This is a genomic window from Mediterraneibacter glycyrrhizinilyticus, assembly GCF_015560805.1.
In the GTDB taxonomy this organism is placed as follows: Bacteria; Bacillota; Clostridia; order Lachnospirales; family Lachnospiraceae; genus Schaedlerella; species Schaedlerella glycyrrhizinilytica_A.
This window is the reverse complement of record NZ_JADMSO010000003.1, coordinates 230,686-288,356: the sequence shown is the minus strand read 5'-3', so window position 1 is coordinate 288,356 and position 57,671 is coordinate 230,686. Positions and strand designations below refer to the sequence as shown.

Here is a 57,671-nt window from a genome sequence, read left to right as displayed (position 1 = left end):
TCATCATCGGTATCTCCTGTCACAAGTCCTGCGGAAATTCCGGCAACTGCGGACTTGATCGGCACACCTGCGGACATCAGTGACATACTGGATGCGCAGACACTTGCCTGAGAAGTGGATCCGTTGGATTCAAATGTCTCGGATACGGTACGGATCGCATACGGGAACTCGGATTCGCTCGGAAGTACCGGAAGCAGGGCACGTTCTGCCAACGCTCCGTGTCCGATCTCACGTCTTCCCGGACCTCTGGACGGTCTCGTCTCTCCCACGGAGTAGGACGGGAAATTGTAGTGATGCATATATCTCTTGGAAGTCTCCGCCTCGTCCAATCCATCCAGTCTCTGTGCTTCGGAAAGCGGAGCCAGTGTTGTCACGGTACAAATCTGTGTCTGTCCTCTTGTGAACATCGCCGATCCATGTACACGCGGAATCAGGTCGATCTCTGCCGCGAGCGGACGGATCTGATCGATCGCACGTCCGTCCGGACGTTTGTGATCTTTTAAGATCATCTTTCTGACTGTCTTCTTCTGATACTGATATACTGCTTCGCCAAGCACGGAAAGCCACTCTTCATTCTCTGCAAATGCTTCTTCCAGCTTCTCTGTGATCACACGGATATTCTCTTCACGCGTCTGTTTGTCGTCTGTAAATACAGCCTCTTCCATCTCTTCCGGAGTCACGATCTCACGGATTGCCGCAAACAACTCTTCCGGAACAGCGCAGCTCTCATAAGAATGTTTTTCTTTTCCGCATTCTGCAACGATCGTCTCGATAAATGCGATCACTTTCTGGTTCAGCTCATGTGCCGCAAAGATCGCCTCGATCATCTGAGCTTCCGGAACTTCGTTCGCTCCTGCCTCGATCATGATCACTTTCTCTTTTGTAGACGCAACCGTCAGCGCAAGGTCGGATACTTCTTTCTGTGCTGCCGTAGGGTTAAATACGAACTCTCCGTCAACAAGACCTACCTGTGTTGTGGAGATCGGTCCGTCAAACGGAATATCGGAAATACTTGTTGCGATTGCCGCGCCAAGCATCGCCGTCAGTTCTGGGCTGCAGTCCTGATCAACAGACATGACAAGATTTTCCAGTGTCACGTCATTCCGGTAATCTTTCGGGAACAACGGACGCATCGGACGGTCGATGACACGGCAGGTCAGGATCGCATTCTCAGATGCTTTTCCCTCTCTTTTGTTAAATCCTCCCGGGATCTTGCCGACAGAATATAATCTTTCATTATACTCTACGCTCAGAGGAAAGAAATCGATCCCCTCTCTCGGCTTCTCGGATGCTGTTGCCGTACACAGAACGGTCGTATCACCATAGTGCATCAAAACCGCACCGTTCGCCTGTTTCGCAACTCTGTCTACATCAACCCGCAGGGTTCTTCCTGCAAGTTCCATCTCAAATTTTTTAAACATAGCGTTCTCCTTATCATTTTCCAAACATTTTGCCGGTCAGGAGCGTCCGAAACTACTGAAAAAACCACCAACTACTGCTGATATTCTTTTCAGTGGTCTCGGGAACATTCTCCTGTCCACAGTCTTTTATATTATAACATACCCTTATAGGTAACGCAATGAGTTCTTTCGACAATCCGGCATGAAATCCGGCAGCGAAACATTCTTTCGGTAATTCCCGGCAGTCTGATCGTCATCTATACAAAAAACCTGCACAGCTTCCGCCATGCAGGTTCGCGTCATGATATTATTTTCTCAGACCAAGTCTTTCGATCAGTGTACGGTATCTCTCGATATCAACTTTCTTCAGGTATGCCAGAAGACCACGTCTCTGTCCTACCATCTTCAGAAGTCCTCTTCTGGAGTGGTGATCTTTCGGGTTGCTCTTGAAGTGATCTGTCAGATCGTTGATTCTTGCTGTGAGAAGTGCCACCTGTACTTCCGGTGATCCTGTATCTCCCTCACATCTTCCGTATTCGTTGATGATTGCCTGTTTCTGTTCCTTTGTGATCATGTTTCATTTCCTCCTTGAAATTCTTCTAAAAACGCCTGGTATTAAGCGGCGGTTGGAGTTATCCGCTCACCGAACACCGGTTTTTCATACCTCGAGTAGTATAGCATAAGACTTTTTCTCTGTAAAGTCCTTTTTTATCTTGTCAGATCTTTTACCCACTTATTCTTACGATAGTGGATCAGTACCCACGGGATCTTGCCGACTTCATCCAGACAGGTACACGCATAGACGACAAGCACCGGCCAGTCCAAAAAGAACGTGCCCGCTGCCGCCAGCGGAATGGCAATACCCCACATCACGACCATCAGGCTGTACATATCAAACATCGTATCGCCGCCTGCCGCGAAAATCCCGTTGATGACGATCGTATTGACCGCCCGTCCGATCATGTAGAACGACATGATCAGCATCATTCCAAGCAGATAATCCTGTGCCCCATCCGTCAGTTTCACAAACATCATGATCAGCGGCGTCATAAGCAGCATCACTGCTGCCGATACGATCCCTGTCAGAAATGCCAGAACAAGCAGACGGTCACCATACAATTTTCCGGTTTTCAGATCACCGGCTCCCAGCTCGTTTCCGACGAGGATCCCACCGCCGCTGGCAAGACCGTTGCACAGACAACATACAAGGTCTCGCACGACAGCCGCCACCGAATTAGCTGCCGTCGCATCCGTTCCGAGATGCCCCATGAACGCGGAATAAGACGTAAATCCGATCCCCCAAGCAAGCGATGCGCCTAAGATCGGCAGCATACATTTCCGGAAATCTTTTGCAAGCAGGGCGTCCCGATGAAACAGCCGGCTCCAGTCAGGACGGATATATCCCTCCTGATGCGACACGGTCACCGCCCATCCAAGCTCGATGATCCGGGAAATCAAAGTCGCAAGCGCCGCCCCCTGCACGCCCATCGCCGGAAGTCCGAAAAATCCAAAGATAAAAACCGCATTTAATACGATATTGATCAACACTGCGCCGATACTGATCTTTGCGGTCTGCGCCGCGTGGTCGCTGACTTTCATGATCGCCAGATAACATTGGGAAATCCCGGTCAGCAGATAGGACCATCCCGCCACTTTCAAATAGCGGATCCCGATCTCGATCAGCACTTCTTCATTGGTAAAGATCAGCATCAGCCAGCGTGGAAAAAAGATACATCCGATAAAAAACAGGATGCTTGTCACGCCTGCAAGACGGATGCTCATACAGAAAAGATCATTGATCGTTTTCTTATCCCCTTTTCCCCAATACTGCGCTCCCAATATCACCAGACCTGCCACGATCGCTCCCAGAACCATATTTTGGATAAACTGGATCTGTGTCGCCAACGAAACCGCCGCCATCGCATTTTGTTCCACACGTCCGAGCATGATTGCGTCCGCCGCAGCGACCGAAGCAAGCATCAGGCTCTGCACTGCGATCGGAACCGTTAATTTCCATAATTTTCCGTAAAATATCTTATCTCCGAATATATTTCCCTGTTTCATATGATCCCTGTTTCCACTCGTCTGATTTTCGTCGCCTTACTCTTCCTCTTCTTCACTGAGATCTTCCGGTTCCAGGATTGCAAACGCGATATTCGTGGCATGATCCGCCGCACGTTCCAGGCCGGAAATCGCATCGGAGTATAGCATGCTTGCTTCCGGTGTACATTTTCCTTTGGTCAGCCGCTTCACATGCGCTTTCTGCAGTTTCCGCTCCAGCTGATCCACCGCTTCTTCCAATTGCAGAACCTCTTTCATATGTTCCGTACTGCGCTCCGAAAACATTTGCAATGCATAATCCAGCACTTCCGTTACCATCTCTGCCATCTCCCGGATCTGGCGGATGGCTTTCTCACTAAACGGGATCTGTTTTTCCATCCGCTCTTTTGCCGCCTCCGCGAAATTCTCCGCGTGATCGCCGATCCGCTCAATATCGTTGACTACATGGAACAGACCGCCGAGGATCTTTGCATCCGCGATCGGAAGATCCAATTCACTGATCTTCACGAGATAATCGGTGATCTGCCGGTTCAGAAAATCAATGTAGGCTTCCTGTTCGCACACCTTTTTTATCTTCTTTTCATCCGGTTCGCAAAGCGCTTCCATGCTCATTTTCAAATTGTTCATGGCAAGCTCACCCATCTGCTGCAGTTCATGGATTCCATCCACAACTGCGGTTGCCGGGGACACGCTTCCCTCCGGCTGGATATATTTCAGTTCATAGGCATCCGTACTGCACACATCCTCCCCCGGAACGATCCGGTACGTTGCTTTTACGACCCATCCCATAAATGGGAAAAGGAGGAATACTTCGCAAATTTTGATCAGCGTATGCGCATTTGCCACCGCTCTGCTGACATTGCCTTTGGAAAGCGCCAGAATGCCGTCTGCGATCGGATCCAACGCGATCGTCAAAATAAGAAAGATCACAAAAGAACCGATGATGTTGAACAAAAAGTGGATCCACGCCGCACGCTTTGCATCCTTTTTCCCTCCGATCGAAGCCAGTAATGCGGATACACAAGACCCCATATTACATCCCAGGATCAAAAAGAAGCAGATCGGAAATGCCAAAAGCCCCTGCGACGCCATCAGAATGACGATCCCAACCGTTGCCGACGAACTCTGCAGGATTGCCGTGATCACAAATCCTACCAAAATCGCCATCAGTGGGTTGGTCAAAGAACCAAGCAGTGAAACAACTTCCGGCGACTCCCTGAACGAGGACATCGCACCGCTCATCGTACTGAGCCCCATGAACAAGATACCAAAACCTAAGATCACGACTCCGATCTTTTTCACGTTCTGCTTATTGCAGAACATAAACATGACCACACCGATGATCACAAACAACGGTGCGACATCGGAAAGATTAAATGCGATCAGCTGTCCTGTCACCGTCGTACCGATATTGGCTCCTAGGATCACGCCGGCCGCCTGAAACAGATTCATCAGTCCCGAATTCACAAAGCTGACGACCATGACCGTCGTCGCGCTGGAGGACTGCACCACCGCCGTAAAAAGAATACCGACCAGCATTCCCACAAATCTGTTTTTCGTAAAAAATTCAAGAATCGAGCGCATTCTCGCGCCTGCAACCTGCTCCAGACCGTCGCTCATCAGTTTCATTCCAAACAAAAACAAACCTAAACCGCCCAACAGCAGGAAAATTGTTGTTATCCCCATTTGTATTTCCCTTCGCTTTTCTCAAGCAAATCTTTTGTTGTTCCTCTCGTCGGTGTACAAAGGACGATACGCCTTTGCACGCCTCCTCTAATGCTCCTCCAGATGAAAATAGCGTCTCCCATACAGAATATCTGCGTCCACCTGACGTTTCAATTCATCCACCGATGCAAACTTCTGTTCCGGCCGCTCAAAATCACACAACTCGACCGTGATCTGTTTTCCGTATGCATTTCCGTCATATCCAAGAACGAATACTTCCGCAAGAAGACGCATCTCCTCCGTCACAGTCGGCTTGACACCCACATTTCCGATTCCCGGGAACCATATTCCGTCAATCTCCACCCTGCAGGCATAGACGCCGAAACGGGGCGCCTTTTTCCTCGCTTCAAACGCCACGTTCATGGTCGGAAATCCGAGACGTCTTCCCAGTTGTTTCCCGTGCTCCACGACGCCGGACACCGAATACCGATATCCGAGCAATTCATTTGCCAGTCCGATCTTTCCCGCTTCCAGTGCTTTGCGCACCCGTGTGCTGCTGATCACATCTTTGTCATACACTTCCTTGTCAACCACTTCCAGACGATAGCCGTAAACATCTGCATATTGTCTTAGCATCTCCACATTTCCACGCTTCTCATGTCCAAAACAAAAATCTGTCCCGACAACAACATACGCCGCGTGAAACCGCTCCGCAAGCACCTCTTTGATAAAAGTTTCCGGCTCCATCTGCCGGATCCTCTCATGGAACGATGTAAAGATCAGCACATCCGTCTCCGGTTCCAGCCGCTTTCGCTTCTCCGGTCCTGTCAGGAGCATGTCTTTCCCCATATCAAAAGAACAGACGATACTGACGGTCTCGTCCGAAGCGTGATCCCGCACCCGTTCGATCAGCTTTTGATGTCCTCTATGTAATCCGTCAAATTTTCCCAGCGTCACCGCGGATCTTTTTTCACTTTGATAGGATTCGATTTCTGTAATATACTGCATATCTGTCTTCTGTCCGTCCTCTTCTACTCCTGCGTCAAAAACATCTTTTCCACGCGAAATTCCATACGTCGTCTCTCCCGCACATCCACACCGTTTTGCTGTCCTTTCATCCGACATCGGAAGATTCCGACAAACTGTCCCTGCACGTCATAGATCCGGACGGGCTCCCCGTCCTGTATGCCGCCGGGATCCTCCATCAATTCCTCTTGTCCGAACGGATTGCCATTGTAAGCTTTCGCTTCTTTTCCTTTTCGGAGCGTCAGCTTTGGATATTCCGAAAACAGCGCGTCCACCGGAAGCAGAACCTCTTCCAGTTTTTCTTCCGCCGACAGCCGCTCGATTTCCGAAAGCCGCAGGCTGTCTTCCAGAGAAAAACAGCTTACTTTTGTGCGCAGCAGCGTCTCCATACAGCCGCCGCACCCGAGACTCTCGCCGATATCATGGCAAAGCGTGCGGATATACGTTCCTTTGGAACAATGCACGCGCATCCGGATCCGCGGAAGCCGGACTTCCACGACTTCAATCTCATAGACCGTAACCCTCCGGCGTTTTCTTTCCACTTCAACGCCCGCTCTTGCCAGTTCATACAGCTTCTTTCCGTTGACTTTCAATGCGGAATACATCGGCGGAAGCTGATCATATGTCCCGACATAGCTGTCGATACATTTCCTGACTTCCTGTTCCGTCAGAGCTTTTGTATCCCGTTCCTTTAACACCGTACCGGAAATATCCTGCGTATCGGTCGTCTTCCCGAGCAGCAGCGTCGTTTCATAAATCTTATCTTTCTCCGTAAGCAGCGCGCATACTTTCGTCGCGCGTCCCAGACAGACCGGGAGCACCCCCTCCGCATCCGGATCGAGCGTGCCCGTATGTCCGATCTTTTTCTGTTTTGTGATTCCGCGAAGCTTTGCAACTACGTCATGGGAAGTAAATCCCTTTTCTTTGTAAATGTTTAAAATTCCGTTCAGCATTCCGTCTCTCCCGAATCCGCTCCGCAAAGCTGCAATGCGATCTGACCGCTGATGTTATTGATCACGTCGTGAACCGTCCCTTTCATCGTCACGCCCGCCGCGCGCACATGACCGCCGCCGCCGAAATATTTCGCGATCCGGCTGACATCCACACACCCTTTGGAGCGCAGGCTGACTTTATAAGTATGCGGTTCCGTTTCATAAAGAAAAATCGCCGTTTCCACTCCGGCTGTCTGCCGCAGTTGGCTCACGATCCCCTCCAGATCACTTGGCACTGCCTCAAAAAAGCGCAGATCTTTCTGCGAAATATAAGAAACAATGCATCGTCTGTCCAGGATCATCATGCTTTCCAGCAATGCTTTCCCGAGGATCTGGTTCTGCACATAACTTTTTTCAAAATAACTTTTCTCAATGATCTCATCGCCCTTGATCCCTTTGCGCATCAGGTTTGCCGCCGCTTCCATCGTCTCCGGTGACGTACAGGAATACTGAAATACTCCTGTGTCATGGGCGATCCCCATATACAGAGCCTCCGCGCATGCATAGCCGATCTTCGCATCATCCAGCAGATGATAAACCAGCTCCGACGTGGAGCTTGCATCCGGAACAATGTGATTGAAATCCGCAAATGCTTCATTGCTGACATGGTGATCGATACAAAGTGTCTCTCCGGCGCTTTCAAACAACGTCGCCGAAAATCCCAGCCTTGCCTTGTCCCCGCAGTCCAGACAGATAAACAGATCATATTCCGTTCCCGCTTCGATCTCATGCCGGATCTCTTCCGTACCCTGAACGATCGTGTAGCAGTCTGCCACCGGCTCTAAATAAACGTCGGTTTTTATCTGCGGGAAATTTTCTTTTAAGTACAAATACAGTCCCATGCAGGAACCGACGCAGTCCCCGTCGGGACGGATGTGACCGCTAAGCGCCACGCTCCGTTTCCCCTTGAGGATCTCCGTTAATACGATACTCATTCTTCCTCACCGTCTTTCAGATCTTTGGTCAGTTCATCGATCTTCCGGCTCATGTTCACGCCGTATTCGATGGACTGATCGAGAATAAATACGATTTCCGGCGTATTTCTCATATTGATCGTTCTTGCCAGCTCCCGGCGGATATATCCCTCCGCGCTCTGAAGTCCTTTCAACGTATCCTGCTGTGCTTTTTCATCGCCAAGCACGCTGATAAATGCCTTACAAGTCTTCAGATCCGGCGCGACTTCCACCGCAACCACAGAAGTCATCGGTGCGACGCGGGGATCTTTGATCCCGCCCCGCAGAATATTACCAAGTTCCCGCTGAACTTCTGCATTTACCCTTGTATTTTTTATACTGTTCTTTCTCATTATTTTCGCTCTACCTCTACCATCTTATAAGCTTCTACCAGGTCGCCCTCTTTGATATCGTTAAAGTTCTCAAATACAAAACCACACTCGTATCCGGCCCTTACTTCCTTGACATCGTCCTTAAAACGTTTCAGGGATGCAAGCGGTCCGTCGAAGATCACAATGCCGTCGCGTGTCAGACGGACAGAACAATTCCGCTCAAACGTACCGTCCTGTACATAGGAACCGGCGATCGTTCCGACTCCGGAAGCCTTGAATGTCTGACGTACTTCCGCATGACCGAGAACTTTTTCCTCGAATACCGGATCCAGCATTCCTTTCATTGCCGCTTCCACATCTTCGATCGCACTGTAGATCACGCGGTACAGTCTCAGATCCACACCCTCGCGGTCTGCAATCTCTTTTGCAGTTGCATCCGGACGCACGTTAAATCCGATGATGATCGCATTGGATGCGCTTGCCAGACTGACGTCGGATTCATTGATCGCACCGACGCCGCCGTGAATGATCTTGATCACAACTTCTTCATTGGACAATTTCAGAAGACTCTGTTTCAATGCCTCCACAGATCCCTGCACATCTGCTTTTACGACGATCTTCAGTTCTTTTAAGTTACCCTCCTGAATCTGATTGAACAGATCGTCCAGTGACATCTTGGATTTGGTCTCTTCGATCAGTTTTGCTTTATTCTGGGAAATAAATGTCTCCGCAAAGTTTCTTGCTTCTTTCTCGCTGTCGCAGTTGACAAATACTTCTCCCGCATTCGGAACATCGTTCAGTCCGAGGATCTCAACCGGCTGGGACGGTCCTGCTTCTTTGACACGTCTTCCTCTGTCGTCCATCATCGCGCGGACTCTTCCGTGTGCGCTTCCCGCAGCGATCGCATCTCCGACATGGAGCGTACCTTTCTGTACAAGAACTGTTGCGACGGAACCTTTTCCTTTATCGAGCTGTGCTTCGATCACAAGTCCTCTTGCCGCACGGTTCGGATTGGCTTTTAATTCCATCACTTCCGCAGTCAGAAGCACCATCTCGAGCAGTTCCTGGATTCCCTCTCCGGTATGAGCCGAAACCGGCACGAAGATCGTACTTCCGCCCCAGTCTTCCGCGATCAGTTCATACTCGGTCAGTTCCTGTTTCACACGTTCGATATTTGCACTCGGTTTGTCGATCTTGTTGATCGCAACGATGATCTCGATCCCTGCTGCTTTCGCATGGTTGATCGCTTCTACGGTCTGCGGCATTACACCGTCGTCCGCCGCCACGACAAGGATCGCGATATCTGTGGAATTTGCTCCGCGCATACGCATTGCGGTAAATGCCTCATGTCCCGGCGTATCCAGAAATGTGATCTTTTCTCCGTTGACTTCCACAACCGATGCACCGATATGCTGTGTGATACCGCCGGCTTCCCGGTCGATCACATTGGAGTGACGGATTGCATCCAGAAGAGAGGTTTTACCGTGGTCAACGTGACCCATCACGCAGACTACCGGAGGACGTTTCACCATCGCCTCTTCATCCTCTTCCTCTTCTTTTAACAGTTCTTCGATCACGTCCACAACCTCTTCTTTTTCACAGAGGATATCAAATTCCATTGCGATCTCTTCTGCGGTATCATAATCGATTTCCTGATTTACCGTCACGATCTTGCCCTGCATGAACAGTTTCTTTACGATCACGGACGGTACTATCTTCATCTTATCGGCAAGTTCTTTGATCGTCAGCATTTCCGGGATCACGATCTGTTTGATCTCTTCTACCGGCTCCTGTTTCGGCTGCTGCGGTTTCTTTACTTCTGCAACCGGTTTGCTCTTTCTGCCTTTTTTGCCTTTGTTTTCAAATTCTCCCTCTCGGAGTTCTTTCTTTTTATAGTCTTTCTCTTTATCTTTGCCTTTATTCCTCTGGCTCTTCTGCTGTTCTACCATTGGCGTCGGAATGGAATCGCGATCGTCGCGTCGTCCGCCCTGACGACCCTGCGGACGGTTTCCGCCGTACTGGGAATTGCCCCTGTCGCCTCTTGGCTGACGGGAACCTCTCTCGCTATCCTGGCTTCTTCTTCCCTGTCCGTCATTCTGATAACGGTTTCCGTCTCTTCTGCCCTGACCATCGTTCTGATAACGGTTTCCGCCCTGGTTTCTTCTTCCGTCCCCGCCTCGGTCATTATTACGATCATTATTGCGGTCATGGTTACGATCCGTGTTCCGGTCGCTGTAACGGTCGCCTCCGCGGTCGTTTCCACGTTCACCCCCACGGCGCGGATTTCCGCTGCCCTGCGGACGGTTTCCCTGACTTCTGTTCTCCTGTGAGCGTGCTGCGTTCTGTCCGCGGTTCTCTCCTGCTGCCTGACTGCGGTTTGTCTGCTCTGCTTTTTCCTGCGGACGCGCCGGACGTGCTGTCTGTGCCGCCGTGCCTGCCGGACGGGCTGTATTTCCTGCGGACGCACCAGCCGGACGGGCGCCGTTTCCTGCGGATGCTGCTGCCGGGCGTGCGCCGTTTCCTGCTGCACCGGTCGGACGTACTCCGCCTCGTCCTGCACCCTGACGTGCTCCCGCCGGACGATTGGAAGATCCTCTTCCGGAATTTTTTGCATTCTGCGGACGGAACACCTGCATGATCGTCTTTTTCTTCGGTGCTTCCTCTTTCTTCTCTCCCGCTTTCTCTGCGCCTGCGGATTTTCCGAACTCTTTCTTCAGATCCGCAACCACATTATCTTCCAGCGAACTCATATGGCTTTTCACTTCCACATCTTTTTTCTTCAGAGCTTCCATCAGATCTTTATTGTCAACTCCCAGCTCTTTAGCCAGTTCATGTACTCTCATTTTTGTCATATTCTTTGCTACCTCCTTTATGCAATCGTCTCGTTGTTTTCTGTCAAATGTTTAAGAACTCCTTTTGCAAATCCTTCGTCCAATATTGCCAGAGATGCACGGAATTCTTTTCCCATTGCATGCCCTAAGGTATCTTTATCTCCATAAAAATAAATTGGAACCTTATAAAATTCACACATATCCCGAAACTTTTTCTTTGTATTGTCTGAGGAATCGCCTGCTACGATCACCAACGCGGCGCGGCCGGTTTTGACCTCCCGTTCCGTCATAAACTCGCCGCTTGCTGTCTGCCCCGCTTTTGTCGCAAGACCAATGAGCGATAATACTTTATCTTGCTTCAATCTCATTCATCTCCTTTTCCAGACGTTCGTATACTTCCGGCGGGATCGCCTGTTTGAAAGAACGCTCCAGTCCTTTGCTTTTTACTGCTTTGCCCAAACAATCCCCGGAATTACAAATATATGCGCCCCGTCCGTTTTTCTTTCCTGTCGCGTCCAGAACAAAGTTCCCGTCCTCACAGCGCACCACACGGATCAGTTCTTTTTTCGGTTTCATTTCGCCGCAGCCTACGCATTTCCGAAGCGGCACTTTTCGCGTACTCGCCATCTGTATCACCTCTTTTATATTCCGATCTTATTCTGCTTCGATGAATTCCGGCATTTCTTCTGCGTCGTCACCCTCTGCATATTCCGGTTCTGCCGGCTCTTCTTCATAGTCTGTCTCATATTCTCCGACATATCCCTCTTCGTCCATCATCGCCATCTGATCCATATAATCTGCCGGAAGTTCTCCGGATTCGATCGCCTGCGTCTCACTCTTGATATCGATCTTATATCCGGTCAGACGTGCCGCAAGACGCGCATTCTGTCCCTCTTTACCGATGGCAAGTGACAGTTGGTAATCCGGAACGATCACGCTTGCCACTTTTTCATCCGGATCTGCCAGTACGGAAATCACTTTCGCCGGGCTCAACGCATTCTCGATCAGAAGCGCCGGGTTCTCATCCCAATTGATGATATCGATCTTCTCTCCGCGCAGTTCATTGACAACGGCATTGACACGCGCGCCGTTCAGCCCGACACATGCGCCCACCGGATCTACGTTCGGATCATTGGACCAGACTGCCATCTTCGTACGCGATCCTGCTTCACGGGCAATACTCTTGATCTCTACGGTTCCGTCTTTTACTTCCGCAACCTCCGCCTCAAACAGGCGTTTCACCAGTTCCGGATGGGTACGGGATACGAGGATCTTCGGTCCTTTCGGTGCATTTTTCACTTCCACTACATACAGTTTGATACGGTCGGTCGGTTTGAACACCTCGCCTTTCACCTGTTCGTTTTCTGTCAGCATCGCATCGGCTCTTCCGAGATTGATACTGATGTTCTTTCCGACATAACGCTGTACCACACCGGTCACGATATCTTTTTCTTTTTCAAAATACTGATCGAAGACCGCTTTTCTTTCTTCCTCGCGGATCTTCTGCAGGATCAGATTCTTTGCATTCTGCGTTGCGATCCGTCCGAATGATTTGGACTCCACCGGGATCTGCGCGATGTCTCCAAGGTGAAGAGAGGAGTCCAGCTTCTCTGCATCTTCCAGACTGATCTCCAATGCCGGATCAAATACTTCTTCCACCACTTCTTTCTCCGCAAACACGGAATAATCGCAAGTCTCGCGATCCATGATCACCTTGATGTTGTCGGAAGTCCCAAAATGGTTCTTACATGCACTGATCAAAGAATTTTCAATTGCATCCATCATTGTATCTTTGCTGATATTTTTTTCTTCTTCAAGAATTGTCAACGCTTCTAATAACTCTGTATTCATCTTTCTTTCCTCCTTATACTGCTAAAAATCCAACGCCAGCCGGATCAATGCGATCTCCTGTCTTTGGAAAGTCTGTTCCGTGTCATCCTCATAAACGATCGTCACGCTTTCCTTATCATACGCCTTGAGTTCCCCGACAAATTCTTTCTGCCGGTCGATCGGGCGGTATGTCCGGATTTCCACTTCCTCACCGAGACTTCTCTGAAAATCTTTGTCTTTCTTCAGCGGTCTTCCCAGTCCCGGAGAACTCACCTCAAAGATGTAAGTATCTTCAATATAATCCTTTTCATCCAGAACATCCGAGAACTTCCGGCTGACCGCCTCACAGTCGTCCACGGTGATCCCGCCCGGTTTGTCGATATATGCGCGCAGATACCATGTTCCCGCTTCTTTTACATACTCTACATCTACCAGTTCAAATCCAAATCCGGTTACGATCGGTTCCAGTAGTTCTTCTGTCTGTTTTTCATACTGCTCTCTTTTTGACACGTTATACTTCCTTTCCTTGCCTGATTCTCTGTTTTATGCAAATGTGAGATTACATTTGCACGGTTACAGCAAAGAAGAGTGAACTTTCGTTCACTCTTCTGCCGGATTCCTTATGTAACTGATATTAACTCTAGCACCTTTTCCACGAGAAATCAAGTGTTTTGAAGAACTTTTCCTCTAATTCCTCTAATTTCTGCTTTTCGTCCCGGTTCCGTCCCGCTTTGCAAGCTTCAGCCGGTTCAGCGTCACTTCTTTTTCTCCGTACATGACTTTGGACTCTGTCCCCTCTTCAAATAAGTAGACCTGTTCCAATTCATCATTTTTCTGCAGCCGGATTCCCCGTACGCCGACCGCGCCCTTTTTCTTTTCCGGAATATCCGCCGCCGGAAAACGCAGGAAATATCCGTTCTTTGTCTGCAGGACTGCGTGCTGGATCTCATTTACGACCCAGACGCCGATCAGCGCGTCTTCCTCCTGCAGCTTTGTCGCCGCGATCGTCCGTTTGGCAACCTGAAATTCCGTACCCTCTACCCGCTTGATCATCCCTTGCTTTGTGGCGAACAACAATTTTGCAAACCGCATCTGTTCCGCGTCGCAGACCATCACGATCTGTTCTTCCGCACTGCTGTAATTGCTCACATTGTCGATCGGAGTTCCTTTATCCCGGAACTTTCCGTACGGCAGATCCGGTACTTTCACCTGATGCATCTTTCCGCCGTCGGTAAATAAGCAGATCTTTCCGGTGTTCAGACAGCGTACCACATATTTGTTCTCATTGTCCGCCGCTTCCCGGTTCCGTTCGTACACCGATGTATCCACCGTCTTTGCGTATCCGAAACGATCCATCAAAAAGACGATCTCCTGCTCTTCGATCTTCTTCTCCTCAAATACCGCTTCCTCCGCATTTTCCACAACCGTGCGGCGTTTCTTTCCGTATTCTTTCTTATAAGAATCCAGTTCTTCGATGATCACATCCGCCATGGAATCATAATTGTTCAGGATATCTTCATATCTCGCGATATTTTTCACGGTCTGCTCATGCTCTTTCTGAAGCGCTTCGATCTCCAGACCGATCAGTTTATAGAGCCGCATTTCCAGGATCGCAGTCGCCTGCCGCTCGGTAAACCGAAGCATCGCAGCCATTTTTCTGGAAATATTGCTCTTAAATTTGATATTTTCCGTCACACCGTTCACAAGACAAGCTCTCGCATCCTTTACCGATTTGCTTCCGCGCAGGATCTCAATGATCAGATCGATCACATCGCAGGCTTTGATCAGCCCCTCCTGCACTTCCCTGCGCTCTTCCTCTTTCGCCAGAAGCGTCTTGTATTTTCTCGTCGCAAGTTCAAACTGAAAATCCACATGATGCTCGATGATCGCTTTCAACCCGAGCGTTTCCGGACGACCGTCTGCAACCGCCAGCATATTGACACCGAACGTATCTTCCAGACGGGTCTTCTTGTAGAGCATATTTTTCAGGTTTTCCATGTCGGCGCCGCGTTTCAGTTCCAGTACGATCCGGATTCCCTCTTTAGAAGACTGGTTGGAAATGTCCACGATATCGGTTGTCTTCTTCGCCTCAACCAACGCTGCCACATCGTTTAAAAATTTCCCGATCCCGCTGCCGATCATCGTGTAAGGGATCTCGGTAATGACAAGCTGTTTCTTGCCTCCCTTTAATTCCTCCACTTCCACTTTTCCGCGGATCTTGATCTTTCCCTGCCCGGTCTCATAAATTTCCGGCAGATCGTCTTTGTTGACGACGATCCCGCCCGTCGGGAAATCCGGACCTTTGACATATTTCATCAACTGTTTCGTCGTGATCCCGTCGTTTTTCATATATGCTTTTACCGCATCTGCAACTTCTGCCAGATTGTGCGGCGGGATACTGGTCGCCATACCGACCGCGATCCCCTCTGCACCGTTGATCAGAAGATTCGGCACTCTCGCCGGAAGCACAAGCGGTTCTTTTTCTGTCTCGTCAAAATTCGGTCCGAAATCCACGACATTCTTATCCAGATCTGCCAGATACACTTCCTGTGTAAATTTCGTCAGGCGTGCTTCGGTATAACGCATTGCGGCGGCGCCGTCCCCCTCGATCGAGCCGAAGTTTCCATGTCCGTCCACAAGGATCATGCCTTTCTTAAATTCCTGCGCCATCACGACAAGCGCGTCATAAATCGAGCTGTCGCCGTGAGGATGATATTTACCCATCGTATCTCCGACGATACGGGCACATTTCCGATACGGTTTGTCGTATCGGATCCCCAGTTCATACATATCATACAATGTCCGGCGCTGCACCGGTTTCAATCCGTCCCGCACATCCGGCAGCGCCCGGGCAATGATCACACTCATCGCGTAGTCGATATATGATTTTTTCATCAGATCCGAATATTCCGTTCGGATGACCTGTGACTCTATATTGCTCATTCTCTCTCTCCTACTTCTTCAATACACGTATCACTAGGACTCAGACGCTTCCCTTTAGATATCAAGCTCCGCCTCCGTCGCATTTTCATAGATAAACGCGCGTCTCGGCGGCACTTCCGATCCCATCAGCATCTCGGTGACGCTGGAGGCCATTCTCGCGTCTTCGATCTCCACCAGCTTCAAAAGCCGGCTCTCCGGGTTCATCGTCGTCTCCCAAAGCTGCTCCGCATCCATCTCTCCGAGACCTTTGTACCGCTGTAAATTAAACGGTCCGTCATGGGTCGCGCGGTACTTTTCCAACGCCGCATCATCGTACAGATATTCTTCCTCGCCTTTTTTCGGCATTGCCTTGTAAAGCGGCGGCATCGCAATGTACACATGTCCCTCGTAGATCAATTCCGGCATAAACCGGTAGAACAATGTCAGCAGCAATGTCGAAATATGCGCGCCGTCCACATCGGCATCCGCCATGATGATGATCTTATCGTAGCGCAGTTTGCTGATGTCAAAATCATTGCCATACCCCTCGGAAAATCCGCATCCAAATGCATTGATCATCGTCTTGATCTCGGCATTGGCAAGCACTTTGTCGATGCTCGCTTTCTCCACATTCAAGATCTTTCCGCGGATCGGGAGGATTGCCTGATAATTCCGGTTTCTGGCAGTCTTCGCCGAGCCGCCGGCGGAATCTCCCTCGACAATGAAAATTTCACATTTCTTCGCGTCCCGGCTTTCACAGTTAGCTAGTTTTCCGTTGCTGTCGAAAGAATATTTCTGTTTCGTCAGCAGATTCGTCTTTGCTTTCTCCTCCGACTTCCGGATCTTCGCCGCTTTCTCCGCGCTGGAAAGCACGGCTTTCAATGTCTCCAGATTCCGGTCAAAAAAGAGTACGATCTCGTCTCCGGTCACTTTCCCGGTCGCTTTCGCCGCATCCGGGTTGTCCAGCTTCGTCTTCGTCTGCCCCTCAAACCGCGGATCCGGATGTTTGATCGAGACGATCGCGGTCATTCCGTTACGGATGTCCGCTCCGGTAAAATTCGGATCCTTTTCCTTTAAGATCCCAAGCTCTCTCGCATATTGGTTCATCACCGTCGTAAAGGTCGTCTTAAATCCGGTCAGATGCGTTCCGCCCTCGGAATTATAAATATTGTTGCAGAAACCGAGTACATTTTCATGGAACTCGTTGACATACTGAAATGCAGCTTCCACCTCGATCCCATCCGACTCGCCTTTAAAATAGATCGGATCATGCAGCACTTCTTTTTTCTTGTTCAAATCTTTGATAAAACCGAGGATTCCGTCCGGCTCGTGATACACGACCCGCTCCGGTTCACTGCCCCGCTTGTCCTCGAAAATGATCGTCAGATTGGGATTCAAGTACGACGTCTCGTGCATCCTGCTTTTGATCTCCTCCGCACGGAAACGTGTTTTCTCAAAAATCGTATCATCCGGCAGAAAATTCACTTTTGTTCCGGTCTTCCTTGTCTTTCCCGTGATCGGCAGAAGCCCGTCCTCCAATTCCACAACCGGAACGCCTCTTTCGTATCCGTCATGATGGATTGCTCCCTCCCGGCTGATCCAGACGTCCATCCGCGTCGAAAGCGCATTGACGACCGAAGAGCCGACGCCGTGCAGACCTCCGCTCGTCTTATACGCCGAATCATCAAATTTTCCTCCTGCATGCAAGGTTGTATATACGATCCGCGCCGCCGACACGCCTTTCTGGTGCATTCCGACCGGAACGCCCCGCCCGTTGTCCTCCACAGTCGCCGAACCGTCTTTTTCCAATGTCACACGGATCTCCGAACAAAACCCTGCCAGGTGTTCATCCACGGCATTGTCCACAATTTCATAGATCAGATGATTTAACCCCTTTGTGGACACACTTCCTATGTACATTCCCGGACGCTTCCGAACCGCCTCCAGCCCCTCCAGGATTGCGATACTGTCCGCATCGTACGCTTGTTTTTTTCCCATTTTTCTCCTCCAGACAGGTTGTTTACTCCGTTTTAAGCCGCGGTACTTCCGTGGCTCTATCCGATTTATCTTATCACACTCCGGCGCCCTTTTCCAATGCTATTTTCATCATCCGGGCAATTTCCTGCATTTTTCCGGGCAATTCTATCCAAACCCATCCGTCCAAAATCATCCGATCAAGACATGATGCAGTGTCTCCGCAAGCACCTCCATCGCATTTCGCATCTCTTCCACTGTATTGGTCTGAGCGCCCGCCTCGATCAGCAGCGATTTCGGCATCAAATGCAGATTATACCTGTATCCCCGCAGATAGATCCGTCTGGCAAATCCCGGATACAGCGTCTCCGACGCAATCTGCATCTGCAGCGAAAACGCAAGGTTATCCTGTATGTAAGGATTATAAAGATAATCAATATCTCCGTTAGCGCGGGTTCGGCTCAGTCCGTTGAAGTACATGATCTTGGCCGTCGGTTTTCCGCCGATCTCCGTCACAAGATGTGTTCCCTCCGCCACGCCGTCCCTGTGCAGATCGATGACAACTTCGATTGACGGATTTGCTTCCAGGATCGGACGGATCGAAGCCTCCGCATTTTCATAGGCGTTGCTCCGGTCCAACTGTCCGTTGATAATATCATACACACCGACGTCATGGATCGTCGGAATCCCTTTCGCATTCAAAAGCTGGGTCAGATATTCTCCGATCCCGACAATACTTGTGCTTGGATCTCCCGGGATCGAATCCGCAAATTCCTCCTGGGAATGGGTATGAAAGATCAGGATTTTCGGTTCACCCGTCCCCGGATCGATCTTCATCGACCGGTTCAGCAGATCGTCGGGGTTCAGTTGTTCCGGTCCGATCATCGTCGTACTGTCCACAATATAAAAATTGCTGAGCAGATAGTCGAAATCTCTTAGTTTCTCGATCGACATATCGAGTACCGGCTGTCCGGTCGGCGGCACGATATTCTCCACGGTCTCCTGCACCGGGACTTCCGCCGTTCCGTCGCCTGTCACTTCCACCAGATGTCCGTCGTCCGCCTGACTCTCCAAAATCCGGGCGATCGTCTCTTCATCTTCCACATTACCCTCATAAATACTGCGTGATTCCAGATATTCTCCCAACGGGAACCAGAAAAAAACCTGCTCTGTGATCCATGTTGCCGCAGGCTTTTTTATTTCAGAATCCTCATACAGTGTTCCCGGAAGAAACATTCTCTGCGCACTGTGAAGTAGCACCCTCTGCAGTCGGTACGGAAGACTCGCGGCATTCTGCGTCCCTCCCAAAAGCAAAATAAACATTCCAAACACGCATAAGATTGTTAAAAACCCGCTTTTTTCCATTTTTGCCCTGTCCGGCATCCATTTTCTCATACAGCCCTCCGTCACCCAAAAAAAATCTGTCGTTTTTCGGGTATGCAACGGCTCAGATCATCCGCTTTGCCGTTCTACTATACCTATGCCGCGCCAAAGCTTCCTATTCTTATTCCCGATCTTCTCTGCCGGCAAAAAGCAGGTTCAGTGATTCCGAGATCGTATAGCTGATCTGTTTTACCATCTCATCCTCATCTTTCGGCGTCACAAACATCCCATTCAAATGCGGAGAGATCAGTTCTTTGACCAGCTCATATTTTTCTGCATTGTTATACATTTTTAATACTTCTCCCACGCCTTTTAATGTCTCGGACGTTTCCATCGCCTGAATCAGATTTTCCATCGTATCGCTGACGATCGTTGCCGCGTCCACAACGGTCGGCACACCGATCCCGATCACCGGAACCCCCAATGTCTCCCGCGTCAGTCCATTCCGATGATTTCCGACTCCGGATCCCGGATGGATCCCGGTATCTGCAATCTGGATCGTCCGGTTCAGTCTGCGGCTGTTGCGTGCCGCCAGCGCATCGACTGCGATCACAAGATCCGGCTTTGTCTCCGTGACGACCCCTTTCACGATCTCCAGCGTCTCCATTCCGGTCTGTCCCATCACACCGGGAACGATCGCGCTGACGAGCTGTGCCCTCTCCATCCCCATCGCATATTTTCCATATTCCCGTACGATATGTCTTGTGACACAGAGATTGTCCACCACATAAGGTCCCAATGCATCCGGCGTCACCTGACGGTTCCCAAGTCCCACAACAAGCACGGAAATGTCCCGTCCCGTCAAATGATTCTCATGGAGCAGTTCTTCCATATGATCTGCCAGTTTTTCCGAAATCTCCCTGTGATAATCTTCATCCGGAACTGCCAGATTAGGCGCTTCCAGCGTCAGATAGACTCCCGCAGGCTTTCCCATCGCTTTTGCTCCGTTCTCTGTCTCGATCTTTACCCGGGTTATCCTGATCTCCAATGTCTCGTCGTAATCTTCTTCCAGGACTACTCCTGAAATCTCCACATTATCCGATTCAAACCGTTCCTTTTCTTCCAGCGCAAGATCCGTCCGCACACTATACTTCTCAATCATCTGATCCATCCTCCATCTGGTTTTTTTATCTAGTTTTATCTAGTTTTTACAAATATTTAAGAATTATGTATTGACAATACCTGCCAGTTGGAATAGAATAAATGAGTATGTTTCGTTGGAACGTCCGTGTCCGAGTCCAGCGCAATCATTTACATTTGAAAATATCAATTGTTGGAGGTGTACAAGGTTGGCTAATATTAAATCTGCTAAAAAAAGAATTTTAGTAAACGAGACAAAGGCTGCAAGAAACAAAGCAATCAAGTCTAAAGTGAAAACTGCTGTAAAGAAAGTGGAAGCTGCAGTTGCACAGAAAGACGTTGAGGCTGCTAAAGCTGCTTTGAAAGCTGCGACCATAGAGATTACAAAAGCAGGAACAAAAGGTGTTTACCACAAAAACACAGTTTCCAGAAAAATCTCTCGTCTGGCAAAAGCTGTAAACAGCATTGCTTAATCATCATTGCTTCAGTATAAAATGAACATAAAAAAGGCATCCGCTGCCGTCATGCGGATGTCTTTTTTTGCATAGGCGACGAGCCAAAGTCCGGGCTTGCCGAGACCTTGGCGACTGCTTACAATCCCGGAATGTGCCTTTTGGCACTTCCGGTGATTGTGTTGTATAAACTGCTGTTTTCTCTGCTTTTTCTGTTTGCCCTATAAAAGGCAGGAATCGGATCCCCTCTTTCGGGTGATCCGATCCCTGCCTTTTCTTCATACTATTTTCTGCTGTTAAAATACATTAGTTATTGATCAGTTTATCCTCATCGCTCCAGCTGTAAAGCTTTCTGATCTCTTCTCCGACTTTCTCTGACGGATGTTCGGAAGCAAGTTTTCTCATTGCCTTGAAGTGAGCCTGTCCGCCTGCTGCCGACATATCCAGCAGGAATTCTTTCGCAAAAGAACCGTCCTGGATATCTGCAAGGATCTTCTTCATTGCTTTCTTTGTCTCGTCTGTGATGATCTTCGGTCCTGTGATGTAGTCGCCATATTCCGCAGTGTTGGAGATCGAATATCTCATTCCCGCAAATCCGGACTGGTAGATCAGATCTACGATCAGTTTCATCTCATGGATACATTCAAAGTATGCGTTTCTCGGATCGTATCCTGCCTCTGTCAGCACCTCAAATCCGGTCTGCATCAGCGCACATACACCGCCGCAAAGAACCGCCTGCTCACCGAAAAGGTCTGTCTCTGTCTCTGTACGGAACGTAGTCTCCAGAACACCGGCTCTTGCTCCGCCTATTCCTGCCGCATATGCAAGCGCAAGGTCAAGTGCTTTTCCTGATGCGTCCTGCTCAACCGCTACAAGACACGGAACTCCTTTACCGACTTCATACTCGCTTCTTACTGTATGTCCCGGTCCCTTCGGAGCGATCATTGTCACATCTACATTTGCCGGAGGTACGATCTGTCCGAAATGGATATTAAATCCGTGTGCGAACATCAGCATGTTACCCTCTTCCAGATTCGGTTCGATATCATTTTTGTAAAGTGCAGCCTGTTTCTCATCATTGATCAAAATCATGATAATGTCTGCTCTCTTCGCTGCCTCTGCCGCTGTGAACACCTCAAATCCCTGCGCTTCTGCTTTTGCCCATGATCTGCTTCCCTCGTAAAGACCGATGATCACCTTGCATCCGGAATCTTTTAAATTCAGCGCATGTGCATGTCCCTGACTTCCGTATCCGATGATCGCGATCGTCTTTCCCTCCAACATTGCAAGGTTACAGTCTTCCTGATAATAAATTTTTGCTGCCATTTTACTGGTCCTCCTTCATCTTCCCCACCGGTATCCGACCGGCAATTCTGTTTTATAGTTAAAGGCTTTCGACCTCTAGCTTGCTTTTTTTCTTCCTTTGGCACTCTTTTCAGATACGCCTAGTCAAAATATGTAACGTCTTTGCTTCCCCTTGCCAGTCCGGTAATTCCTGTTCTTGCAAGTTCCAGGATCTCATATCCGTCCAGCAGGTTCAAAAACGCTTCCAGCTTGGATTGATTTCCCGTCAGCTCGATCATCAGGGATTCTTTGTCCACATCCACGATCTTCGCCCGGAAAATATCAGCAACCGAGATTACTTCATTTCTCTGCTGTGCATTCACGCGAACCTTGACCATGATCAACTCTCTGAACACTGACTCGTCGTCTTTCAATACTTTGATCTCGCGGACGTCTTCTAATTTGCGGACCTGCTTCTCGATCTGGGATAAGATCAGTTCATCCCCCGAAGCTACGACCGTGATCCTTGTAAACCTTGGATCTGCGGTCATTCCCGCCGTGATACTGTCGATACTGTATCCGCGCCTGCTGAACAATCCTGCGATCCGGCTCAATACGCCGGGATTATTATCAACCAATAAGGAAAATACCTGTCTTCTCATTTACACACCTTCTCACATCGTATCTTTTTTCTGTTTTTGTGTCTGCATGTTCTGCATTTTCAAAAACAGAGTGCGTTCTGTTTTCAAAATAATAACAAGTTTCTTTTTCCTTGTCAATACCTGAAATACATTTCGCACTCTGTTTTTTATTTCATTTTTTATTTCATAAATGTGTTCGCCTGAAAGTTCCTCTTTCAGAAAGTCAGCGCATCAGCTTCTGTATCCGTCCGGATTGTTGGACTGCCATCTCCAGGAATCCGCACACATCTCCTCGATCCCTCTCTCGGCAACCCAGCTGAGTTCCTCTTTTGCCTTTGTCGCATCGCAATAGCATGTGGCAATATCGCCCGGTCTGCGCGCTTTGATCTCATATGGGATCTCTTTTCCGCAAGCTTTTTCATATGCCTTTACGACATCCAATACGCTGTATCCGACGCCGGTTCCGAGATTATAGATATGCACACCCTTGCTCGTACGCATTTTCTCGATCGCTTTCACATGTCCGACAGCCAGATCTACTACATGGATGTAATCTCTCACACCGGTTCCGTCCGGAGTGTCGTAGTCGTCTCCGAATACGCCGAGACATTTCAGCTTGCCGACTGCAACCTGTGCAATGTACGGAACCAGGTTGTTCGGAATCCCTTTCGGATCTTCTCCGATCAGACCGGACTCGTGTGCGCCGATCGGATTAAAGTATCTCAAAAGCATGATATTCCATTCCGGATCCCCGACATGAAGATCGGTCAGGATCTGTTCCAGCATGCCCTTTGTCTGTCCGTAAGGATTGGTGATCTCGCCTTTCGGACAATTCTCGGTGATCGGAATCTCCGCCGGATCTCCGTATACCGTTGCGGAAGAACTGAAGATCATGTTCTTACAGCCATGCTTGCGCATCACATCGCAGAGGATCAACGTACCTGTAATATTGTTGTGATAATATTCCCACGGTTTTGCAACAGACTCTCCAACCGCTTTGAGTCCCGCAAAATTGATGACCGCCTCGATCTCTTCTTTCTCAAAAATCGGTTCCAGATCCTCTCGGTTCAGAAGATCTCCTTTATAAAATTTCAATGTTTTTCCTGTGATCTGCTGTACCCGCTCCAATGCTATCTCACTGGAATTGTAGAGATTGTCTACTACAACAACCTCAAATCCTCTGTTCAACAGTTCCACACAAGTATGACTTCCGATATAGCCTGCTCCGCCAGCTACTAAAATTGCCATGTTCTTTTCCTCCTCACTGCTTTTACTGCGTTCTTTTGCCCGCTTTTCTTTTCCTTGTTTGCCCGGTTTCTTTCATTTTTCTCTTTATTCCGCTTTCCAGAGGTGCTGTGGATAAACGCCCTCGTCTTTCAGCTTCCGGATCGCTTCCACAACCATTTCCTTATCCTCTTTATAAGTAATCCCATACCAGCGGTCGGTTGATTTCAGCACTTTCACCGTCGCTTTTTCTTCCGCGATCAGCTCGCCCACCACGGACGGCAGGAAATACTCGCATTTCATCGGATTCTCTTTCAGCCCTTTTTCCAAAAATGCCGGGAAACGGCTTTCCAGTTCTTTGAGCATGCTTGCCGTGAATCCAAACATATTCATCGAAGCGATACTCTGTCCGGAAATCGGCATCCAGTTTGCGCCGTCATCTTCGGTAAACGCAACGCCTCCATCACGTTTTTCGATGTGAGTACGCTCTGTGATCCCGCTTAAATATCCGTCCGCATCCGTCTCACAGATCCCTCTGGATACATATCCGTTCTCCGTCAGTGTATTTTCCAGAATATAGCCAACCATCGCATAACGGTATTTGTCGTCGTCCGCATGTGTTGACAGATAGTCGTACATCGTCCGGAATGCATGCACTCCGTAATAATCATCGGCGTTCACTACCGCAAACGGTCCGTCTACGATTCCTTTACAACTCAGGATCGCATGTCCGGTGCCAAACGGCTTTTCTCTTCCCTTGGGTACTTCAAATCCGTCCGGAAGTGTATCCAGTTCCTGATATACATAAGATACGTCCATATACTGACTGACTCTGTTCCCGATACTCTCTTTGAATTCTTTTTCAATCGCTTTTTTGATGATAAATACCACTTTCTCAAATCCGGCTCTCTTCGCGTCATAAATCGAAAAGTCCATAATAATGTGACCGTCCTGATCCACCGGATCGATCTGTTTGAGTCCGCCGTAGCGGCTTCCCATTCCCGCGGCCATAATAACCAGCACTGGTTTCTGCATGATTCTTCCTCCTTTTACCTCTGGGGGACTGATACTCCTTTGAATTTCTCTGTTTCATTTGCCCCCATTATAGATGATTCCTAAAAAAAAGTATATAAACATTTCGTGCAAGCATATGTAATTATGTTGTCTTCATTCCCATCTGTTCTGCCAGATCATTGAGATAAACCCACCGGTCCATCTTCTCTTCCAACTTCGTTTCCGCCTGCTCTTTTTGTGTCATCAGCTCCGATAATTTTACTGAATTGGTTGCATTTGCCAAAATTTCCCGCTCCAAAGAGCCGATCATTTCTTCCAATTCTGCAATCTCTCCGTCGATCGACTCAAACTCCCGCTGTTCTTTGTACGAAAATTTCACTTTCGCCGGCTGATTTTGTTTCCAGTCTTTTGCCGATGCCTTTTCCCCGTTTTTCGTGTCTGCGCCCGGCTTCGCTCCCGCGCTTTCCTGATCCGGATGCTGTCTTGACACAGCTTCCAGATAGTCGGTATACCCGCCCTCATACTGTTTTAAAATTCCGTCTCCCTCAAACGCGAAGATCCGGTCCACAACATTGTCCAGAAAATAGCGGTCATGCGACACCGTGATCACAATCCCCGAAAAAGAATCCAGATAATCCTCCAGGATCGTAAGCGTCGGGATATCCAGATCATTGGTCGGCTCATCCAGTATCAGGACATTTGGCGCTTCCATCAATACTTTCAGCAAATACAACCGACGCTTTTCTCCTCCGGAAAGTTTCCCGATCGGCGTATACTGCATTACCGGATCAAACAAAAAACGCTCCAGCATCTGTGACACTGTGATCCGTCCGTCTTTCGTCGGCACATATTCCGCCGTATCTTTCATATAATCGATGACCCGCTGCTTTGGATCCATCGCCTCCGCTTCCTGCGCAAAATATCCGATCTGTATCGTATCTCCGATTTCCACGTCTCCATGATCCGGCTCGATCTTTCCGGTAATAATCTTCATCAATGTGGATTTGCCGCATCCATTCGGTCCGATGATCCCGAGCCTCTGATTTTTCAGCACGATATAATCAAAATCGTCGATCAGCTTCTTCTCACCGTAACTCTTGGAAATATGATGCAGCTCGATCGTCTTTTTCCCCATACGGATACCGATCGAATCCAGCTCCACCTGCTTCTCCTGCGTCGGCGCTTTTCCGTTTTTCAGCGCCTCCAGACGCTCCAGACGTGCCCGCTGCTTTGTACTTCTTGCCCGACATCCCCGCTTCGCCCACTCCAGTTCCATTCGGAGTACGCTCTGCCGTTTTCTCTCCGACGCGAGTTCCATCTCTTCCCGCTGCGCTTTCAACTCCAGAAATCCGGAATAATTTTCCGCATAGCCATACACTTTTCCATGATCGATCTCCAGTATCTTATTCGTCACCCGATCCAGGAAATAACGGTCGTGCGTGACCATGATCAGCACACCTTTAAACCGGTTCAAATACTCTTCCAGCCACATTGCCATCTCATTGTCTATGTGGTTCGTCGGCTCATCCAGCACGAGTACATCTGCCGGATTCACCAAAGTCCTTGCCAGTGCGACCCTTTTTTTCTGTCCGCCGGACAACGTCTCGATCTTCGCCATATATTCGGTGATGCCAAGTCTCGTGAGCACGGTTTTCGCTTCACTCTCCGTGTTCCAGTCCTGCTCCCACTTCCCATCCGCAACATAATCCAGTACATTTGCCCCCTCCGGAAACTCCGGATTCTGCGGAAGATACGTAATGCAAAGCCCGTTCTGGCGGATGATCTGCCCGTTGTCCGGCTCTTCCAGACCTGCGATCATCTTTAAAAATGTTGTTTTTCCGGTTCCGTTGATCCCGACGATCCCGATCTTGTCGCCCTCATGGATACCATAAGAAACATCGTCAAAAATCAGCTTCTCCCCGAAATTTTTGCTGATATGTTCAATATTTAGTATATTCATACGCTCGTTCCTTTTATCTGTTTCCGATTTATAGATCCTGTTTTCAAAAAACATACGGGCATATTGTACCATTTTTTTGCCTAAAAGGCACTCCTTTCTTAGAACTTTATGAATTTTTTACCGGAATACTTGAGTTTCTCTTCAAAAGGTAATAAGATAGAGCAGATGTAAAATTGACATCCGGTAGTTAGAAAGGGGAGTTTTGATGCCATCTCACAAAAAGAACACACAGTATTTTGACGATGATTTTGAAGTTACATATGAGGAAGAAATTCCATTTCACTATAATACATCCAATGTAGATCTCAATACCGATTCTGTCACGCCATACTATGCAGATGACTTTGAAGATGCGTACGATGATGATCGTTATGAGGAAGAATACGACGATGCATACGAAGATTGTTATGATGAGGACTACGACGATGAATACGATGATCCTTATAATGGCAAATATGATGACGAATACGAAGATGATTATGACGATGGTGACGATGATTACGATAACCGTCGAAGCCGCAAATACCGTGATTCTTCTTCCCGCGCTGTCTCCGGAACACGCCGGAGAAAAAAACGCCGCAGAAGCTATCGCCCGACCCGGCTTGCCGCTCCGATCCAGAAAGGCGGAAACACCCTCCTCCGGATCGTACAGACGATCGTCCGCAATCTTTCGGCATTACTGATCCTGGCGATCATTGGATTGATGGCGTACACATTTTTGCGCGGCAGCGCTCCCTACGGAGATTTAAAACAAGAGATCAGCAGCAACAATTATACGATCCGCCTCGCGTCCTACATTGCGGTCGCCGCGTTTTTTATCCTCTATGAACTCTGTTCCATGCTTTGGACAATGACCCGTGTCCGGGTAAGAGATTCATACGGAACTTACAAAGAAGACGTCGGTCGCGGACTGTTCTCTTTTATCTTTATCTATATTTGTTCCTACGCTTCTTTTCTCGTCAATGAATGGATTCCCGAGATCCACGATATTTTGATCGGATTGAAAGGCGCGCTCGATGTATTTGGTTCCATGCACAACGCATTGTTTGGTTTATGTCTGGCAGGCGTAATTTCCTGCCTGTTCCGAAAATACAGTTTATCATTGTAATTAAGAAAAGGGTCGCATATGGATATTCTCCGTATGCGACCCTTTTCTTAATTATACTCTTAATCAAAAATGATCAGCGCCATAAAGACCAGATCTTCCAAACCGGTATTGCGAAGTCCATGTCCGCATCCATCAGGCGTAAATGTGACATCTCCGGCTTTTACAGGACGCAGATTGCCATTGTCATTGTATTCACCCTCTCCTGAAAGGATATAATATGTTTCACTCTCATTGTGATGTTCATGGTAACCAAGTGAACAGCCATGCTCCAACGTTACCTCTGCATATAATCCGCATTTTCCGTTCAATGCTTTTTCATCCAAAATCTCTTTTATGATCACATGTCCCTCACCGCCGGCCATGTTCTCCACACGTCTCGTTGTCATATCCGATCTCTCCTTTCATCTGTCGCCTTTTCTGTCTTTATTTACAACATAGAAGCTCGAAGTTCTGCTCCGTCTTTTGCACTTAAGTATGCCGGTGCAATGTCAAATACTGTCTTGCATCCGCTCTGTCCTTCTTCTCCCAATCGATAAGCAGCTCTCGCATATGCCGCCAGTACGCTGGATGTAAATTCCGGATTGGAATCCAGCTTCAGACGATACTCGATCAGATGATTATTTTCTTTTTCCCAGCCTGTTTTTCCGCTTCGCAGAACAAATCCGCCGTGCGGGATTCCACTATGATCGCGTTTCAGTTCCTCTTCGCTGATAAAGTGAACGGTTGTGTCATAATCCGCAAAATAATTCGGCATCGTCTTGATCTCTTCTTCCACTTTTGCCGCATCTGCTCCGTCCTCTAATACGACGAAGCACTCTCTTGTATGTTTTTCGCGTGTAGAGAGTTCCGGATTCTCACCGCCGCGCACTGCATCAAGAGCAGCCTCCACCGGAATGGTATACTGTTTTGCATCTTTTACGCCTGCAATCCGCCGTACCGCATCGGAATGTCCCTGGCTGACGCCTTTTCCCCAGAATGTATAATCCTTTCCGTCCGGAAGTACCGCACTTGCATACAAACGGTTCAGTGAAAACATTCCCGGATCCCAGCCCACAGAAATAATGCCGACCTTTCCGCCTTTTTTCGCCGCTGCATCCACATTTGCAAAATGCTCCGGGATCTTTGCGTGTGTATCAAAACTATCTACAATATGAAACATCTCTGCCAGCTTTGGAGACTGCACCGGGAGATCCGTCGCGCTTCCTCCGCAGAGAATCATAACATCAATTTTATCTTTCCAGGATTCCACATCTTCCGCCCGGCACACTTCTGCTGTCTCTGTTAAAATTGTCACTGTTTCCGGATCCCGACGGGTAAACACGGCTGCTAATTCAAGATCATCATTCTGCTTGATCGCACATTCCACACCGCGTCCCAGATTTCCATAGCCAAAAATACCGATTTTAATCATACGCTGCTACCTCTTTCTCCTTGAATTTTTTGTAAAACCGGCTGCCTTTTTACAGCCAGCCTTTATTATAATCGCAAAAAAAACATTGTGCAAGTTTTAATCTTCACTTTTTCACTTTAATACAAAAAAGAGCTATATCTCACACATTCTTTTTGTATTATTTTTTCTGGTACAGATAGAAATTTTCAGATTATTTTGTTATAATAGAACTAAATCAATACACCAATGGAAGGAGCGATCATTATGGCAAATCGAATTATCACAATCAACCGGATGTATGGAAGCAACGGACGAAAACTCGGAAAAGCGCTCGCGAAAGAACTGGGAATCCACTATTATGACAGGGAACTGATCCAGATTGCAAGTGAAAAAGAGGGAATTCCATACGAAGAACTTCTCAAAGTCGATGAAAAACGCGCAAGTCAGTGGCGTTACCCATTAGAAGACCCGATCCAAATGGCTCCTCAGTACCGCTTCTATCCAATGAACGATGTGCTCTTCCAATCTGAATGCGAGATCATCCGTTCCATTGCGGAAAAGGAAGACTGTATCATCATCGGACGATGCGCTAATACGATCCTGAAAGAAAACTGCAGCAGTATTTTTATCCATGCACCTTTCGAATCCCGTGTCCAAACCGTTGCCGGACGCTTGGATATTTCTGAAAAAGATGCCGCCGGACTTGTTAAGAAATTGGATAAAGAACGCCGTAGCTACTATGAATATTTTACCGACCGGAAATGGCTGGATATGCAGGGGTATGACCTTTGCATCGACAGCAGCCGTTTTTCAGAGCAGCAGATTCTTTCGATGTTGAAAGAGGTTTATAAAAATATGTAGATCCATTCAGTCTCTTCCTTAATTTTCTTTTCTTTGACAAAAATCAAAGCATCAGACCGTAACTGAATCCGTTACGGTCTGATGCTCCGAAATAGTTTTTATCCCGCCGTAGGATACTCATTGCACAGCAAACGATATGGCGCTTCATCTTCTTCAATCTTCGGAAAACGTCCTACCGGAGGCTGAAAACAATTATCCGTATTATCATCATTGCACATAGATACTTCTCCGATCAAAACATCTCCTGTCCCGGGTTTCACATCAAAATCATGAAACTGATGCGGCCACAGTGTAATACTTTCTCCCGGTTTCAGTTCCACACCGGTTCCTGCAGGTACCAAATAGCTTCTTCCATCTGCATTTACTAAAACATCCGTATCTGCCAACTGTTCTTTTCCGTCATCATTATATACATGGATGATCAATGTGCCTCCGCCTCGATTAATTATATCTTCTGACTTTTTCCAATGAAAATGCATCGGCGAATGCTGTCCTTCTTTTAACATTAATAATTTTTCTGCATACACTTTAGAATATTTGGGATTATTCTGGTTTCCATTACGCAATGTGATCAATGCAAAACCTACCTTTTCCCAATTACCCAAGCCATAGTCCGTAATATCCCACCCCAGCATATTATCTCTTATTTCGTCATACTCATGACCTTTGGTCTTCCATTCCTCCGGAGTAAAATTGCAAAACGGAGGAAGCCAAAATCCATTTTTTCTGACCAGCTCTTCCATTTCCTTAATGCATCGATTAATTTCTGATCTTTTCATTTCCATCCCCATTTCTTTTTAATTAAAACAGACTCATACGAGACATGTTTTTAGCACTTCTTCCAAACATTTCGGATCGCCTTTTGCAGCCCCCAGTTCCAAACTCCAATCCAATCCTCTATATTTCTTACAGCGATCGTCTTTTTCTACAAAATCAATCAGACGCTCCATCATTTCCAGATTCCATACTGAATTGTCAATCGCCGCCGTTGTATAGATCCCTTTCTCTAACATTTCAAAACCAAAAATGTCCTTTGCATGTGTCTTTTCTGCACTATTAATTACATCTTCTACTAAATGACTTGGAATGAAAAGCAATCCGCTCTCCGTTCCCATTACAATATCTCCCGGAAGACATACTGCGCTGCCGATCCGACAAGCGCCATTCAGATCTGTCAACACACATTCACGAATCGGCGTCGGATCGATCCCACGATAAAAAACTTGTGTATCAATCTTTTTCATCTGCTCAATATCTCGAATACCGCCCCAGATTACTGCACCGCCATTCCCTGTTTTTACACGAATCGCAGTTGTAAGATTTCCTCCTACAAAAGTACCATTATAGACTTTATCAAACATGTCCGCAACCACAACATCTCCGTTTCCAAGATTATCTACGACCCATTGATTGAAAAAGCCTTCCCAGCCTTTTTCTTCTCCTTGATTTCGTACAACATTTGCCAAATCCGGGCGAATCGGCATAAAAGTACAAGTCACTGCTCTTCCCACTAATTTTTTCTCATTATGTAAATGCTTCATTCCACCTTCATATTGAAAATGGTATCCTTTTACATAAAGTGGAAGCCAGATTTCTTCCAATGTCATTGTTCTTAATTTATCTAAATATACATCGGGAACTTTCGGTCGTCCGTCTTCTAATCGTTCTCCCTTCCATTCCTGTGTCAGTTCTATAATTTCTTCCCTTGTATTGATAATCACATTCCGTTCCTCCTTGCCAATCTGACAATCTCTTTTATAATTCAATCACTCCCGGAGCAATCCGGTAAGATTCCGGAGCATTCTTCCAATCCGGCATTCCATAAGCCATTGGATTATATACAAATTCACCTGCGCGTATCGTAAGCATACATTCTAACATCTGTTTTCCCTGCATTCGTGCATTTCCGCTATCTGCAAATCCAAAATTACCCTCTTTTACTCTCAGAACAGATATATCTGCATCCATTCCCACTTCTAATTTTCCGAGCTCCGAATGTCCGATAATCTCTGCCGGACGTGCTGTCGTTCTGTACAGTACTTCTTCTAACGGCATTCCGATATTCAAATATTTTGACATAACATTCAACAAACCATATGCCGGACCATTTACATTGTGCAGATATAAATCTGTGGAAAGTGTATCCGGATAAAACCCTTGCTCATATGCCGGTATTGCATTCCTAAACCAAAAGCTTCCCGCACCATGTCCCAAATCAAAAAGAGTTCCTCTTTTTCTTGCTTCCAACATAAACTCTTGAATTTCATTCTTTTCATTCAAAATATGAAATTGCTGCGCATATACATGCGTATGAATATCCCCCGGTCTGAGTCGTTGAAGGATCAGTTCCTCATAGGAACGTCCCGGCAAATACGGTTGAACATCAGCCATAACCGGTTTTCCTGCCAATTCGCCTGCCCTCACTGCCGCATCCACAGAAGCCCATGCCGGATGCTCCTCATCAAACGGTTTTCCCACATGATAATGTGCTGTTTTCACTCCTACAACTTCCTTGATTTCTCTTGCGATCGCAGCCGCTGTTTCTACATAAAAATTCCGCGGTTCCAATTCAGAAGCCAGACTGACCATTCCTCCATGGGCAATATTGATAAATGCCAAAATCCGCAATTTTGATTTGTCTATAAAGCGATCTTTAAAATCAAAAAAATCTTTACTTCCGCAACTTCCCGCATCTACTGCGGTTGTCACGCCGTTTTGAAACATGTGTGCTTCTCCGTCAATCATCGGAAGTGTATCTTCCGATGATCCACATAATGGATATATGTGCGTATGCATATCGATCAATCCCGGGGAAAGGATCATTCCTTCCAAATCGATTTCCGTAATGCCTTCTTTTTCAATCCCTGCCTCCATTGCAGTAATCTTTCCTTCTGACACTACAATATTCTTTTCTTCAAAACACCGACTTTGAGAATTATATACCTTCCCGTTTTTCAAAATATAATCTTTCATAGCCATTCCTCTTCTGCTGTTATTTCAATCACATTGGCTGCACCCGGTAGGTTAAGGGAATCACAGATATTTAGCTGCGCCTTCTCCTCATCCCATCGACAACTGACAAGTTTTCCACTCTTTTGACAGCATGTCAAAGCGACTCCTTCATCTGAAACAAAAAGTCCGCGAGGAAATTTTCCTCCGCAATCCCATTCACCGATTTTTTCCCCCAATCTTTCCAGCGAAAAAGCCGAAACTGTTTCTGCGCCTCTGTTTCCTACAAATAAAATCTTCTCGTTCCAGATGACCGCATCTCCCGGCGCGTTATTTCCTATATACTTCGTTGTATTCCGCGTACATATTCGCTGTGCCTTCTGTTCAGTTCCCTGCTGTTTTATCTGCCAAAAAGAAAGTGTACCTGAACTTTCATTAATAACAACTGCATTCTTTTCCAAATTCCACAGTAATATCTGCCGTGGTCCTTCTCCTACGTGAATCGGAAAATTTAAATCGCATTCTCCCAAAGACTTTTCCTTCTGCTGATGTCTACACACACTGGATAAACCTAAGTCCACCAGATAAATCCGGTTTTCTTTTCCCTTGTAAATACAATGTGCATGCGAATCTTTCTGTCCTTTCTTAATCCAAATACATTGTGACAACTCTGTATCCACAGCAAAATAGTCTCCACTCATATAGCAGCTTCCATAGAGCATAGTACGGTCTTCCGATAAACATAAATGACAAAGTCCTTCTCCCGGTGCCTGAAATCTCTTTTCTTCAGTCAATATACCGTTTTCCCATACAAATTTCACAATTTCATTCGTTTTCTCAAAGGCAGCATAAATGCAGCTTCTATGGTCAGATATAACTTTTTCAACCAGATAAGAAGGACCGCCGTCATAATAAAACTCTTGTTTTATCTGTATCTTTCCGTTGTCAGTGATTTTCAATACGATAAGATTGGAACTCTGCCCCGTATCTCCATATCCTGCTGCCACAAAATATTTTTCAGTCATCCTAAATCAGCTTTCTACTTCCACAATTACTTCTATTTCAACCGGAATATTATGATTTGGAAGATTCCTCGTTCCCATCACAGTTCTTGTATGATACCCTCGCTCTTCAAGTACATCTGCAATCGTATCTGAAAAACCATCAAATACTTTTTCAACATCAGTGAAACCTTCTCCACAGTTCACCAATCCGAATGCTTTCACGATCCGTTTCACTTTATCCAAACTTCCAAGAGTATCTTTCAACGCTCCCAGTATGATGATCGCACACTCTCTTGCAGCCGCATATCCTTCTTCCAGTGTTAAATCTTCACCAACTCTTCCTGAAAAAAGCGCTTTTCCGGTAATCTGGTCTTCCGGTCCATGTCCTGAAACAAAAATCAGATCATCTGTTTGTCTTAAAAGGACAATTCCTCTTTTCTTTTTATATACAGGTTCTTTTTCCTGTCCATTTTCGATGATTCTATTAATACTGTCCATTCATGATCCCTCCTGCTATTTTCGTATTTTTACAATCGCCTCAACTGTGACAGGAACATTTTCCCATAATGCATATGCTCCCATTGCAGAACGTGCATGCTGACCTCTTTTTCCAAAAACTTCTACCATAAGATCTGAAAATCCATTCATAACATACGGCTGTTCGCAAAAATCTCCCGCACTATTGATCAATCCAAGCGCTTTTACAAAATAATCTACCCGATCCAATTCACCGATATAATCTTTAATTGTTGCGATCATATTCAATCCGCAAAGTCTGGCTGCTTCATACGCGGTGTCTTTATCTATTTCCGCGCCAACCTTTCCCTGATAAACAGGTTTCCCCTCTGCATCTACCGGAAAATGTGCGGATAAAAAGAGAAGATCTCCTTTTATACATGCATCTACAACACCTTGTCCCTTTCTGTTTCTAACCGGAAGCGTAATTCCTAAATTTTCTAATCTTTTTCCTGTCTCACTCATTTGTTATTTCTCCTTTTATATTTTCATATTTTTATTTAACCTTTTACCGCACCGCTCGCCAATCCTTCTACAAACTGTTTTTGTACAAGCATAAATACAATAATGATCGGAATTGTGATCAACATTGCAGCCGCCATTGTCTGTCCCCAATCTACCCTGTAAAAAGAGGCAAATTCACTCAGCGCCAACGGAACTGTCCGGCTGGATTCACTTCTTGTAAGTACATTTGCTATTGCAAATTCATTCCATGATGAAATAAATGCATAGATTCCGGTTGCCGCCAATGCCGGCTTTAAAAGAGGGATCACGATTTTAGAAAGCATCTGCGTCGTCGAACATCCATCCATCACCGCTGCTTCTTCTACTTCTTTCGGGATTCCCTTAAAGTATCCTTTTGCCATCCATGTGACCAACGGCATACTGATTGCCAGATGCGCGATCGCAAGCCCTAATTTTGTATCTACCAGTCCCACTGCATTTTCCATATAGTACATCGGGATCATCAAAACTGTTAGCGGAAGCATCTGGCTGATCAGCATAAAAAGAGAGAGTCCTTTGCTTCCTCTGAATTTGAATCGTGCAAACGCATATCCGGCGCTGCCACCTAAAAGAAGTGCAATAACAGTAGAGATCCCACCAACAATCGTACTATTCAAAAATGCTCTTGGAATCGAACTTTCCGTAAGTACTAGCAGATAATTGCTTAATGTCGGCATCTTCGGAATCCAATACGGTGGATTTGAAAACACCTCATTTCCGGGTTTGAAAGAAGTACTTGCCACCCATGCAAGCGGAAATAATGCTGCGATCACTGCGAATCCTAAAATAATATATGTCAAAACAGTTCCCGTATGCTCCAGCCATTTTTTCTTTTTTTTCGTATCCATCAGTTCTCCTCCTTAATGACAAATTTCACATACAATGCTGCAAAAATCATTGTGATCAATAACTGCATTACAGCACTTGCTGAAGCTGAATTAATATTGAGAACCTGGAACTGATTGTATACCAAGATCGAAAGCGTTGTTGTATTCTGTCCTCCTGATGTCATAATGAATATCAGCGAAAATTCATTAATTGCCCATACCAGCAACATTAAAATACAAATAAAACTTACATCTTTTAACATCGGTAATGTAATATACCATAATTTTTTAAACCAACCGGCTCCATCCAATTCTGCACTCTCATACAGATCTCTCGGTAATTGCTGCAACCCCGCTGTCATCATAAGCATAACATATGGCGCACATGCCCATACCTGGACAATGATCACTGACAACATTGCATATTGAGGACTAGACAGCCAGGCAATCTCTTTTTCAATTACTCCGATACTCATCAATAAATGATTGATCATTCCTCCATCTGTGGTAAACAACCATTTCCATGCCGTCGCTTTTACAACTCCCGGGATGATCCATGCAACAAATATGAGACTGCGAAATACACCTTTTATCCGCATTCCTCTTCGATTGATCAAAAGTGCAAGTATAAATCCAATCAGAAATGCCGGTATCACTGTTCCCAATGTCCACACCAACGTATTCCATATCGAAGATGTAAACATTGGATTTTTAAACAGGCGGAGATAATTTGTTAAACCTGCAAAACCGCTCTGTCCAATCGCATTCTCACTAAAACTCATGGATATGATATAAAATAATGGATATATGATAAGTAATGCTGTTACAGCAATTCCCGGAAGTATAAAAGGAATCGCCTTCTTTTCATCTCTTGTCAAATAAAATTTTTTCATCTTTACCTCCGCCTCTTAAGGGAGGGAATTCCCTCCCCTTCATTTAATTTGCAAGTAATGCGTCAATATCTTTTGCCATTGCTTCACAAGCTTCATCTACTGACATTGTTCCGGCCACTGCATTTTGCATATACTGGAAAATGATCGGCTCCATCTCTGACCATCTTTCGTATGCCGGCTCTGCTTTTGAATTGTCCAACTGATCCATAAACGGCTTCAATTCTTCTGTTGCAAACTGTTCATATTCCATTGCTGTTTTGCTTGCCGGGAAAGAATCTGTCAGTCTTGCCTGATTTTCCGGTGTTGTGATATATGCCATAAATTCAGCTGCTGCTTCTTTATTTTCGCTCTTAGATGCCAATGCTACACACCAACCATTTGCTGTTGTTGTTCCCATTCCGTCAACACCCGGAATAACAGCTGTTGCAAAATTAAGTTCCGGATAATCTGTCTTCAATGTCTCTACATCAAACGGACCTGTCAGCATGAATGCAAGATTTCCCTGTCCGAAAGATTCTCTCATTGTTGTATTATCAAATTCAGAGCTTCCCGGTGAAGCATAACCTTCCTGAATTGAATCTACAATATTTTTAAGCGCAGCTTTTGCTTCTTGACTATTCAGCATACATTTTCCGTCTTCATCCAATACGTCTCCGCCGTATGTGTACATCTGCTGTACCAGACGAGTCGCCGCATTTGCCTGATTTCCTAACGGCCATGCAAAACCATATTTGCCATCCACAGAAAGTTTCTTACTCATTTCTACCATTTCATCCCATGTCTCCGGGAATGTCTCATACCCTGCTGCTTTCAGCATATCTGTATTGTAGTAAATTCCAGAACCATCATAGCGGAAAGGAACTCCATATGCTTTTCCGTCCACAGATGTAGTATCCAATGCCGGTTCTACAATATCTGCAAAATCAATTCCTGCCGTTTTTCCTAATTCGTCCATTGGTTCTAACAAACCTTTACTTGCAAACGGCGCAACGTCTGTTAAAAGCATTGTACATACTTCCGGTGCATTATCTGTACTGATCGCTGTTGTGATCTTACTTTTATAAGTATCCCAATCTGTTACTACAATATCTACTTTTATATCCGGATGTTCTTTTTCAAATTCCGCTGCCATCTCTTTACTCTCTACTTCATCCCAGTTTGGTGTCCACCATTCAATTTTTTTCACACCATCCTTCTCTTCCGTAGATGATTCGCCCTTTCCACATCCTGCTGCCATAGATACGATCATTGTTGCTCCGAGCATTACCGCCATCCATCTTTTTACGACTCTTTTTTTCATATTGATTTTTCCTCCTTTTCGTTCTCGGTTTCTTTACATTTCAAATACTTTTCTGCAAGAAGATTTATTTTCATTAAGCATCTTGTAATATGATATGGACCTTTTAATTCAAAACCTTTCCAATCGCATAAGACACCTCCATCCCGGTTTAAAATTGAATACCATTCCCCATATTTTTTATCTCTGAAATAAAGCTCCGTATATTCATACAATTTCTTAAAGTAAGCAAAATGTTTTTCATTTTCATTCAACAGTGCACTCATAAATAACGCATTCAGACCTTCTGCCTGTACCCACCAGATTTTACTATCCCATGCGGCCGGTATTCCTTCATAATCCGTTACCAGAAATTGTTCTTCCGGCGTTTTTCCATCCACATCGATATGTTGGATAAATCCGCCGTAACTTTCATCATAACAACGTTCAATCACCCAATCCAAAACCTCTTCTGCACGTTGTTTCCATGATTTCTCGTCTAACAAACTGCCGGCTTCCATTGCAAACCATAACGATTCCATCGCATGTCCCGCATCTACCAATCTTCCTTCTCCGAGTAGCTCCGGTCTTCCATCTTGCTTCACATATTCCAGCGGAGCCTGCAATTCACTATTCGCAAATTCATATAACGATTTTCTGACACATTCTCTCAATACATCTTCATATCGGTTTCCAAATAAATCAAAACTTTCCAATGCAACCAATAATGTCATAAAATTCACTGCATGCTTCTGCCATCCTGCCCGGATTCCTTCTTTTTGTAGAATCTGTTCATCTTTTACATTTTGAAATAATTGATCTGTCAACTGCCGCACCTTTGCAAGCTTTTCTTCCCCGGGCGGTACAACTTTAAAATATTCATATAAACCTTTTATCGCGAAATGATCGGTAAAAATAGAAGTCGTTCCTTCTAAAATTTTCCCCTCTCTTGTAAGCAATTTTTGAAACCGCCCATTACCTGCATAAAAACTCCCCTTTGTATAACGATAACCTTGCTCTGCAATATTAAGCCACGTCTCTTTTTTCTGGATAAATCGATACAATGATGCAAAGCTATACATATCTCGTCCAACAAACCATCCCGGTTTCACTGTTTTTATCAATTTTCCTTCTCTGTCAAAACAGTTAAAATACCCTCCATATTCCCGATCCAAAACCCTTGGTTCCCAAAAAGGAATATGGTCTTCTAATAACTGTTTCTTTGCCGATTCTCCAATTTTCTTTATTTCATTTTTATGTGTTTCATAAAAACTCTTTTCCATACCGCACCTCTTTGTAAACGTTTACTTTCCAGGGTAAAAAAATATTTCATTCTGCTTCAAGTGCTTTGCAAAGCACATCTGCTACTACATCTGCCTCTTCTTTATATAAATTTAAAGGGCTGATATACACCGCATTATTGATTCTGTCTTCTCCTATGTAAATTCTTTCTTTTCTCATAAAACTTACAATTTTTTCAGAACTGTTTTTTTCGGAAAGATAACAAAATAGTCTGGGATATTTTTGTCCTACCGGTCCTTGTTCCACAATTTTCAACACAATTTCCTGTTCTGTTTTTACTATTTTTTCAGAAATCCTGTTCAAAATCTCGCGAAGTTCACATTCTCTTTTTTCTTCATCCTGAAGTACATAGTTTTCAAGCGCTGTATACAACCCTGCCATCGCCTCTCTGGACGTTTTTGATACGCGACAGATTCCATGTTCCGGCGCGCCAAAGCGAATACATCTTTCAATCCACTGTTTCGTTCCAAAGATCACACCACTGTCCTGCGGACCGCATAAGGTTTTTCCTCCACTGAAAATCACCATATCCGCACCTGCTTCTGTAAATCTTTTCAAATTTTCTTTCGGTGGAAGCTGCGCCGCAGCATCTACGATAACCGGCACTTTGTATTTCTTTGCAATCGCAATTACATTTTCCAGTGGAAGTGAACCCCTTTGATATAATGTAGAAGCGAAATAGACCACTCCCGCTGTTTTTTCATTGATGGAACCTTCCAATTCCATCTCCAGTGTTTCGTCCGCATCACCGATTTCCACAATATCTGCACCACTGACTGCCAACGCTGCATCGTACGCATTTCTTTGTGCCCGCATAACAATAAATTCTCTTTTTGTCCCTGCGATTTCAGGTAATTTTCTATAATAATATTCACTGTCTTCCGCAATACAGATACTAGCACATAACAACAGCGCACCTTCCGCTCCATTTGTAAAATATGCCGCCTCATTTCCTGTTAATTCTGCCGCCTTCTTTCCTAATTGAATCTGCATTTGTTTGAGATCCACAAAGGAAGCTGCGGCTTCCTTCATCGCCTGTAATGTATTCTCCGCCATCCTGCTTCCGCCATATACAGTATAGGTATCATGAGCATTGATATACGGAATAATTCCGTTTTTCTCGTAGAAATCCATTCTCTCTCCTCCTTTACTCAATGTGCTTTAATACTTGCTCCTCCGTCTACCATGAGAATCTGCCCTGTCGTATACGTTGACATATCACTTGCCAGATAAAGTGCTGCATCTGCTATATTTTCCATTGTCCCCGGTTCTAATGGCTGCATCCGATATAAAAGCTCCATGAATTGATCTCTTTCCTCTCCCTCCGGATATGTTTGAATTTCATCTAACATATTGTCACTCATGATCAACCCCGGACAGATACAGTTTACACGGATTCCTTCTGACGCATAGTCTAATGCCATTGCACGAGACGTCGCATTCATCGCTCCCTTTGTTCCGGCATAGATTCCAAATCCCGGCATCGTTTCTACGCTATGTATGGAAGAAATATTTATGATATTTCCGCTCTTCCGTTCCCGCATTCCAGGTATGAAAATTTTAGAAAAACGGAGAAAACTTTTATAATTAACAGAAATCATTTTTTCTACCTGTTCTTCCGTACATTCATCAACTCTGCCATGATCATTGATCCCCACTGTATTCACCAATATATCGATACCGCCAAAATCTTCTAAAATCTGTCTTCCTACCTGTTCAACATTCTCTTTATTCCCAAGTTCCACTTCATATCCGCGGCTTTCAGGAGATACTTCTTGTATTTCTTTGACCGTCTGAGAAAGGCATGGCACATTCTTTCCACCTACTGCCACAACCGCCTCCTGTGAAGCAAATAATAGCGCAATTTCTTTCCCGATTCCTCGAGCTCCTGTCGTAACAAATACCCGTTTTCCCTCTAGTAATCGATTATAATTCTTCATACAAATTCTCCCTTTTGATTTATCCTTGATACTCACAAACTGTTTCGCGTTCTATAATTTTGGTTTCATACGTCTTTCTTACAGGCATTTTCGCATCGTTATTACTCAACCGTTCGCTCACCAATCGGATACTGTCCATTCCGATCGTGTACAGCGGCTGTTCTACTGTTGTAATCTCCGGTCCTCTGTACCGATCCGGTAAAATACTTTGATTATCAAATCCCATAATCGAAATATCTTCCGGAACTCTCAGTCCTCTATCAAGTGCAGCCCGTACCGCATAACTGGCGATCGCATCATCGGAACAAAACACTGCCGTTGGTCTTTCTTCCAGATCTAAGAGTGCATTCATCCTCTCATAACCACTTCTGTAATCTGCTGACGAATACTGAATGTATCCTTCTTTTACTTCAAGATCCGATTCCTGCATCGCCTGTATATAACCGTTAAATCGCTCAATTGTAACTTTCTTATTCGGATTTCCACAAATATGTGCAATCTTACGATGTTTCTTCTCTTTCAAATAATTTACCGCATTTTTTGCACCGCCAAAATTATCGATCAATAATTTATTGCACTGCAAGGATGACACGTCGTTTTCAATCATCACAAATTCTATCTGCTCATTATCTTGTATATACTTGATCATACTTTCATCGCTTCGATAAGAACCATATAAGATAACCGCATCTACCACACCATTCGAAAGATATTTTACATAATTCTCTTTACTCTTTACATCTCCTCCCAGTGCACTGCAGAATACAACCGAATAACTGGTCTGCTGTGCCGCTGTTTCAAATCCTTTGATCAGATCATAGAAAAATGGATCATGCAGATTATTTACCACGATTCCAATAGCATTGGTTCTTCGCCTTACGAGAGATCTTGCGGCCGTATTCGGACTATACCCTAATTCTTTGATAGCCTCCTGTACTTTTTCTAAAACCGGCTGTGTCACACCCTCTTTTTTGTTCACAACTCTGGAAACCGTAGCGATAGACACATTCGCTCTCTTTGCTACATCTTTAATACTGACTCTCTTACTTTCCATCGTATTTCCTCCCGCTTCACGCCCCGTGCGTAAACGTTTAACTTTGAAATTCTTTCATTATCCAATAAGAATCTATATAAATCTCATATTTTAGCCAAAGTCCGCTTTCGATTTCTTTTGTAAACGTTTACTCGATTATATATCTCTACCACAAGTTTTGTCAATATGTATATATAAACTAATCTTTTTTTATTCATTTTGTTTAATTTATCCATACTTTTTTTATGACTATTTACTAAAACTATTGTATTGACATCTTCATTTGCTTTTCTTAATATAAAATTAACTGCTTACTCCTTGCATAATTACACATAGCCTTAGCCCCCAAAATACTATTTTCTCTTGTATATTGACGCTATATTTCAAAAAATAAAAAGGACGGAGAAAAATAAAAACTATGGAAAATATAATTATCGGAATTGATCTGGGTGGTACGAACTTGAGAATTGGCGCTGTAAACACTAAAAACATATTAGTACAACCACTTATACTGAAAAGTGAGTGCATTGCAAACTCTTCCTCTCCTATTTATACACTCTGTAAAATAATTGATGAATATCTGCACAATACAAACACCACTCATATTGATGCGATTTCTATTGGTGTTCCATCTTCCGTAGAGAATGACAATGCCACTGTAATATGTACAACAAATATCAGGAATCAATCTGGAGAAGCGATTTTTTCACATGTAAATATTGCAAAAAATATAAAAAATTACTTTCACGTTCCTGTTTTTATAAATAATGATGTTAACAACCTAATGCTATATGACACAATCGCCCATCATCTTGAAGCCAAAAAGGTTCTGGTTGGAATTTATATCGGTACAGGTGTCGGTGCTTCTGTGATCATTAACGGAGAATTTTTAAAAGGGAAAAATGGGGCTGCACTTGATCTTGGACATATTCCCTATTATGGCAAAAAAGATCCCTGTAACTGTGGGAAAAAAGGATGCTGTGAATGTTATGCTTCCGGTTGGCGCTTGCAGCAAATCCGAAAAGAATATTACCCTGACTCCCCGATCAGCGAGTTATTTACATTACACAAAACAGAAGAACCTCTACGGGATTTTGTATCAGCCTGTGCTAATATATATGCAATTATGGCAACCATATTTAATCCGGATGCCTTGATCATCGGCGGCGGCATTCCAGAAATGAAAGATTTTCCAAAAGAACAGTTCGAAAGAGAAATTACCGCCTCTGTTGGAAAAGATGTACTGTCTTATGGATTTGACATGATTTATTCCACGCCATTTGTAGGAAAAGGAATCATCGGAGCCGCAGAATTCGCAAGAAAAATGTTGTATAAATCTTAAAATAAAAGGAAGTGCAAGAGAAATATTACCATAAGGTAACATTCTTTTGCACTTCCCTTACTATTCATCAAATTCCAATACCGCAACATGAAACTTCGGCGTCTCTTTGATCTCCACAACTTTCCCTTTTGTTGTCTTCAGCCGTTCCGTACTCTTATAATTCCGGCTCATTCCAAGCGCATGTTCCATCGTGTAATAATACGAAGACGGCAGTTTTCCCTCTGTCACTTCAATCTCCTGCCCAATCTCAAATGCCTTGATATTTTCAATCGTAAATTCCATTGTCCTCATATAATTCTGACAGCCTCCTTCAGGCAATCTTTGTTGCCACTACCGCAATTCCCTCTTTTCCCGGAAGTTTCAATGCTGTAGAGCCGCTTGTTTCCTCGATCAATGTCTCCCTGGTCATCTCCCATACATCGATGATCTCAACTTTATATTTATGGTCTTTCGGAAGTTTGATCGAAGCTACCGCCGCACACTGGATCCCGAAATATTTCAAGAATACTTCATCCCCACAGTGTCCGGCACAATCTCCGCTCTTAAACGCCAACGTCTCTTTTTCTTCCGGAGTTAAACTTTTTATCAATGTCACAAACGGATTTTCTCCGTTCTTTTCAAATTCCTGATCAATCTCTTCCCATTTCGGTTCATTCCACGGTTCCAGACAAGACGGCAGACTGTATAAAAAATCTTTCAAATAAGCGATCCGTTTCGGGCTTTTTCCCTTTAACACGCCGCCTTTTGCCCACCAGAGTACTTCATCTTCCGAATAAAATGTCTCTCCGTGTGTACCGTAAGCTCCTTTTGTACAAATTTTCCAGAAGCGGTTCGTCATCTCAAACCCGGAAATATTCCCCCACTCATGCTGAATATCACCCTCATAGCAGAATTCATCGAAAATAACCGGTTTCTTATAACGCTCCTGCCATTCGTCGCCCTTATGTACCGCGATCGTCTGCATACTACAGTGTGTGATCGCCGGTCTGGAATGATCATAATAATGCATACAGTTATGATTGCTCAGCAGATGGTGATATGGATCATTTTCGCAGATCGTCTTCTCAATCTCATACCAGTCTTCCATCTTATAATTGGTCATAATATCGTATTCATTTGCCATACTCCACCAGATACACGAGATCGCAGAGAGACGGCGCATCAGATAATCCAGATAAACTTTTGTTTCTTCCATCGTCAAAAATGCAAATCCCCAGCGGTCATACCCATGGAATAAGATCAGATCACTTTCGATCCCCATCGATTCGAGACGCCGGATGATCCCCTCCAGATGATCCCAATAGGCGAAACACGGATGGTGTACGTCCCAGCTTCCGTCCTCCTTTTTCTCAAACGGATAAAACTGCGGCTCATTGTGATTATAATCATAATGTTTCGGAAATACGCAGTGGCGGACTTTATTAAACGGCGCTTCTTTTAATGTCTCAATAGTCTGATCGATCAATTCTTCCGGCTGATGCGAAAGCGCATAGATCGTTGTTCCGAACGGAAGATATTTGCTGCCATCCTGATATACAAAATGATTGCCCTCTGTCTGTACCATACCATGACTTTTTGATGCGGTACACACTTCGCTGCCCTCCGCCTCGAAAAGACCGCTTACTTTCCATGTATACTCGCCCTCCGTCTGCGGAAGAAACCGTACTTTATACATGCCTTCTCCGGCATAGAAACCTTTCACATTCCAACACTTCTCCCCGCATGTAAAAAGTGCGGATAATGCTACTTCTGCATGGGAGTTCTCCGGTTCCGCTCCTTGAAAATTCAACTCAAATGTTTCATAACATTTCATTTGTCGTTCCTCCTAGTCTTCCAAGCTCATTTTTTCATATTATATCATTTGAGGAACTTAATTTCGTTAAATAATTCAGCATATTTACCTAAATTTATAACTTAATTTTGCAAAATCCACTTATTTCTCTTCTCAACTCTTTTCAATTTTTAATTCCGAATATTCCTCATTCTATTTCCCTAAGATTTATTGGATTTATTCCCATTACATTTAGAACAAAGAACTTGAAGATTTGAAGGTATTGTTTTTCCTCCCTTTGACACCGGTATGATATGATCTATATGAAGTCCTACTTCATCTGGCATATACTTTCCACAATATTGACAAGTATATTTATCCCTAATCATAATTTTTCTCCTTATTTCCTTTGTCATAAGTTTTCTTTGATTCTTACTATGATATTCTCGAAGTGTACACTCGTAATTAATTTCTCTCAACTGATTATTACGAGTACACAAAAAATTATAATTACATGCAAATTTTCCTACTTCCTGAGTCACTTGGTATGATGTTTTTACATAATTTCTCTGTCTGTATCTTGTCTGTTGTCGCGTCATACAAAACTGATAAGCATTTTCATCATCCAAACAAGCATAAAACTGTCTCTTTCTATAATTTTTAAACCTACTGTTTTCTATTTTTTTTCTGCATTCATCTTTCCATTGCATTATATAAAGATTATGCCTTTGTATTTGAGAAAAATGATTATCAATCAGAAATTTATCAATCAAATCCATAATCTCTGGTTTTCTTTTTCTTGAAATATCAAATCTATAAACATAATAAGGATAGCAAAACGGAGATTTTAATATCAGATACAAACCACAACTTATTACCACTAACCCAATTAAAATCCAAATAATTGTATAATCTGTTAAATACATTACCTTCCTCTAAAATAGGGATTCTCAAGCCGAATCACGACTTGAGAATCCCTTATAAAATCAAATTATTAAGCCTATTTCTTAGAATTTTCCCTCTTTAGCCGCTTCCTCGATCGAAACAGTTGCCCTTTATTTTAAAGGCTTTTAGCCTTATTTGTGTGCTACGCGTATGCTACCTTAAAAATTATAACACAACGTTAAACCTCTTTCAAGCACAATTACTATGCATTAGTTGCATTTCTGATTTTTAAGTACTCTTGCAATTTTCTTTCATATTCTTCCTGTAACTCCGCTCTACGAATCGCAATATATTCAACCTTTGAAGTATTATTATGCTGACTAAAATTGCCATAACCATTTTTATAGATTCCGCTATCTACAATATCGAATTTTTCAAGCAGTTCACGCTTTGCCTTTCCGAACTTTAATTTACGCAATCCCTTTTCTCTGATTTCTCTTATTCTTGACACAGTGACATTTTCATTTTTCGCGATCTCCGGCATTGATTTATTATGTAAAAAATATTCTCTAATTATATGATTTTCTCTTTCTGTCGTATAGCCTTCCACAATGCTCCATAATTCATTTTTCGAGTATTTATCATACATTTCATTGATTATATTATTTTCTAAATTACAGTCATCCTGTATACTATCCATTAATGTTTGATCTGAATCGTCATTTACAGTCGAATCTAAGCTTGCTATACTCTTTGAATATATTTCTAAACGCTCTATCTCTGATACATTTACCGCCATATATTCCGCAATTTCTTCTCTTGTTGGAATACATCCCAAATCTTGAGTTAATTTAATTACTGTTTTTTTGTAACGAATTATTTTCTGTTTTGTGTAACTCGGTATTCTAACAACTGCCCCACACTTATTTATATACCGTTGTACAGCCTGCCTTATCCAGAAAGCCGCATATGTCATAAATAATACATTTTCCGATGTCTCATAATGTTTTACAGCTTCATACAAACCAAAATACGCTTCCTGTAATAAATCTTCTGTTTCTTCATATTTATAATACGGTTGAATTATCTTTTTTATCAATGGGAGATTTTCTTGATATAAGAGTTGCATATTATCTGTTATAGAATAACCGTTTCGTATTTCTACAACAAGTTGTTCATTTGTCATTGAAATGCACCTACCTTTATACTATAATTTAGGTAGATATAAGATATTAAAGAGAAGTCAGAACGCCAATCAATGACTTCTCTTTTATTTTATCACAAAAATGTCTTTTTGCATATTTAGAAAATTTTTCAGACCGGCATCAGAACACCCCTTTTTTATTTTGAGGGCATGGAAACGCTACTAAGTAAGTGGGTGCGACATTTTCCATACAGACCCCCAGGTAGTATCAATATTTATAAGAAAAAAGCAGAGCACATTGTGATCAGCCCTGCAATTCTTCTTTTATTTCTCTCTTATATTTGTAATAGGTATTTCTGGCAAGTCCTGTCAATTTCATGCAATCCACATCAGACAATACACCGTCAAAGTCTTTGCTATGCTTCTGTATCAATTTCTTGGATTCTACTGATTTTTTCGTAATCAACTTCGCTCCTTGCTTCTGACCTATTTGTTTGCCATTTAAGCGTGCTGTTTCTATTCCCTCTTTGGTTCTCTGGTGCAAGTCCTTAACTTCCTTTTCTGATTGCTCAAATGCAAGCTTGATCTGCTCTTTAGCAAGTGACATAAGATACTTATTTACACCCTCAAGAATATAATCTACATTAGTGCCAGTCATTGATACATTATTCTGTAACGCTTTCTTATATGTAGATGTATTAATATGTGGCTCTTTAATATAGATAAGTTCCACACCTTTATTATATAAATCTTCATATAATGCGAACCCCTCTTCTGCATCTCTACTCATTCTTGATACACTGTCAAATACAATCCTATCTCCTGGCTTTACTTTCCTATACAATTTATTCCATTCCGGTCTATCCTGTTTCGTACCTGTATATACTTCCGTTACAATAACCGCAGCATCATATTGACCTTTGATATTTCTGATCTGTCTTTCAATGCTTTGTTGCTTTGTACTGATTCTACAATATCCATAAATACACATAATAACAACCTTCTTCCGTATCAAATTTAACGTTCGTTTGTTTTGATACTACTATTTTATATGTTATTATTGTTGTTGTCAATAAGTTTTGATACTATTTTATAATACGTTAAATTTAATACTAATCAAAAAGGGGCAGCAGTTAGCCACCCCATCAATCATATACTATTCTTCAAGATATTTATTGTAACGCTCATCAAGTAACAATAAACTCTCAATACTAGAATCAGCTTCAGCAAGGGCTTTTACTTTATCCTTTGCCAGTGACGGATATCTAGGATCTATCATTGTATCAATGAATTTTTTGTCACTCTCTGTTAATTCTCGTTTGATCTTGCTTTCTGGTAGAATCGCATTAGCATTGTCCATTACACATAAGAACTTGTCAGCAGCGTTATTTCTGATATAGCTATCCATAGCAACAGAAATATAGTCCGGCGTTTTTACATCCAGTAAGTGCGCCATTTTTCCGCTTGTTCCGGCATATTGATACAAGAGAGACTTTGCAGAAGTCATATAGCTTTTCATTGCATTGTATGTATCTTCTATATTAGGTAATTCCAGATTGATGTATGGATCCGATGCTTGTTCCGTTTTGTACTCGGCTTCACCAGATTCTTTATTGATTACTGCTTTTCTCTCTGTTTTTGTCCTACTCTCTGCTAATTGATTAAGTAGCCGGCGTTCCATGTAGCTAGTTGCATTGTCCTGTAAAATCTTAAATTCGAGATTAGTGAGTTGCAAGCCACTTAATTTAATGGTCATAATCTTATTTGCAAAATCTGGATTAATCGGTGCATTGAAATACTTATCAAGCTGTTTTTCCAACATTTCAAGATAATGTAATACAATAGGCTCAACTGCTGCCCTAGTACCTTGTAAACGAGCCTTGTAGTTTATATCTGGGTTGTTGTCCCGGCAGTACTGCTCTATATAACTATCTGTCCATTTATCTTTCATTTCGTTAGCTGTTGCTTTTAATTTTTTCTTATCTGCCAAATACATACTATCTAAAGTATCAATGTCTGTTTTGTATTTCGTCAATGTATCGTTAATTTTTTTCACATATGTTTTGTATCTCATAATTTTTTACCTCTTTCTTAATAATATTCGTTACATAAAACCGTATTAATCTAGTTTTTTCAAGTCTCCCAGTTTTGGCAACTCGGCAGCAGTTAAGGCTCGTTCGGTTGTTTGCTCTGGTATGCTTTCCTCTATGCTGATTGTATCTTTATATGATAGCCAATTCTTCATTAAAAAAATTCCAGAAGGTGGGCTTATTTTACCGCCAAGCATTGCTTGCTCAATAAATGCGCTAATAAAAGCCTTTGCAGACTGAGTCAATTCCTGTCTGTATGCACTGCAATCAATACCCCTATTCCATTTAAAAAGCGTTGTTCTGCTGATATGCAGTGATAGACATAATGATTCTATTCCAGGTCGAATACTGGAGCGTTCGCAAAATGAAAAATATTCATTAATTCGCTCCTCAACCTCTTCATCTGTTTTAGGTCTTCCTTTGTCATGTAACTCTTTCAATGATGAAACGATCTGTTGAACTGCTGCCGGTTCAATTTCATCAAGTCCGGCTTGTGGATAATTATTTTTTGCCATATTTACCTCTTTTCTGCCTATTTTAGACATTCTTTTTATGATGTTAACGTTATTCGTTGCGCTTAGTCTTTCACGCCCTCTTGCGGTTATAATAAGCGTGTATCAGAATGTGACACCTACCACAAAGACATATTAAGTCATTTGCTACATCTTCATGCCCTAAATTCCGATAACTAATATGATGTATCTGCAATCCCTTTGAATTTTTCTCAAGCCGTCCGCACATCTCACACTTATGCCCTGCTATTTCTAACCGCTGTTCGCATTTCTCTTTCCACACATCAGATTTTATATATTCCTTATACTCTTGTGTCTGCATTTGCTCTCATCTCCTTGTAACTGCGCTCAATTTCTGAAATAACCGCAATCAATAAATCATTTGCAAATTTGTGTTTATTGTACTTCTTTGAGATCTCATTGGATTCATCAATCACAGCTTGCCAGTATTCATCTGTATCTTTTACTTCTGAAAATTTCTTGTGAAAATTCCAGACATCTTTATATAAATTCCAATAATCCATATATACCTACTTTCTTAAAAACCGTTACAAAAAACGTATGAATTTAAGTTACTACATTCTACAACTACAATCCAAAAGACTTTTATATATTGTAATATCTCTTATTCTCTTATATATTTATATACTCTTTTATTTTATTGTAGAGAATGTAGTAAATGTATAAAGCCCAGTAAATACAAGGGTTTGAGCCATCTACAAAGTTACTACATTCCATAACTACAATTTAATCAAAAGGTATCTCTGATAATTCGGAATCGGTTAAATTCATAAAACCTTGACTACATTCCTGCTTTGAATCGTCTTCATTCTGTGATTGTAGACTACATTTCTGAAAACCTCGTTGACTACCATACATTCCAAACTTAGCTGGGTACTGCATACGTTTCCACTCTGGAAAGCTCAAAACAATATTATTGATCTCTGACGCCTGCCATTTTGCAGGTCTTCCTGTTTCTTGTAACGCTTCTCTCCAAATCTCAATGGCGCAAGTGCGCTGTTTGTTTGAAAGATACTCTTGTATAATTCCTACTTTTCCATCATCGGACATACTTTCGGCTTGTAATTCTTCAGCACGCTTTCTGCATGAATCTGGTAATATCAACTTTGGCTTTTCATTCTTCACGATATAAACCGCTTGCGCCCATGCAGCTTTAAAATCGTTGATTGATTCTGATTCAAAAAGATTCTTTCTAGGTTCGTTTTCTCCGGCTTCAATAATTAAAAATCTTCTATTTCCAGTCTCATCTTGTAAAAAATCTTCTTTATTTGTAGTTCCGGCAAAAACGCATTGACGTAAAAATATATCTGCCCTGCGCTCATATGGCACTCTGTACTTGTCCTGCGTTGCTGTAAGAAAGCGCTTAACACTATCCACGCCCCCAGCCGTCCGGGCAAGCGACTTTAGTTCTGCAAGTTCAATAATCCAACTTCCCATAAGGGACTGAGCCGATTTATCTGAATCTAAACTATCAAGCGAATCATTGAACCAGTTATCATTTAATGCTAATAACTGTAAAAAAGTGCTTTTTCCTAGTCCTTGTCTGCCTTTGAAAATTACAGTATAATCAAATTTGCAACCGGGCTTATAGATTCTCGATACAGCCCCCAACATCCATAATTTCATCACTTGATATTGATACTCTGTATCTTCAACGCCTAGATAATCCGGAAGTAAATCTTTAATATGATCTTGTCCATCCCATACAAGCGAATCTAAAATATCTCGCACTGGATGAAATTTGTTTTTCATAGCAACATTTTTCAGAGCATCAAAGTAATCATTTCGGCTATTCATTCCGTAATCAGATTGCAAGATTGAAAACAGCGCGCTATCATCATAAGAACCCCACGCCCGATAGTTCTTTTTTGATTCCCATGGTACGGAACCCATTAAAAAAGTTTGCTGTGAAAATTCATCAAATTTGATTTTTCCCGCAAATCTACCGTCATTTTCCATAATGATTTCAAAATTGCGTACTGTTTGGAGTATTTTTTTGCCCTTAACGTTTCCGTCTTTGTCATAATCAACTTTGTAAGATAATAAACGTTCAACCTCTACTTGCGACACTTCCGGCAGCAGGCTTTTTTCTGTAACGACATTTATCATCTGTTCAAATTCTTCTTTACTATGCCCTGCTTCAAAATAATCGGTTATATCTGCCTTTGGAATATCTGGCATAGGAACAATGATTTTTACACTCTTAGCAATCGTTTTAATATCTTTCAATATAGTATTTGCTACTGCGATACCCGGCTTATCATTATCTGCAAGAATTACCACATCTGCGTCTTTTACCAATTCCGCAAACTCTGACTGCCAATCGCTCGAACTGCCATAAGTAAAGGCTACATATCCTCTTTTCGTCAGCGTATCAACGTCTTTTTCACCCTCTGGTATAAATATCGGCTTGCCCTCGGTTATTGCCTTATTTATGGCTTGTACGCTTCCATATATGGCTTTTAGAGACTTCCTCGGTGTATTTCTTGGCAGCCCATATCTGAAACGATCATTTTCTAATATTCCATACAGTAACCGTTTTTCCTCTAGCCGAATCTTGGTAAAAGCATATCGACCGTTACAAGAAACGTAGTGATAGACAGCTTCAATTTTTCGCTTTTCTCGGCTTTCTATATACTTTTTCCAGTTCGGACTCCTAGGCTCCACATCATAAAATGTATCCTTTATATTAAGCCCTACCGCTTGCAAAATATCATCAACTTTACATCCTGCATGACAACGTAATATCGTGCATTTGTCACCTTGTGCTACTGTCAATGATGCCTGTTTATCTTCATGCGCCGGACAAATACACTGTGCTTTATTACTGTAACGCCTTTTTATTTTGAAGTGTTGCAAATTATTCTCGTATATTTCACTATTCGTCATCTACAACACCGCCTCGAACCTGTATAATCGCATTATTACGCGAATAAGGCTTTGAAATGTAAACACTTGGGGCGCTCTTCTCGAAAATAATCGTCAAATCTTGCAACCTCTTTTCTGAATCTCCATTATTGAGTTCAAACGTCATAGTAAATGAATTATTCTCGCGCCATGTCTCAATACAATTACAAGCATGAAGCTTTTTTAACTGCGATATTTTCTGTAACGGTTTTAACTCTACCCTTGTAATAGGTAACTCTTGCAATTCTTCCGCTTCTCTTCGCATCTGATCAGCTTCTTCGTCTAAGGATTGTAATTTTTTACTTATATAATGATAAAATTCTTCATCATTAGCATATTTCCCTTGTAACTCTTCCCAAATTTTATATTCCTTTTCAATTTCTAAAAGTCTGTTATTTTTTTGATTATTCACTGCCGGCACCTCCTTGATAGCAAAAGCCTGTTGCTTCATAAAATTTTTTTGGATAGATCAAATATGTAAATTGCTTACTACTTCCCCTTTTGAAGCAAATACCCCAATCAACTAAATTGTTTTGCAATAGTAACCGCACTGTCTGGCAGTCCATTTTTAAAGCCTGCGCTGCTACCGCTACCGGCACATTTGCACAATCAAAAGTAATTTCTGCCATAATTTCACCGCCTTATTCTGCTGCCAATTCGTCAATAATCTTGAAAATCTTAGCTTTCTTATCTTCCGAAATTTCGTAACGCAACATCCTTGAAAAATTACTGTCTGCAATCCCCAAACGCTCTGCGGCTCTCCACATCGGGACACCTTTAGATTTGAAATAATCTTTTATATCTTTGTTTCTCATTCTAAATACCTCCAAAAAATATAATAATATCAACAAATTTACTTGACGAACGTTCGTTGTACCTTTATAATAGCTGATAACAATAACAAACGTAAATTACCTTTATTCTACTTATTTTGGAGGTTTAAATAATGAAAAAGAGTAGCGAACTACCGATTAAGTGTAAGAGATTAAAAGAACTAAGAACTAAAAACGGATATACTCAAAGCGCTATAGCAGATAGAATAAGCGTTACAACAAAAACGTATAGGACTTGGGAAATTGGCGTTTATGACTCCCATTCAAATTCTCAATCATATCCGCCTATAGATAATGAAAAACTAGAAAAGCTATCAGATATATATAATGTATCCATTGATTATATCCTCGGAAAAAGTAACTATACTTCTGTAGACAATGCAGAAATAGGAAAAATAACTGGTCTAAATAATTTTGCTATTGCCACCCTAAAATCATTAAAAAAAGCTTATGATTATGACCATACAATGGATATCTTAAATTTTATCATGACAGATACTTATCTATTTGGATCTTTCCTTGGGTATTTGAGAGATTATATAGAACCAAATTTCACAATACCACTACACCCGGAGCGTGACGAAGATACAGGAAACATTTCTTATATAGAGAATTTAGACGTTGAATCTAATTCTATTTTAATAAATAAAGAACGTTCTATTTATCTTGGTAGAAAAAATGGTGAGTTTAATGGAAAACCGCTATACGATATTCAAGGGATTCCTATAGAGAATTTAAGCAGAATGAATCTTCTTTTAGTTGAAGAAATTTTTAAAGTATGGAAAGATCAATATAATACAAGGAAGTGATTAAATGGCTCTTTTAAAGTGTCCAGAATGTAGGCATGACGTATCAGATAAGGCTATAACCTGTCCAAATTGCGGTTATCCTATGAATATGCCTAGTAGTACAAAACCACGCATTAGAAACGGAAAACCAACAAAACTACCTAACGGATATGGAACGATCTATAAAATGTCTGGGAAACGCTCAAAGCCTTATAGAGTAATGAAAACAGACAAATGGATAATAGATCCCGTTACAAGAAAATCAAAGCAAATACGCTCTACTATCGGATATTATCAAAATAGAGAGGATGCAATGATCGCACTTGCAAATTATAACGAAAACCCTTACGACATCAAAGCAGATAGTATTACTTTTTCAGAAGTATATGAGAAATGGAGCGAAAACTACTTTCCTACTCTCTCCAATCCATCCAGTGTTAGAACAGTTACGGCAGCATACGCTTATTGTAACGGTCTTTATGATATGAGAATGAAAGATATAAGAGTCTCACATCTAGAAGGTACTATATTAAATGCTCAAGTTGGAGATAGCACGAAAAGCAGAATTAAAAGTTTATTCAATATGATGTACAAATACGCTGTTGCTCACGATATTGTCGAAAAGGACTACGCTTCTGTTATGTTTGCCAATGGTAACCCGATTAAGAGATCAAGAACAAAGGAAGTTGTGCCATTCTCACAGGAAGAAATTTTCTTGCTATGGGACAACCTAGACAATATAGCGTTTGCTGACATGATCTTAATAAGTATATACAGCGGTTGGCGACCTCAAGAATTAGCTATTTTAAAAGTCGCAGATATAAATCTTGAAGCCGGAACTATGCTAGGCGGTCTAAAAACAGATGCCGGCAAAAATAGAATTGTTCCGATTCATCCGCTAATAAAACTGTTAATAGAAAACCGTATAAAAGAAGCTACTGCTATGCAGTCAGAATTTTTATTCAATGATGCAAACGGGCAGCAGGGTACATATATGACTTATGATAAATACCGAAAACGTTTTGAAAAAGTTATGAAGTATCTGAAATTGACACACCGCCCACACGAAACCAGGCACACATTTATTACAAAAGCTAAAGCCTGCGATGTAGATGAATATATCTTGAAATTAATTGTAGGGCACGCTATTGATGATATTACAGAAAAAGTATATACCCATAGAACCATTGACCAATTAAGGGCAGAAATGGAGAAAATAACAAAGTAAAGGAGTTGATGAAAATTGATTGTAGCAATCAAAAAGGCTCTATGATACCGCAAATATCATAAAGCCCCAAACACCCAGTAACCACTAACCACAATAATTAAAGGGAGCATGTTTATTGTAACATTCTCCCGGATGAAAGAAAAGGAGAAATTAACATGATTGATTACAAGAAAGAAATTATATCTATGGTTGAGAAAATGGAAAATGAAGATTTTCTTTGCAAGGCGTATCACTTTATACTTGTCAAATATCGTAAGGAACAGGATTTAAACGAAAAGGAGATTCAAGAAATAGATGATTCCACAGAAAGTAATACGTTTGAATTAAATGAAACTATTGACAATGCGTATAATGAATTGGAAAAAGCTATTTTTATGCTTAATAGTTTTGTAGATACTTATGAATGGAATATATCACCTACATGGCAAAAAGCTATGAAGTATTCTAATACGACTGATTTAAGCGAATGCTCAAAAGATGAAGAAATCTCATATAGGTTATTAACAGAATACAATAAAATAACTAAAACAATACGGATCGCACGTGATTATTGCTTTAGCGCTTCTGATGAACTTCAAAAAAATTAAATAACCGTTACATAAAACCGTATCGTAGGGGCGTCTGTATATTGCAGATGCCCGTTTTTTATGCCTAAAAATTTGTGTGCTACCTCGTGTGTGCTACGTGTGTGCTACTTGTGTGCTACGTGGCAAAATTTAAGGCTATCGCAGAACATTACGAACCACGATAGCCCTTGATTTTACAGGGTTTCTTAGAATTTTCCCTCTTTAGCCGCTTCCTCAATAGAAACTGCAACTGCAACAGTCATACCAACCATCGGGTTGTTTCCTGCTCCGATCAGTCCCATCATCTCAACGTGAGCCGGTACGGAAGAAGATCCTGCGAACTGTGCATCAGAGTGCATACGTCCCAGAGTATCTGTCATACCATAAGAAGCCGGTCCTGCTGCCATGTTGTCCGGGTGAAGTGTACGTCCTGTACCACCACCTGATGCAACAGAGAAGTATTTCTTGCCCTGCTCGATACATTCTTTTTTGTATGTACCTGCAACCGGATGCTGGAAACGTGTCGGGTTTGTAGAGTTACCAGTGATGGACACGTCTACGCCCTCTTTGTGCATGATCGCAACACCTTCACGAACATCGTTTGCACCGTAGCAGTTTACTTTGGAGCGAAGTCCGTCAGAGTATGCGATTCTCTGTACTTCTTTCAGTTCTCCTGTATAGTAGTCGTAATCAGTCTCAACATAAGTGAATCCGTTAATTCTGGAAATGATCTTTGCAGCATCTTTTCCAAGTCCGTTCAGGATAACACGAAGCGGTTTCTTACGAACTTTGTTTGCTTTCTCTGCGATACCGATCGCACCCTCTGCTGCTGCGAAAGACTCATGACCTGCCAGGAATGCAAAACAATCTGTCTCTTCTTCCAGAAGCATCTTTCCAAGGTTACCGTGTCCAAGACCTACTTTACGCTGATCTGCAACGGATCCCGGAATACAGAAT

Annotated in this window: 58 protein-coding genes (2 of these 58 only partly in view); 7 read left to right on the top strand and 51 right to left on the bottom strand. The window is 43.5% G+C overall.

All coding sequences use genetic code 11. The features are described 5' to 3' along the window. The 17 genes from I2H87_RS04985 to gpr form a co-directional block, all read right to left on the bottom strand. Positions 1–1,421: the 5' portion of a polyribonucleotide nucleotidyltransferase gene (locus tag I2H87_RS04985; protein WP_117549413.1), read on the bottom strand. The gene continues 667 nt to the left of window position 1, outside the view; 1,421 of the gene's 2,088 nt are visible here — the first part of the coding sequence; the start codon lies at positions 1,419–1,421; the stop codon falls past the left edge of the window. Positions 1,422–1,707: 286 nt separating this feature from the next. Then, the gene (gene rpsO, locus I2H87_RS04980) at positions 1,708–1,974 is read right to left on the bottom strand and encodes a 30S ribosomal protein S15 (RefSeq protein WP_009265983.1); all 267 of its coding nucleotides are present in this window, start codon (positions 1,972–1,974) and stop codon (positions 1,708–1,710) included. A gap of 134 nt (positions 1,975–2,108) precedes the next feature. Beyond that, the gene (locus I2H87_RS04975; protein WP_195609454.1) at positions 2,109–3,464 is read right to left on the bottom strand and encodes an MATE family efflux transporter; all 1,356 of its coding nucleotides are present in this window, start codon (positions 3,462–3,464) and stop codon (positions 2,109–2,111) included. 36 nt (positions 3,465–3,500) lie between these two features. Further along, positions 3,501–5,147 carry a Na/Pi cotransporter family protein gene (locus I2H87_RS04970; RefSeq protein WP_195609453.1) on the bottom strand — a complete coding sequence of 549 codons (1,647 nt, stop codon included), beginning with the start codon at positions 5,145–5,147 and terminating at the stop codon, positions 3,501–3,503. An 87-nt stretch (positions 5,148–5,234) separates the two neighbouring features. Continuing rightward, on the bottom strand, positions 5,235–6,134 hold the full coding sequence (locus I2H87_RS04965; protein ID WP_195609470.1) for a bifunctional riboflavin kinase/FAD synthetase: 900 nt from the start codon (positions 6,132–6,134) through the stop codon (positions 5,235–5,237). 23 nt (positions 6,135–6,157) lie between these two features. Continuing rightward, positions 6,158–7,105, bottom strand: a complete 948-nt coding sequence (gene truB / locus I2H87_RS04960) for a tRNA pseudouridine(55) synthase TruB (RefSeq protein ID WP_195609452.1) — start codon at positions 7,103–7,105, stop codon at positions 6,158–6,160. Further along, positions 7,099–8,079, bottom strand: a complete 981-nt coding sequence (locus I2H87_RS04955; RefSeq protein WP_195609451.1) for a DHH family phosphoesterase — start codon at positions 8,077–8,079, stop codon at positions 7,099–7,101. Before I2H87_RS04955 ends, truB begins: the two co-directional genes overlap by 7 nt. After that, a complete protein-coding gene (gene rbfA, locus I2H87_RS04950) occupies positions 8,076–8,450 on the bottom strand; it encodes a 30S ribosome-binding factor RbfA (RefSeq protein WP_009268203.1) in 375 nt (124 codons plus the stop codon). The genes I2H87_RS04955 and rbfA overlap by 4 nt, the downstream gene beginning before the upstream one ends. Beyond that, a complete protein-coding gene (gene infB / locus I2H87_RS04945; protein WP_195609450.1) occupies positions 8,450–11,281 on the bottom strand; it encodes a translation initiation factor IF-2 in 2,832 nt (943 codons plus the stop codon). The genes rbfA and infB overlap by 1 nt, the downstream gene beginning before the upstream one ends. Before the next feature lie 17 nt (positions 11,282–11,298). After that, positions 11,299–11,622: a L7Ae/L30e/S12e/Gadd45 family ribosomal protein gene (locus I2H87_RS04940; RefSeq protein ID WP_044955001.1), complete on the bottom strand. Its 324-nt coding sequence runs from the start codon at positions 11,620–11,622 to the stop codon at positions 11,299–11,301. Next, a complete protein-coding gene (rnpM, locus tag I2H87_RS04935) occupies positions 11,609–11,887 on the bottom strand; it encodes an RNase P modulator RnpM (protein ID WP_022151904.1) in 279 nt (92 codons plus the stop codon). Before rnpM ends, I2H87_RS04940 begins: the two co-directional genes overlap by 14 nt. Before the next feature lie 27 nt (positions 11,888–11,914). Continuing rightward, positions 11,915–13,111, bottom strand: coding sequence for a transcription termination factor NusA (gene nusA, locus I2H87_RS04930; RefSeq protein ID WP_054703070.1), 1,197 nt, complete (start codon positions 13,109–13,111; stop codon positions 11,915–11,917). A gap of 21 nt (positions 13,112–13,132) precedes the next feature. Continuing rightward, positions 13,133–13,600 (bottom strand): ribosome maturation factor RimP, encoded by a 468-nt coding sequence (gene rimP / locus I2H87_RS04925; RefSeq protein WP_009268208.1) that lies wholly within the window; start codon positions 13,598–13,600, stop codon positions 13,133–13,135. A 186-nt stretch (positions 13,601–13,786) separates the two neighbouring features. Then, on the bottom strand, positions 13,787–16,033 hold the full coding sequence (locus I2H87_RS04920) for a DNA gyrase/topoisomerase IV subunit A (protein WP_195609449.1): 2,247 nt from the start codon (positions 16,031–16,033) through the stop codon (positions 13,787–13,789). Between the two features lie 54 nt (positions 16,034–16,087). Beyond that, a complete protein-coding gene (locus tag I2H87_RS04915; RefSeq protein WP_022151907.1) occupies positions 16,088–18,010 on the bottom strand; it encodes a DNA gyrase/topoisomerase IV subunit B in 1,923 nt (640 codons plus the stop codon). Positions 18,011–18,178: 168 nt separating this feature from the next. Next, complete coding sequence (locus tag I2H87_RS04910; RefSeq protein ID WP_009268212.1) at positions 18,179–19,381, bottom strand: stage II sporulation protein P; 1,203 nt, start codon at positions 19,379–19,381, stop codon at positions 18,179–18,181. A gap of 109 nt (positions 19,382–19,490) precedes the next feature. Next, complete coding sequence (gpr, locus tag I2H87_RS04905; RefSeq protein ID WP_117549618.1) at positions 19,491–20,471, bottom strand: GPR endopeptidase; 981 nt, start codon at positions 20,469–20,471, stop codon at positions 19,491–19,493. 187 nt (positions 20,472–20,658) lie between these two features. Here gpr and rpsT point away from each other — a divergent pair, with 187 nt between their 5' ends. After that, the gene (rpsT, locus tag I2H87_RS04900) at positions 20,659–20,922 is read left to right on the top strand and encodes a 30S ribosomal protein S20 (protein WP_117549406.1); all 264 of its coding nucleotides are present in this window, start codon (positions 20,659–20,661) and stop codon (positions 20,920–20,922) included. 285 nt (positions 20,923–21,207) lie between these two features. Here rpsT and ilvC read toward each other — a convergent pair whose 3' ends face one another. The 5 genes from ilvC to I2H87_RS04875 all read right to left on the bottom strand — a co-directional run bounded on the left by ilvC (position 21,208) and on the right by I2H87_RS04875 (position 27,024). Next, positions 21,208–22,227, bottom strand: a complete 1,020-nt coding sequence (gene ilvC, locus I2H87_RS04895; protein WP_009268214.1) for a ketol-acid reductoisomerase — start codon at positions 22,225–22,227, stop codon at positions 21,208–21,210. Between the two features lie 119 nt (positions 22,228–22,346). Then, entirely contained in the window at positions 22,347–22,847 is a 501-nt protein-coding gene (gene ilvN / locus I2H87_RS04890; protein WP_009268215.1) for an acetolactate synthase small subunit, read from the bottom strand. Positions 22,848–23,057: 210 nt separating this feature from the next. Continuing rightward, positions 23,058–24,074 (bottom strand): UDP-glucose 4-epimerase GalE, encoded by a 1,017-nt coding sequence (gene galE / locus I2H87_RS04885; protein WP_195609448.1) that lies wholly within the window; start codon positions 24,072–24,074, stop codon positions 23,058–23,060. Between the two features lie 84 nt (positions 24,075–24,158). Continuing rightward, a complete protein-coding gene (locus I2H87_RS04880; RefSeq protein WP_195609447.1) occupies positions 24,159–25,085 on the bottom strand; it encodes a nucleotidyltransferase family protein in 927 nt (308 codons plus the stop codon). Between the two features lie 121 nt (positions 25,086–25,206). Beyond that, positions 25,207–27,024, bottom strand: a complete 1,818-nt coding sequence (locus tag I2H87_RS04875) for an ABC-F family ATP-binding cassette domain-containing protein (RefSeq protein ID WP_195609446.1) — start codon at positions 27,022–27,024, stop codon at positions 25,207–25,209. A gap of 205 nt (positions 27,025–27,229) precedes the next feature. On the opposite strand from I2H87_RS04875, the gene I2H87_RS04870 reads away from it, so the two are divergent. Continuing rightward, the gene (locus tag I2H87_RS04870) at positions 27,230–28,132 is read left to right on the top strand and encodes a hypothetical protein (RefSeq protein WP_022151914.1); all 903 of its coding nucleotides are present in this window, start codon (positions 27,230–27,232) and stop codon (positions 28,130–28,132) included. 59 nt (positions 28,133–28,191) lie between these two features. On the opposite strand, the gene I2H87_RS04865 is transcribed toward I2H87_RS04870, so the two are convergent. Together I2H87_RS04865 and I2H87_RS04860 are read right to left on the bottom strand one after the other, a co-directional pair. Next, positions 28,192–28,518, bottom strand: coding sequence for a cupin domain-containing protein (locus tag I2H87_RS04865; protein WP_009268220.1), 327 nt, complete (start codon positions 28,516–28,518; stop codon positions 28,192–28,194). Positions 28,519–28,559: 41 nt separating this feature from the next. Continuing rightward, entirely contained in the window at positions 28,560–29,543 is a 984-nt protein-coding gene (locus I2H87_RS04860; protein WP_022151915.1) for a diaminopimelate dehydrogenase, read from the bottom strand. A gap of 243 nt (positions 29,544–29,786) precedes the next feature. On the opposite strand from I2H87_RS04860, the gene I2H87_RS04855 reads away from it, so the two are divergent. After that, positions 29,787–30,383 carry a cytidylate kinase-like family protein gene (locus tag I2H87_RS04855; protein ID WP_195609445.1) on the top strand — a complete coding sequence of 199 codons (597 nt, stop codon included), beginning with the start codon at positions 29,787–29,789 and terminating at the stop codon, positions 30,381–30,383. Between the two features lie 98 nt (positions 30,384–30,481). Here I2H87_RS04855 and I2H87_RS04850 read toward each other — a convergent pair whose 3' ends face one another. Genes I2H87_RS04850 through I2H87_RS04790 form a run of 13 tightly spaced genes read right to left on the bottom strand, consistent with a single transcriptional unit; the run spans position 30,482 to position 42,648 of the window. Next, positions 30,482–31,162 (bottom strand): D-lyxose/D-mannose family sugar isomerase, encoded by a 681-nt coding sequence (locus I2H87_RS04850; protein ID WP_009268223.1) that lies wholly within the window; start codon positions 31,160–31,162, stop codon positions 30,482–30,484. Between the two features lie 33 nt (positions 31,163–31,195). Further along, positions 31,196–32,104: an RraA family protein gene (locus I2H87_RS04845; RefSeq protein WP_195609444.1), complete on the bottom strand. Its 909-nt coding sequence runs from the start codon at positions 32,102–32,104 to the stop codon at positions 31,196–31,198. 34 nt (positions 32,105–32,138) lie between these two features. Further along, positions 32,139–33,356: an amidohydrolase family protein gene (locus I2H87_RS04840; protein ID WP_195609443.1), complete on the bottom strand. Its 1,218-nt coding sequence runs from the start codon at positions 33,354–33,356 to the stop codon at positions 32,139–32,141. After that, a complete protein-coding gene (locus I2H87_RS04835; protein WP_022151919.1) occupies positions 33,353–34,357 on the bottom strand; it encodes a lactonase family protein in 1,005 nt (334 codons plus the stop codon). The genes I2H87_RS04840 and I2H87_RS04835 overlap by 4 nt, the downstream gene beginning before the upstream one ends. 6 nt (positions 34,358–34,363) lie before the next feature. Further along, positions 34,364–34,834, bottom strand: coding sequence for a RidA family protein (locus I2H87_RS04830; RefSeq protein ID WP_022151920.1), 471 nt, complete (start codon positions 34,832–34,834; stop codon positions 34,364–34,366). Between the two features lie 15 nt (positions 34,835–34,849). Further along, on the bottom strand, positions 34,850–35,317 hold the full coding sequence (locus I2H87_RS04825; protein WP_009268229.1) for a RidA family protein: 468 nt from the start codon (positions 35,315–35,317) through the stop codon (positions 34,850–34,852). Between the two features lie 35 nt (positions 35,318–35,352). Then, entirely contained in the window at positions 35,353–36,204 is an 852-nt protein-coding gene (locus I2H87_RS04820) for a carbohydrate ABC transporter permease (protein ID WP_022151921.1), read from the bottom strand. Next, on the bottom strand, positions 36,204–37,076 hold the full coding sequence (locus I2H87_RS04815; protein ID WP_022151922.1) for a carbohydrate ABC transporter permease: 873 nt from the start codon (positions 37,074–37,076) through the stop codon (positions 36,204–36,206). Before I2H87_RS04815 ends, I2H87_RS04820 begins: the two co-directional genes overlap by 1 nt. A 43-nt stretch (positions 37,077–37,119) precedes the next feature. Beyond that, entirely contained in the window at positions 37,120–38,376 is a 1,257-nt protein-coding gene (locus I2H87_RS04810) for an ABC transporter substrate-binding protein (protein WP_022151923.1), read from the bottom strand. Next, the gene (locus tag I2H87_RS04805) at positions 38,373–39,635 is read right to left on the bottom strand and encodes an AGE family epimerase/isomerase (RefSeq protein WP_195609442.1); all 1,263 of its coding nucleotides are present in this window, start codon (positions 39,633–39,635) and stop codon (positions 38,373–38,375) included. Before I2H87_RS04805 ends, I2H87_RS04810 begins: the two co-directional genes overlap by 4 nt. Before the next feature lie 46 nt (positions 39,636–39,681). Further along, positions 39,682–40,788 (bottom strand): aminotransferase class V-fold PLP-dependent enzyme, encoded by a 1,107-nt coding sequence (locus I2H87_RS04800; RefSeq protein ID WP_195609441.1) that lies wholly within the window; start codon positions 40,786–40,788, stop codon positions 39,682–39,684. A gap of 17 nt (positions 40,789–40,805) precedes the next feature. Continuing rightward, positions 40,806–41,594, bottom strand: coding sequence for an SDR family NAD(P)-dependent oxidoreductase (locus I2H87_RS04795; protein WP_022151926.1), 789 nt, complete (start codon positions 41,592–41,594; stop codon positions 40,806–40,808). Positions 41,595–41,613: 19 nt separating this feature from the next. Continuing rightward, on the bottom strand, positions 41,614–42,648 hold the full coding sequence (locus I2H87_RS04790) for a LacI family DNA-binding transcriptional regulator (RefSeq protein WP_195609440.1): 1,035 nt from the start codon (positions 42,646–42,648) through the stop codon (positions 41,614–41,616). Between the two features lie 397 nt (positions 42,649–43,045). Between I2H87_RS04790 and alsK the strand changes: the two genes are divergently transcribed. Further along, on the top strand, positions 43,046–43,969 hold the full coding sequence (alsK, locus tag I2H87_RS04785; protein ID WP_022151928.1) for an allose kinase: 924 nt from the start codon (positions 43,046–43,048) through the stop codon (positions 43,967–43,969). A gap of 60 nt (positions 43,970–44,029) precedes the next feature. Here the strand turns inward: alsK and I2H87_RS04780 are convergent, their stop codons facing one another. The 13 genes from I2H87_RS04780 to I2H87_RS04720 form a co-directional block, all read right to left on the bottom strand. Beyond that, positions 44,030–44,260 (bottom strand): hypothetical protein, encoded by a 231-nt coding sequence (locus I2H87_RS04780; protein WP_054703065.1) that lies wholly within the window; start codon positions 44,258–44,260, stop codon positions 44,030–44,032. A 19-nt stretch (positions 44,261–44,279) separates the two neighbouring features. Beyond that, the gene (locus I2H87_RS04775) at positions 44,280–45,782 is read right to left on the bottom strand and encodes a DUF5060 domain-containing protein (protein WP_195609439.1); all 1,503 of its coding nucleotides are present in this window, start codon (positions 45,780–45,782) and stop codon (positions 44,280–44,282) included. A 179-nt stretch (positions 45,783–45,961) separates the two neighbouring features. Next, complete coding sequence (locus I2H87_RS04770; RefSeq protein ID WP_195609438.1) at positions 45,962–46,666, bottom strand: HNH endonuclease; 705 nt, start codon at positions 46,664–46,666, stop codon at positions 45,962–45,964. A gap of 221 nt (positions 46,667–46,887) precedes the next feature. Next, positions 46,888–47,811, bottom strand: coding sequence for a sigma-70 family RNA polymerase sigma factor (locus I2H87_RS04765; protein WP_195609437.1), 924 nt, complete (start codon positions 47,809–47,811; stop codon positions 46,888–46,890). A 262-nt stretch (positions 47,812–48,073) separates the two neighbouring features. After that, positions 48,074–48,760: a recombinase family protein gene (locus I2H87_RS04760; protein ID WP_195609436.1), complete on the bottom strand. Its 687-nt coding sequence runs from the start codon at positions 48,758–48,760 to the stop codon at positions 48,074–48,076. Between the two features lie 165 nt (positions 48,761–48,925). Next, positions 48,926–49,843 carry a hypothetical protein gene (locus tag I2H87_RS04755; protein ID WP_195609435.1) on the bottom strand — a complete coding sequence of 306 codons (918 nt, stop codon included), beginning with the start codon at positions 49,841–49,843 and terminating at the stop codon, positions 48,926–48,928. A 45-nt stretch (positions 49,844–49,888) separates the two neighbouring features. After that, the gene (locus tag I2H87_RS04750) at positions 49,889–50,374 is read right to left on the bottom strand and encodes a hypothetical protein (protein WP_195609434.1); all 486 of its coding nucleotides are present in this window, start codon (positions 50,372–50,374) and stop codon (positions 49,889–49,891) included. A 70-nt stretch (positions 50,375–50,444) separates the two neighbouring features. Continuing rightward, positions 50,445–50,600 carry an HNH endonuclease gene (locus tag I2H87_RS14160; protein WP_408631511.1) on the bottom strand — a complete coding sequence of 52 codons (156 nt, stop codon included), beginning with the start codon at positions 50,598–50,600 and terminating at the stop codon, positions 50,445–50,447. A 73-nt stretch (positions 50,601–50,673) separates the two neighbouring features. Then, positions 50,674–50,895 (bottom strand): hypothetical protein, encoded by a 222-nt coding sequence (locus I2H87_RS04740; protein ID WP_195609432.1) that lies wholly within the window; start codon positions 50,893–50,895, stop codon positions 50,674–50,676. Between the two features lie 223 nt (positions 50,896–51,118). After that, positions 51,119–53,281: a VapE domain-containing protein gene (locus I2H87_RS04735; RefSeq protein WP_195609431.1), complete on the bottom strand. Its 2,163-nt coding sequence runs from the start codon at positions 53,279–53,281 to the stop codon at positions 51,119–51,121. Further along, a complete protein-coding gene (locus tag I2H87_RS04730; protein WP_195609430.1) occupies positions 53,271–53,711 on the bottom strand; it encodes a hypothetical protein in 441 nt (146 codons plus the stop codon). The genes I2H87_RS04735 and I2H87_RS04730 overlap by 11 nt, the downstream gene beginning before the upstream one ends. Continuing rightward, positions 53,704–53,928 (bottom strand): hypothetical protein, encoded by a 225-nt coding sequence (locus I2H87_RS04725; protein WP_195609429.1) that lies wholly within the window; start codon positions 53,926–53,928, stop codon positions 53,704–53,706. Before I2H87_RS04725 ends, I2H87_RS04730 begins: the two co-directional genes overlap by 8 nt. Before the next feature lie 12 nt (positions 53,929–53,940). Further along, positions 53,941–54,114 carry a hypothetical protein gene (locus I2H87_RS04720; protein ID WP_195609428.1) on the bottom strand — a complete coding sequence of 58 codons (174 nt, stop codon included), beginning with the start codon at positions 54,112–54,114 and terminating at the stop codon, positions 53,941–53,943. A 131-nt stretch (positions 54,115–54,245) separates the two neighbouring features. On the opposite strand from I2H87_RS04720, the gene I2H87_RS04715 reads away from it, so the two are divergent. The 3 genes from I2H87_RS04715 (at position 54,246) to I2H87_RS04705 (ending at position 56,735) form a co-directional block, all read left to right on the top strand. Then, on the top strand, positions 54,246–54,941 hold the full coding sequence (locus tag I2H87_RS04715; RefSeq protein ID WP_195609427.1) for a helix-turn-helix domain-containing protein: 696 nt from the start codon (positions 54,246–54,248) through the stop codon (positions 54,939–54,941). A 4-nt stretch (positions 54,942–54,945) separates the two neighbouring features. Beyond that, the gene (locus I2H87_RS04710; RefSeq protein ID WP_243273876.1) at positions 54,946–56,148 is read left to right on the top strand and encodes a tyrosine-type recombinase/integrase; all 1,203 of its coding nucleotides are present in this window, start codon (positions 54,946–54,948) and stop codon (positions 56,146–56,148) included. A gap of 155 nt (positions 56,149–56,303) precedes the next feature. Next, entirely contained in the window at positions 56,304–56,735 is a 432-nt protein-coding gene (locus I2H87_RS04705) for a hypothetical protein (protein ID WP_195609426.1), read from the top strand. A gap of 185 nt (positions 56,736–56,920) precedes the next feature. Here the strand turns inward: I2H87_RS04705 and I2H87_RS04700 are convergent, their stop codons facing one another. Then, positions 56,921–57,671, bottom strand: the 3' portion of a protein-coding gene (locus I2H87_RS04700; RefSeq protein ID WP_009268241.1) for a GGGtGRT protein. Its footprint extends 260 nt past the window's final position; only the last 751 of its 1,011 coding nucleotides appear in the window; the start codon falls outside the window, past its right edge; its stop codon occupies positions 56,921–56,923.

Coding starts and splice junctions, on each gene's coding strand:
- rpsO (WP_009265983.1), bottom strand. CDS start 1,974: ATGATCACAAAGGAACAGAAACAGGCAATCATCAACGAATACGGAAGA.
- I2H87_RS04975 (WP_195609454.1), bottom strand. CDS start 3,464: ATGAAACAGGGAAATATATTCGGAGATAAGATATTTTACGGAAAATTA.
- I2H87_RS04970 (WP_195609453.1), bottom strand. CDS start 5,147: ATGGGGATAACAACAATTTTCCTGCTGTTGGGCGGTTTAGGTTTGTTT.
- I2H87_RS04965 (WP_195609470.1), bottom strand. CDS start 6,134: ATGCAGTATATTACAGAAATCGAATCCTATCAAAGTGAAAAAAGATCC.
- truB (WP_195609452.1), bottom strand. CDS start 7,105: ATGCTGAACGGAATTTTAAACATTTACAAAGAAAAGGGATTTACTTCC.
- I2H87_RS04955 (WP_195609451.1), bottom strand. CDS start 8,079: ATGAGTATCGTATTAACGGAGATCCTCAAGGGGAAACGGAGCGTGGCG.
- rbfA (WP_009268203.1), bottom strand. CDS start 8,450: ATGAGAAAGAACAGTATAAAAAATACAAGGGTAAATGCAGAAGTTCAG.
- infB (WP_195609450.1), bottom strand. CDS start 11,281: ATGACAAAAATGAGAGTACATGAACTGGCTAAAGAGCTGGGAGTTGAC.
- rnpM (WP_022151904.1), bottom strand. CDS start 11,887: ATGGCGAGTACGCGAAAAGTGCCGCTTCGGAAATGCGTAGGCTGCGGC.
- nusA (WP_054703070.1), bottom strand. CDS start 13,111: ATGAATACAGAGTTATTAGAAGCGTTGACAATTCTTGAAGAAGAAAAA.
- I2H87_RS04920 (WP_195609449.1), bottom strand. CDS start 16,033: ATGAGCAATATAGAGTCACAGGTCATCCGAACGGAATATTCGGATCTG.
- I2H87_RS04915 (WP_022151907.1), bottom strand. CDS start 18,010: ATGGGAAAAAAACAAGCGTACGATGCGGACAGTATCGCAATCCTGGAG.
- I2H87_RS04910 (WP_009268212.1), bottom strand. CDS start 19,381: ATGAGAAAATGGATGCCGGACAGGGCAAAAATGGAAAAAAGCGGGTTT.
- gpr (WP_117549618.1), bottom strand. CDS start 20,471: ATGATTGAGAAGTATAGTGTGCGGACGGATCTTGCGCTGGAAGAAAAG.
- ilvC (WP_009268214.1), bottom strand. CDS start 22,227: ATGGCAGCAAAAATTTATTATCAGGAAGACTGTAACCTTGCAATGTTG.
- ilvN (WP_009268215.1), bottom strand. CDS start 22,847: ATGAGAAGACAGGTATTTTCCTTATTGGTTGATAATAATCCCGGCGTA.
- galE (WP_195609448.1), bottom strand. CDS start 24,074: ATGGCAATTTTAGTAGCTGGCGGAGCAGGCTATATCGGAAGTCATACT.
- I2H87_RS04880 (WP_195609447.1), bottom strand. CDS start 25,085: ATGCAGAAACCAGTGCTGGTTATTATGGCCGCGGGAATGGGAAGCCGC.
- I2H87_RS04875 (WP_195609446.1), bottom strand. CDS start 27,024: ATGAATATACTAAATATTGAACATATCAGCAAAAATTTCGGGGAGAAG.
- I2H87_RS04870 (WP_022151914.1), top strand. CDS start 27,230: ATGCCATCTCACAAAAAGAACACACAGTATTTTGACGATGATTTTGAA.
- I2H87_RS04865 (WP_009268220.1), bottom strand. CDS start 28,518: ATGACAACGAGACGTGTGGAGAACATGGCCGGCGGTGAGGGACATGTG.
- I2H87_RS04860 (WP_022151915.1), bottom strand. CDS start 29,543: ATGATTAAAATCGGTATTTTTGGCTATGGAAATCTGGGACGCGGTGTG.
- I2H87_RS04855 (WP_195609445.1), top strand. CDS start 29,787: ATGGCAAATCGAATTATCACAATCAACCGGATGTATGGAAGCAACGGA.
- I2H87_RS04850 (WP_009268223.1), bottom strand. CDS start 31,162: ATGAAAAGATCAGAAATTAATCGATGCATTAAGGAAATGGAAGAGCTG.
- I2H87_RS04840 (WP_195609443.1), bottom strand. CDS start 33,356: ATGAAAGATTATATTTTGAAAAACGGGAAGGTATATAATTCTCAAAGT.
- I2H87_RS04835 (WP_022151919.1), bottom strand. CDS start 34,357: ATGACTGAAAAATATTTTGTGGCAGCAGGATATGGAGATACGGGGCAG.
- I2H87_RS04830 (WP_022151920.1), bottom strand. CDS start 34,834: ATGGACAGTATTAATAGAATCATCGAAAATGGACAGGAAAAAGAACCT.
- I2H87_RS04825 (WP_009268229.1), bottom strand. CDS start 35,317: ATGAGTGAGACAGGAAAAAGATTAGAAAATTTAGGAATTACGCTTCCG.
- I2H87_RS04820 (WP_022151921.1), bottom strand. CDS start 36,204: ATGGATACGAAAAAAAAGAAAAAATGGCTGGAGCATACGGGAACTGTT.
- I2H87_RS04815 (WP_022151922.1), bottom strand. CDS start 37,076: ATGAAAAAATTTTATTTGACAAGAGATGAAAAGAAGGCGATTCCTTTT.
- I2H87_RS04810 (WP_022151923.1), bottom strand. CDS start 38,376: ATGAAAAAAAGAGTCGTAAAAAGATGGATGGCGGTAATGCTCGGAGCA.
- I2H87_RS04805 (WP_195609442.1), bottom strand. CDS start 39,635: ATGGAAAAGAGTTTTTATGAAACACATAAAAATGAAATAAAGAAAATT.
- I2H87_RS04800 (WP_195609441.1), bottom strand. CDS start 40,788: ATGGATTTCTACGAGAAAAACGGAATTATTCCGTATATCAATGCTCAT.
- I2H87_RS04795 (WP_022151926.1), bottom strand. CDS start 41,594: ATGAAGAATTATAATCGATTACTAGAGGGAAAACGGGTATTTGTTACG.
- I2H87_RS04790 (WP_195609440.1), bottom strand. CDS start 42,648: ATGGAAAGTAAGAGAGTCAGTATTAAAGATGTAGCAAAGAGAGCGAAT.
- alsK (WP_022151928.1), top strand. CDS start 43,046: ATGGAAAATATAATTATCGGAATTGATCTGGGTGGTACGAACTTGAGA.
- I2H87_RS04780 (WP_054703065.1), bottom strand. CDS start 44,260: ATGAGGACAATGGAATTTACGATTGAAAATATCAAGGCATTTGAGATT.
- I2H87_RS04775 (WP_195609439.1), bottom strand. CDS start 45,782: ATGAAATGTTATGAAACATTTGAGTTGAATTTTCAAGGAGCGGAACCG.
- I2H87_RS04770 (WP_195609438.1), bottom strand. CDS start 46,666: ATGTATTTAACAGATTATACAATTATTTGGATTTTAATTGGGTTAGTG.
- I2H87_RS04765 (WP_195609437.1), bottom strand. CDS start 47,811: ATGACAAATGAACAACTTGTTGTAGAAATACGAAACGGTTATTCTATA.
- I2H87_RS04760 (WP_195609436.1), bottom strand. CDS start 48,760: ATGTGTATTTATGGATATTGTAGAATCAGTACAAAGCAACAAAGCATT.
- I2H87_RS04755 (WP_195609435.1), bottom strand. CDS start 49,843: ATGAGATACAAAACATATGTGAAAAAAATTAACGATACATTGACGAAA.
- I2H87_RS04750 (WP_195609434.1), bottom strand. CDS start 50,374: ATGGCAAAAAATAATTATCCACAAGCCGGACTTGATGAAATTGAACCG.
- I2H87_RS14160 (WP_408631511.1), bottom strand. CDS start 50,600: ATGTGCGGACGGCTTGAGAAAAATTCAAAGGGATTGCAGATACATCAT.
- I2H87_RS04740 (WP_195609432.1), bottom strand. CDS start 50,895: ATGGATTATTGGAATTTATATAAAGATGTCTGGAATTTTCACAAGAAA.
- I2H87_RS04735 (WP_195609431.1), bottom strand. CDS start 53,281: ATGACGAATAGTGAAATATACGAGAATAATTTGCAACACTTCAAAATA.
- I2H87_RS04725 (WP_195609429.1), bottom strand. CDS start 53,928: ATGGCAGAAATTACTTTTGATTGTGCAAATGTGCCGGTAGCGGTAGCA.
- I2H87_RS04720 (WP_195609428.1), bottom strand. CDS start 54,114: ATGAGAAACAAAGATATAAAAGATTATTTCAAATCTAAAGGTGTCCCG.
- I2H87_RS04715 (WP_195609427.1), top strand. CDS start 54,246: ATGAAAAAGAGTAGCGAACTACCGATTAAGTGTAAGAGATTAAAAGAA.
- I2H87_RS04710 (WP_243273876.1), top strand. CDS start 54,946: ATGGCTCTTTTAAAGTGTCCAGAATGTAGGCATGACGTATCAGATAAG.
- I2H87_RS04705 (WP_195609426.1), top strand. CDS start 56,304: ATGATTGATTACAAGAAAGAAATTATATCTATGGTTGAGAAAATGGAA.